Below are 57,671 nucleotides of genomic sequence, written 5' to 3'. Positions count from 1 at the left end.
TGTGGGCCGATGACGCTCGAAGAGCGCTGCTTAACGGTGTAGCTGAGATCGATGACCTGGCTACTAGATTGGTGCATCGTCCCGTTCCGTTCGGCTTCCCCGACAGATGCGGGGTCGTGCTACGTTACGCGCCCCACTCTATGAACGGGGTGCGACATTATGTCTCGCGGACTCAGCCGCCACATGTTCTAGCCTGGACGGCTAATCGGTAGCATCTCGCAGTGGCTGAGCTTCTCGAGTGGTCGAGGGCTACACGACCTGCCGCCCCAAAGCCGGTGCCCCACCGAATACCGCGGTGCCCGAATAGCGATCCTTTAGCGGACACTTATTCGAAACGAGGACATCCGTGGACGAAAAGTAGGTACAGTCAGTCGACGGCAAACTCCTGCCGCGCGGAGGCCACTTTTCAAAGTGGTCGAGAAGGGGAATTGTGGCTTACGAGTTCAATCCGTCCGATGTTCAGGTCGTTTCAGCTCTACTCGAAAAGGTTGCGACCCCATCTGATGAACTCTTAAAAATCTGGGAGCAGCTTAGTTTCGCTGAAGAATATAAGCTTTTAGATGAGGGTCTTCAAGCAGAAATAGACTTCGTTTTCTCGTATGAGCTGCAAGAAGATTTCGGAACTGCAGGCGACGTGAATCTCGTCCAGTCTGCGCTTTCTGTCACGGTCACTCGCCCCATATTAGAGACGCCGGCAGGCGCCTGGTCCCTTTGGGCGGAAGTGTACGACACTCTGCGCCCCTCAACCATGCGGGCCCACGTTGCCGACATTCTCCTGACGGCGCGAGTGAGACCTAAGCCCGAGCACGCAACGGCGACGGTCGCATGTTATTCGGAGGCGGCAGAACTTGAGGACGTCACTGCACAGCAGGTTGCGCTGTCACTCGCAAGAGCAAACACCATTGCTCGTTCACGCAGAATGACCGAAGAACTGGCAGTTCGCCAAGCTATGTGCACAAAAAGTGAGGTTTTTGCCAGCAGGCCGGATACAAACGGGCCAGCACTTACTCTTTTGGCTGCGCTTTCTGCGGACCCCCGCGGCGTGAGCATGCCCGGAGAGGAACGGGTGGTAATCCGCCGTCGCCTTTTGGCTATCGGAGGAGCGTCGACATTCTTTACTGATGAAATCGCCAAATCACTTGCGCGACTGGCGAACAACCCCATTGAACTGGAATCAGCTCGCCGCTGGCATACGGAACAGTACCTAGCGCTTGCCCGAGCCGACGACCATGGGATGAGCAAGATGCATCACGCGCAAACCGCAGCAAGTTTGGCAAGCGACTACGGACTGTCCGACCTCAAAGATGCGGCGGTGCTCGTCATGCAGTCCGTGGACCACGACTCCATGGGCTGGAAATCGGTTCACCACGACGTGAAACTGTCCAAAAACGCGTTTCGCGCCCATCTTCGAAGGTACGGCCGCGCACGTGATTGGAGTCATGCCCTCCTGACGTTCCTGGCCAGCCCTTCGCCATCTGGAGACCATGAAGCAAACAAGCGAAGCGCCCAGAGGGCAGCCACGGGATCGATACGATCACTCATCACACGCACTGTCTACGGTGCACATGGCCTGCCAGAGCGTACCAACGACGACTTCATGGAAGAAGAAATCACCCGGACCGAGACGATCACTCTCAGCACAACGTCAATTCTTCTTGCGCTTGAACTGGAACATATTCGCGAGCGTTTCTCAACGCCGCGAACTGACGAAGTTGCCATATGGATGGTGGAAACGCTCTCGGCAGATGGATCGCTTGCGCGCTTTTTCTCTGATTCGCTCGCCCTTCACTGGGCGCAGAAATATTCAGATTCGGCGAGACTCTCTATCCCGCTGATCGAAAGTGCTGCGCGAGGGCTACTCCGTACACTGGACGAGCCGCTCTATCGGACCCAGCGAGGCGACTCCCCAGGGCGTTTTCCCGCAATGGATTTCTACGTTGACGCCCTCGCCAAACGAGGCCTCGACCCCGACTGGGTTCGGGCACTTCGAATGACGTTGCTGACGCCTGGGATGAACCTCCGCAACCTGGCTGCTCACGGCTTCACGATGGATTTTTCTGAGCAGCAATCCGCATTGTTGCTTCGCCTTGCAGGGCTCTTTTGTTCCATGCCCAACGATCTTGAGCAGCAGAGTCTGGAAGCTTTGCCCACGATGACACGGAGGCGGCTTCGGCGACGTCTGGGGTGGGTCTGGTCATGACCTCCCATGCATGACTTGCCAAGTTTGCGGGCTTGTCCGACCGTTACAGATCCACCCATCACTTTGCCAAGCGTTTAGCTAAGATCGGAGTCCCGTAGGCCGGTCCTTCTCCGGGCGGACCCACCCCTCACCAGCACAAACGCAGTCCCGCGGAGAGCCGCCACCGTAAGACCCGTCCGATGGAGTGCCCGGTGACGGTGGCATATCTGGTCCGCCCAAAAGTCGCGTGGCACACTGTTGCGCATGACCGCTTTGCTGGTCGGCTACGCGCGGGTGTCCACGGAGCAGCAGGACCTCACGGCGCAGCGCGACGCATTGTCAGCTATGGGGATCACCCCGGACCGGATCTACGTTGATCACGGGCTGACGGGCACTGACCGGAACCGCCCGGGCCTCCGGGAAGCGATGGCGGCCTGCCGGGACGGGGACACGTTTGTGGTCACAAAGCTGGACCGCCTGGCCAGGTCCGTTCGGGATGCCCACGAAATCGTCGACGAGCTCGCCCAGCGGAATGTGAAACTCAGCATCGGCGGATCGGTGCACGATCCGACCGACCCGGTGGGAAAGCTGCTGTTCAACGTCTTGGCCATGGTGGCTGAATTCGAGAGCGACCTGATTCGTGCCCGCACCCGCGAGGGCATGAAGATCGCGAAAGCCAAAGGCCGCCTGCGCGGCAAGAAACCCAAGCTGTCTCCGGCGCAGGAAGCCCACTTAGTGAAGCTGCACGACGCCGGCGAGCACACCACGGGCGAACTCGCGGAGCTCTTTTCCGTGGCCAGGTCCACGGTGTACCGGGCAGTCCAACGCGCCGGGCACAAGACGGGGCCAACTGCTAAGCGTTGACCGTGGTGAGCCGCGGGATCGCCAACGCAACAGCCCCTTCGAACCCGATGGTTCGGAGGGGCTGTTGGTGGTGCAGGGGCGGCCCGGCTGGGCGCCGGTGCCGTTACCCTAAGCCTTTAGAGAGGGCGGATGTTCTCTGCCTGCGGGCCCTTCGGACCCTGGGTCACATCGAATTCGACCTTCTGGTTCTCGTCCAGTGAACGGTAACCGCTGCTAGCGATCGCCGAGTAGTGGGCGAAAACGTCAGCTGATCCGTCATCGGGGGCAATGAAGCCAAAACCCTTTTCGGCGTTGAACCATTTAACTGTGCCTGTTGCCATGGCTGCATTCCTTTATGTGACTCTGATTTTCTCTGCAGACACGGATGCCCGCAGAGCGGAGAACGTCCCCCGCTGTCCCCAACGTACGGGGCTGACGCATAACGTGCAAGGGTATAAGTGCCCTTGCGACACTTTGTGTCTCTCTCAGTTGTCCGCGGCATACATGGCAAGCAGGTCCCGGCCGAACTGGTGCGGCGACGTTTCGGACGGGCTATGGCCTCCGCCGTAGACCGAAATCCGGGCACCTATCGACTGCGCGAACTGGCGGTGCAGCCGTAGCGGCCAAAGATCGTGCTGTCCCACAGCCACGAATTTCGGCACCTTGGCGGCGGCGATGGCCCGCCGGAGGTCCGGCACATGTTTCATCAGTTCGTAGATGTCCCGGACTGATTGCCGGCGCGTAAACCGGAACCGGTCCCGGACAAACCGGAGCCGGTTGGGGGAGACCTTGTTGACGTTGCGTCGGATGGCCCAGATCATCACCGCGGCCCCCACCCGGCCGTTGGCCCAGCCGGTGAACCTCCCGATCCTCCTGACTCCGCGGAAACACTGCCCCGTCAAGGGCGGGCAGCTGAGGAGCGTGAGGCTGCGGAACAGTTCCGGGCGCTGTGAGTAGGCGATCTGCGCCAGGATCGCGGCAAAGGAGTAGCCCACCACATGCGACGGACCTTCGCCCGACTCAAGAACAGCGATGAAGTCGTTCACGAAGAGCTCATAGTCATAATGCCGTCGGGGCGGGACGAGGTTCTCCGGACCGGCGCCTGCCGATTCATACTGGCCCGCCAGATCGTAACTCAGCACGTAAAAGCCGGCCTCGGCGAGCTCGGGCATCATCACGGCGAAGTCCTCCTTGGAACCGGTGGCCCCGGGAACCAGCACCACCCGCGGGTTCTGCGGCTTTCCCATGGTGACCACCGCCAAGCCTCCGCTTGGTGCTGCAAACCGGCTACTCGTCGAGCCCTCGGGAAGGACGGCCCAGTCCCAGTCGCGGATCTCCGCGTCCCTTTGCGTCGCGTTATCCGCAACCCCACCGGCGGAACGGGGTTCCTCCTGCGCCATGGAAAAGAGCCTCACCACGTTACGGTTCCGGCCGCACCGTCCACCGTGACGGTCTGCCCGTCGCGCAACCGAACGGTGGCATCAGCCACACCCACGACGGCGGGGATGCCGTACTCACGGGCCACCACCGCCCCGTGAGAGATGACACCGCCCATCTCCATCACCAGGGCACCCGCCGTCATAAACAACGGCGTCCAGCCGGGATCAGTGGACGGGGCCACCAGGATCTCCCCGGGTTCCAGGTGCGCCCCGATAGGATCCATGACCACCCGGACCTTCCCGGAGGCGGTGCCTGCGGACGCGGGCGTCCCTGACAGCCGGTCCGGTGCCGCAGTCTGGGGCAATCCTGAGGCCGCGGCCATCATGGCTGCCTCGACGTCGGTGCCGTCCGAGAGCAGGAGGCGCGGAACGCGCCGCCGCCGCAATTCGACGTCGTACAGCCGACGGCGGCCGGCGACAATTCCTTTCAGGTCCGCCCCGCGCAGGCCCACCCGCAGTTCATCGAAGTCCAGGAAGAACACGTCGCCGGCGGCCGCGACGGTGCCGTTCCCCGCCAGCTCGGCGCCCACGGCCATGAGCTGCCGGTGCATCTCCGCGAGCACCATCACGATGTAGAACTTGGGCAATTCACGCAGCCCGGACAGCTGGCGTGCCCGGCGCAGGCACAGCGCCACGAGTCTTCCGCGCAGCCGGCTATTCTCCCCGGCCCGGTCCACCAGCTCGCTGATCCGCGCCTCCGCATGATCGGCGGCCCTGGCAAACTGGCGGTCGGGCGCCTGTTCGGGATCCTCCACCCGGAGGTAGTTCGAGATCATTCCCAGGAGATGGTCGGGTTCCTCGGCCCACCTCGGCATCCCCAGGTCGATCTCCGCCACGGCCCGGTGGCCGTACTTGGACAGGAACTTCCGCAGCCCGGCCTGGGCAGCTGCAGGGAGCGTGCCGGCCCGATACAGCGCGGCCAGCTCACCGGGCTTCAGCTCCGAGAACACCCGCCGCGCGTCCGGGTCCCGGCCCAGGGACACCGCCAGGTGCCACAATTCCAGGTCCATAATGGTGGTCACGTTGTGGGGAAGCCCCCGAAGGACCGCCTCAAGTTCGCGAGGCTGGGCAATCCCGCGGAGCAGCCTGCGGACCGCGGCCAGCATCAGGTACCCCACGGACGGCCCCGGCAGGGTGGCCTGGATCAACCCGTTGATGACACCGGTTCCCAGGACATTCTCCGCGTGCTGCAGCCGCCTCGCCGCAGAGGCCGGGAGGGGGAGCTTCAGCCGGGCTTCGAGGCGGTCTTGGAAACGGCGGGCCCTGCGCAGTTCCCCGTCCGGCCACAGCAGAGCACGGATCATGGCCGGAAAGAGCCCTATCATCAGGCCCAGGCTCTGGGTTCCCTCGCTGCCCTTCGCCTCGGTCCTGCCGGCGCCCTGAGTGACCTTCCGGTCCGATTTCTTGCGGGGACGCCGGACAACGGCAAACCTCGGGTCCTCCAGCAGCGACGGGAAGACGGCAGCCGACCTTCCGTCCGCGAGCGGCAGCATCCTCACCAGTGCCTTACGGCCGGATTTGCTGCGGATGATCGGTGTCAGCTCGATGTACATCCGCAATCCCGGGTTCACGTATTTCCAAGGCCCCTTGTTGCCCCTCATGAGGCCCAGGACCGAGAGCCCCATCGGTGTGATGGGGCGGGTGAGTCCCTGGAGCAGCGTGCCGCACAGGTAAACCCGCGTATCCGAGCCAGCCGTTTGCTCCGTCCCGGCTTGTCCGCCGAACGGGTCGGCGTCCGGCAGCGGATACAGCGTGGTGATGGGCCGCGACTGGGTCAGCCAGGCCTTACCCCCGGCGTCGATCACCCACTCCACGTCCTGGGGCGCGCCAAACAACCGCTGGGCGGCGTCGCCGAGGGAGGTCAGTTCGCGCAGCTGGTCCTTGGCCAGGCTTAGCGCCGTGCCGTCCGGCGACTGCAGGGTCCGGCCCGACGCGGTCTCCACCACGAAATGGTCGGGATTTACGGAGCCGGACACCACCGCCTGTCCCGGCCCCGGAGCGGCGTCAATGACGGTCTCGGTCCGCGTGCCGGTCACCGGGTTCGCGGTGAACAGCACGCCGGCCATGCCGGCGTCGACCATTTGTTGAACGACGACGGCGAGGCCCACCTCGCGGTGGCTGATCCCGTTCGAGGTGCGGTAGGCCACCGCACGGTCTGTCCATAGGGAGGCCCAGCAGCGGCGGACCGCCTCGACGACGGCATCGGCGCCAACGACGTCCATGAAGGAGTCCTGCTGCCCCGCAAAACTTGCGAACGGCAGATCCTCGGCGGTGGCCGAAGACCGCACCGCCACCGGCGCATTGCCCATCGTCCTGTAGGCTCCGCGGACTGCGGCCTCGACGTCGGGCGGCACCGGTGCTGCCACCACCGCCTCCCGGGCACGCCGCGCCAGTTCATCACGCTCCCCGCCCGACAGCCCGGGTGCCCCGTCCAGTGCGGCCCCGTCCAGTGCGGCCCCGTCCAGGCGGGCCGCAATGGCGTCCAGTTCCGCCGTCGCAGCCATCCGGTAACCCGCCGTCGTCAGGCAGAAACCAGGCGGAACCGGAAAGCCGGCAGCCACGAGTTTTCCGAGGTTCAGCGCTTTGCCGCCCACCAGTGCCAGCGACCCGGAGGCCAGCTGAGCGAGCTCAACAACGAGGCTGCCCCCGCCGGCGGTGTCCGGCCCCGGACCACGGCCTACCGAAACCATGTCCTGCTCCTAGCCGTTGTCCGCGCCCTCTCCGGTGTCCTCCCACATGACGTCCAGGTTGTGGAAGATCACGGGGCCGTCGCACAGGGCGGCCATTTTTGCAGCGAACTCCGATGTCTCAGGGCGTCCGGAGTTCTCCATCGCCGAGTCAAAGGAATCGAAGTCCACGATGGTGAAGTAGGTCCCTGGATGGTCCCGGTCCGCTGCGGCAACAATGCGGCGGAACGTGGGCGTGGTGCTGCCCTCCGTTCTCGACGGACGGCCCAGCTCTTCGATTTCCTTGATGCGGGACGTCTGGAATTGGATGATCTGCACAAACCCGGCCATGACGGCTCCTTGACGGCGTTGGATGCTGATGCGGATCAGGCTAGACCTCGCGGCGGGGCGCGCAAAGGGGAGAAGTGCCCTACTTTGTCCGGGCTACGGCGTGGGGATTCCCCGGACCGTGCGGTTGCGGCCCTGGGATTTGGCCTTGTACAGGGCGGCATCCGCCGTAGCGATCAGCTCGTCAAGGTCGGACGCCCCGTGACCGATGGGCGCGATGCCGTAACTGACCGTTGGCATCCGGGAACCGCCCGGGCCGCGTACTGCCTTCAAATGCCGGTTGATTTCCTGGGTGATGGCCTCTGCCCGGTCCGGGCTCACACCCGGAAGGAGGAAGATGAACTCCTCGCCGCCATAGCGTCCCACCAGGTCTGTTGAGCGGACCGTGCCGTTGCACGCGGCGGCGAAGGACTGCAGGGCCATGTCTCCGGCAGCGTGGCCGTAGGTGTCGTTGACCGCCTTGAAATGGTCCAGGTCGGCCAGGATCAGGGAGCCCAGCGCCCGGGTGTGCCGCAGACGCTGCAGCTCGTCAGAGGCCAAATCCAGGAAGGCCGCGCGGTTGAGGAGCCCGGTGAGGCCGTCCTGGGTGGCGACGGCGCGAAGGGCGCGCGTCTGCTGTTCGCTGCTCAGGGCCGCCATACTGAAGGACACAACCACCAGCAGCACCATGGTGACCAGGGTGGTGACCGCCGAGCCGAAATAGGCTACGAAGATCCGGCCGTCCGGGCCTTCGCCGACGTACACGATCAGCCGGCAGAAGTAGTAGGCGGAGAAGAACGCAGCGGCGATGGCCAGCGGGATCCGGACCCTGGAGTAGCCCGGTTCCAAGCGCCAGAGTTCGCGGGAGGCCAGGCCCAGCATCAGGCTCATCAGGGCGAGGAAGACGGCGCCTCCGGCCCAGATGTTTACCCCCGGATTTTCGAGGGCCGATGACACCGTCACCACCGCAGGGCCGGCGGCCAGCTGCCAGGAATGCGGCCGCGAAGCCCGCAACGACCTGGCACCCGCCCACACGCAGGCCGCCCCGGCCACAAGCAGGCAGTTCCCCAGCGGATTGGCCCACACCTGGTGCGGTGTTCCGTTGAAGAGGTAGGACGCGGAGCCCGCGAGGAAGAGCGTCAGGGCCACGCACCACCAGGCACTGTACGGGGAGCGCGTGCTGCGGTACGCGGCGAAGTAGAACAGGAGCGCCAACGTGAACGCGACAATGGCGAAGGCAACCCTGAGGGTTAAAGTGTCGAGTTGCATTCAGTTCCCCCGGCTCGCAACGAAGCGAGGTCCCGGACTGCACGCGGCCCGGGACACTACGCACACTTAGTATCGCATTCGGCGGCCCTGGCGGGATGCCGATATCGCGCCTGTTAACTGCGTGCGGGCCGCGGCCGGATCAGGGAGTCAGCAGCACCTTGATGGCGCGCCGTTCATCCATCGCCTTGTACGCTTCCGGCGCTTCCTCCAGCGGCATCACGGAGTCAAAAACGCGGCCGGGGTTGATGGCTCCGGACAGCACATCTGCCAGCAGTTCGGGGATGTACGTTCGCGCGGGAGCCATGCCGCCGGCGATGGAGACGTTGGAGTCGAACAGGTAGCGCAGCGGGACCTCGCCCCCGCCGGTGGGGACGCCCACGAAGCCAAGGGCCCCGCCCGGCCGGACACAGTGCAGCGCCTGTTCCATGGATTCCTTGGTGCCCACGCATTCCAGCACGGAATCGGCCAGCACTCCGCCCAGCAACTCGCGGACCTTGGCCACGCCGTCGTCGCCCCGTTCCTCCACGATGTCCGTGGCCCCGAACTCGCGGGCCAGCGCCTGCCGGTCCGCGTGGCGGGACATGGCAATGATCCGCTCCGCCCCCAGCCGCTTGGCCGCGAGGACGCCGCAAAGCCCGACGGCGCCGTCGCCCACCACTACAACGGTGCGGCCCGGTGCGACCTTGGCCGCAAGCGCCGCGTGGTGGCCGGTGGCCATGACATCGGACAGCGTCAGCAGGTTGGCTGTGAGCGCAGCGTCCGGCTCGGTGACGCCCGGAACCTTGACCAAGGTGCTCTCGGCGCGCGGAACGCGGACGGCCTGGCCCTGGCCGCCGTCGATCTTGTGTCCGGTGTCATCCCGGCCGCCCCAGCCGGCCAGGTGGTCGCAGGCAACGGTGACGCCGTTGAGGCACTGCGGGCACTCGCCGCAGCTGACCACGAACGGCGCGATGACAAAGTCGCCCGCCGCCAGTTCGGTCACGTCTTCTCCAACGCTCTCCACCACGCCGACGAATTCGTGGCCGATGGCCGTCGGTTTCTTCGTGGGCCTGACACCGCGGTACGGCCACAGGTCGGAGCCGCACACACAGGACGCCGTCACCCTGACCACCACGTCGGTGGGCAGCTGGATGGTGGGGTAGTCCCGGTCTTCAACCCGGATGTCTCCGGGGCCGTGGATGATGGTTGCGCGCATGGGGGCTCCTTCGGTGGGGTGCTGGGCCAGATCCGAGTCTAAACCCGGCTGCCTGACCCGTGCAGGCTGCCGCAGGAATCCGCTACCGCATTCCCTCCCGCCGGATCGCCGTGGCAATTGCCGCGGCCCGGGTCTCCACGCCGAGTTTGGCATAGATGTGCGCCAGGTGGGTTTTCACGGTGGCCTCGGAGATGAACAGCCGCCGGCCGAGCTCACGGTTGCTGAGGCCTTCGATCAGCAGGCTCAGCAGCTCCGCCTCACGGGGTGTCAGGATCTCGTCCGGGTTCCGCAGCTGCTGGAAAAGCCGGGACGCCACGGGTGCGCTCATCACGCTCTTGCCCTGCACCGCCCCGCGGATGGCGGCGAAGATCTCCTCCGGCGCCGCGTCCTTGAGCAGGTACCCCATGGCTCCCGCGTCCACGGCGCGGACAATGTCCGCATCCGAGTCGTAGGTGGTGAACACCAGCACGGCCTGCCTGGCGTTTTGCCGCCGCAGCTGTTTGATGGCCTCGATCCCGTCCATGCCCGGCCCCATCGCCAGGTCCATCACCACCACCGCCGGGCTGAGCTGCTCCGCGAGGGCCAGGGCGTCCTCGCCGGAAGCCGCCTCAGCCACCACGTCAATGTCCGGCTGCGTTCCCAGCAGCGCCTTGAGCCCGCTGCGGACCACCAGATGGTCGTCCACCAGCAGCACGGTGATGGACTTCACTGTTCGTCACCCGTGGGCAGTTGCGCGGCCACGATCGTCCCTTCCCCGGGGCTGCTTTCCACCGAAAATACTCCGCCCAGCTGTTCCACCCGCTGGCGCATCGCCCGGAGGCCGTAGCCTCCGGCGTCCGACGGCGGTGCCAGCGACAGCGGGTCGAAGCCGGCGCCGTCGTCGTACACATCCAGCGTGACGGAGCCCGGCAGGTAGCCCAGCGTCACGGTGGTGTTCGCCGCCGTTGCATGCAGCTGCGTGTTCGCCGCGGCGCTCTGGACCACCCGGATCAGTGCGTGCCGGACATCGGCGGGGACGGGCCGCGGCTCACCGGTCACGAACAAACGCATACCCGGTATGTACTGGGAAGCTGCCTGGCTCAGGGCGTCCGGCAGCGGTGCGGTGTCCAGGCCGGGGGTGGCGAGTTCGTGGACCAGGCTGCGGGTCTCCGCCAGGTTCCGGCGGAGCATCCCGCTGGCGCTGAGGACGTCGTCGCGCGCGGACTGGCTGGGCCACGACCGGTTCGCGGCTTCCAGCAGGAGGAGGCTGCTGGCCAGGCCCTGCGTCACGGTGTCGTGGATTTCCCGGGCCACGCGTTCGCGCTCCTCGATGGTGCCGGCCCTGCGCTCGCTGGCCGCCAGCCGGCCCTGGGCCAGCGACACCTCGTCGTGCAGCCTGCGCTGTTCGGCGGCGTCCTGCTCGATCCGGTCGTAGATGAGCGTGAGCATCACGCCCACGGCCAGGGGTCCCAGGAGCATGGCAACATCGCTGCCGCCGCTCAGCCGGAACAGTCCGACGGCGGTGGCTGCCGCCGTCGCGCCTCCCGCCAAGTACGCCACCCAGCCGGTGAAGGCGGTCCGGCACAGGAAGAACAGCGCAAACGAGCACCACGCGAAGCTGGGCGCCGCAATCACCAGCACCGCCCAAAACGCCACCAGGACGAACATCCACACCGCCCATGGCCGGCGCTTTTGCGAGAGCACGGCGATGACGGCATAGAGCGAACACACTGCGGCCGCGAGGGCCAGCACCCACAGGTTATCCGCGGGGCTGTGCCGCATCACGTACCGGACCGCCGACGCCACCAGGAGCACGGCAAAGCCAAGATGGACGACGGCGTCAATGCGGCCCAGCGGGGTCCGAAGGGCTGGCGGTAAGGAGGGCATGGGGGTCCGGTTCCGGTGGAGGAGTTCTCCTCACCATGCTAGGGCCCGCGCCGTTATTGGTCTCTCAGCCATTTGGCTGATACGCCCAGCCCGATGGGGGAGGCTGCGGCAGACCATTGCCCGATGCCGGCTGCGCCCCCGGCCGGGAGGATGGATTCGAGGCCCGGGAACGAACCCGGGCAGTGCCGCTGAGGTCGTTTGAGACTCAAGCCCCTGATGCCCCGATCCAAGGAGAACCCGTGAAGAAGTCCAACAAGATCGCCGCCGCTGCCGCCGCCGGAGCACTCCTCCTGACCGGAGGGCTGACGGCTGCGGCCAACGCCGTGCCGGCACCCGTGCCCGCCGCTGTGCCCGCCGTCGACGTCCAGCCGTCTCCCGAAACCGTGGTGGCGCAGAACCGGATCAGCGTGGGTGCCTCCGCGGACGCCGTCAAGGCCGCCCTCGCCAAGTGCCAGGCCGACAAGCTGCCGTTCGTCACGGTGGCCCTGGCGGACCGGTTCGGCACCGTCCAGGCACTCCTTCGCGGCGACAACGCAGCCGAGCACACCATTGAGGCCGCGCAGCAGAAGGCCTACACCGCCGCGGCCTTCGGTACGCCCACCAGCGAGCTCGCCAAGCGCATCAACGGCAACGGACCCAGCATCGCTGACCTCCCCGGCACCCTGTTCCTCGCCGGCGGCGTCCCGCTCAAGGTCAACGGCGTGTCCGTGGCCGGCATCGGCGTGGGCGGCGCCCCGGACGGTGCCCTGGACGAAGCCTGCGCTACGGCCGGCGCCGAGTCCATTGCCGCTGCGGCCGCCGGAACCGCGAAGTAGGCTCTGGTCCATGGGGCGGTTCAGGACGTGGCGCGTTGCATCGGGCCGGCGGCGACTGGCAGTGCTCGCCGCCGCCGGCGGCATGGCAGCTTTCCTTGCTGGCTGCCAGGCTGGTCCGGGACAGCCGGAGCGGCTGGACTCCCCGCCGTCGACCGTTCACGTCACTCCCGGGACGCCGACGGCGATTCCGTCGGCAGGGCAGACCACGGACGCCACGCCCACGGCAGAATCTCCGCCTGCGTTGCCCCCAGAGGCGCAGGCGGAACTGGACCAGCGGCTCATCCGGGCGGCCAAAGCCAACGACGCCGCTGCGGTGGCGGAGCTCATCCGGGCCGGCGGCAACGTCGATGCCAAGGACACCATCCAGGACTCGGCGTTCCTCTACGCCGGGGCCGAGGGCTTCAACGAAGTGCTGCAGCTGACCCTGGCCGCAGGCGCGGACGTCCAGAGCACCAACCGCTTCGGCGGAACGGCTCTCATCCCCGCCAGCGAACACGGGCACGTGGACACCGTCCGGATCCTCATTGCCGCCGGCGTGCCCGTGAACCACGTGAACAACCTGGGCTGGACCGCCATGCAGGAAGCCATCCTGCTCAACAACGGCGGCCCCAGGCAACAGGACGTAGTGCGGCAGCTCCTCGACGCGGGCGCGGACCCCGGCATCCGGGACCCCCAGGGGCGGACTGCACTGGAGAACGCCGAGCGGCTGGGCTTCGTGGAGATCGTGGCCCTGATCCGGGGCCGCTAGCCCAACTGCTGCTACTTACATGGGTGGGGTTAGACGGCCTCGCGCCGTCACGACCTTCTTTCGACGGCCACAAGGCCCGACACGCGAGTACATGGGCGTGTCGGGCGCTGCCTGCGGACAAAAGAAGGTCATGGCGGGGGCGGACTCCGGTTAGACGGCCTCGAGGACGCTGACGTAGTTGGCGATGCCCACTCCGCCCATGTTCTGCACGGCGGCGCGGCGGGGGCTGGCGAGCTGCATGTCGCCGGCGGTGCCGGTGAGCTGCATGGCGGCGATGACGTGCTGCGAGACGCCGGTGGCGCCGACCGGGTGGCCCTTGGCTTTGAGCCCGCCCGAGACGTTGATGGGCAGCTTGCCGTCCTTGAAGACCCAGCCTTCCTGCACGGCGCGCGAACCCTGGCCGGGTTCGGTCAGCCCCATCGCCTCGTACATGAGCAGTTCGGCGATGGTGAAGCAGTCGTGCACTTCGGCGAAGTCCAGGTCCTCAAGCCCGACGCCGGCCATCCCCAGCGCGCGCTGCCAGGACGCACGCGTCGCGGCGAAAGCGGTCGGGTCCCGGCGCTCGGCCGGGAAGAAGTCGTTCGCCTGGCCGAAGCCGGCGAGCCGCACCGGGGCGGTTGCCCCGCCGGTCGGTGAGACGGACAGCACGACGGCGGCGGCGCCGTCGGACACGGGGGAGCAGTCGGTGCGGCGCAGCGGGTCGGCCACCATCGGGTTCTTGTCCGAGACGGTGCGGCAGAACTCCTCGCCGAGGTCCTTGCGGAGCTGGGCATAAGGGTTGTCCACACCGTTGCGGTGGTTCTTGGCCGCGATGCTGCCCAGCACATCGGACACCGGTCCGTAGCGCTTCTCATAGTGCTTGGCCACCTCGGCGAACAGGCCGGTGAAGCCGGTGGTGGAGGCCTTGCCGGCCATGTCGTAGTCCGCGCCGAGGAGGGCCGCGCCCACGACGTCCGCTCCGGCGTGCGTCATCTTTTCGGCACCGATGACCAGCACGGTCTTCGCGGTGCCTGCCAGCAGCGACTTGGTGCCCTGCTGGAACGCGGCAGAGCCGGAAGCGCAGGCGTTCTCCACGCGGGTGGAGGGCACGTTGGCCAGCTGCTCCGAGACCTGCAGGGCCAGGGAGGACGGAAATGCCAGCGGCATCATGCCGGAATTGAACTGGCCGAGGTAGATTTCGTCGATCTGACTCGGTTCGATCCCGGCGTTGCTGATGGCTTCGGTGGCTACCTGGACGATCAGGGACTCGAGGGTTTCGTCGGTCAGCTTGCCGAAGCGGCTGTGGCCCCAGCCGGTGAGCAGGACGTCCTTGCCGAACTGGTCGCGCAGGCTCATGCTGCGGCTCCTTCGTTTTCGAGCTGGACGTCGAAGGCGGCTTCCGTCTTTGCGCGGAGTTCCTCTATGGTGACGCCCGGGGCGAGCCGGGTCAGCGTGAGCTGCCGGCCGCCGTCGTTCGCTTCATCCGGGTCTGCCTTCACCAGGTCAAAGACCGCGAGGTCGCTGATGATCCGGTCCACGCAGCTCAGGCCGGTGAGGGGAAGGGTGCACTCCTTGACGATCTTGGCGGTGCCGTCCTTGGCGTTATGTTCGGTCAGCACCACAACGCGCGGTGTGCCGGCCACCAGGTCCATGGCGCCGCCCATGCCCTTGACCATCTTGCCCGGGATGGTCCAGTTGGCGAGGTCGCCTGCTCCGGAGACCTGCATGGCGCCCAGGATGGCAACCTTCACGTGGCCGCCGCGGATCATGCCGAAGGACGTCGCGGAGTCGAAGATGCTGCCGCCGGGGAGCACCGTGACAGTCTGCTTGCCGGCGTTGATGAGGTCGGCGTCCTCCTCGCCCTCGTAGGGGAACGGGCCCATGCCGAGCAGGCCGTTCTCGCTCTGCAGGACCACGCGGACGCCGTCGGGCAGGTTGTTGGCCACCAGCGTGGGGATGCCGATGCCAAGGTTGACGTAGTCGCCGTCGTTCAGTTCTTCGGCCGCGATGGCAGCCATTTCATCCCTGGTCCAGGGCATGGGGTTCTCCTTAGATAGATTCAGGGGGTTATGCAAATGCGAGTTCGGTCCGCGGGCGTACCGTGCGCTGCTCGATGTCCTTGACCCGGCCGCTGGCCTGCACCAGGCGCTGGATGAACACGCCGGGGGTGACCACATGGTTCGGATCCAGCTGTCCGGGTTCCACGATCACCTCGGCTTCGGCAACCGTGATGGCACCGGCCGTGGCCACCACCGGGTTGAAGTTGCGGGCCGTGTAACGGTAAATCAGGTTGCCGTCAGTGTCCGCAGTGTGCGCGTGGACCAGCGCAACGTCGGCCAGGATGGCGCGCTCCTGGACGTACGTTTCGCCGTCGAACTCTGCCAGCGGCTTGCCCTCGGCGACGAGGGTGCCAACACCGGTCTTGGTGTAGAAGGCCGGGATGCCGGCGCCGCCGGCGCGGAGGCGTTCGGCGAGGGTTCCCTGCGGCGTGAACTCGACTTCCAGCTTGCCGGCAAGGTACTGCTCGGCGAAGAGCTTGTTCTCGCCCACATAGGAGGCGATCACCTTGCGGACCTGGCCGGCCTCGATCAGCACGCCCAGGCCCTTGCCGTCCACGCCCATGTTGTTGGACACCACGGTCAGGTCTTTGACGCCGGAATCGCGGACCGCCTCGATCAGGTCAGCCGGGATACCGCTGAGGCCGAAGCCTCCGACGGCGAGCGTCATGCCGTCCCGCAGCACGTCCTGCAGCGCGGCGGCCGGGCCGGATTTCACCTTTGACATTGCATCTCCTCATTGAGCGGGCGGGTCCGCCGGTGCGGGTCCCCTGCGAAGCCGATAATCCACGTTGTGGACTGTTGTTCTGGAATGGGAGCGTACGGGGCGTTTCGCGGGGCTGTCAAGGCGCGAATTTGCCGGAATCTAGAGCATTTTTACAGTGTGGACGGTATGCTGTGATGTGTCCATATTGTGGATGATTTCGAGGTTCAGGGGAGAATTTATGACTTCGGTGCCGGTCCAGGGGGCCCAGGTGGTGAGCAGGGTGGCCACCCTGCTGAGGATAGTGGGCAGGCAGCCCGAAGGCAGTCCGCTCGTTGAAGTGGTTCGGGAATCGGGCCTTACCCGTCCCACCGTCCACCGGCTGCTGAGTTCGCTGGCCAGCGAGGGCCTGCTGGACCAGGACCCGCAGAGCGGCAACTGGGTGCTCGGGCCGGAGATCCTGCTAATGGGTTCCGTGGCCTCAGCCCGCTTTCCGCTGGAGGACATCGCCCGGCCCAGCCTGCGCCGGCTGGCCGAGGAAACCGGTGAAAGCGCCTTCTTCTCCATCCGCCGGGGAACCGAAACAGTATGCCTGCTCCGCGAGGAAGGCAGCTTTCCCGTGCGTTCGTTTGTGCTGCACGAGGGCGTCCGGTTCCCGCTGGGTGTGGCGTCCGCCGGCACCGCGATCATGGCGTTCCTGCCCGAGGCCGAACAGGAGGAACTGCTCGCCAACTGGGCCGCGCATGCCGGTCAGTTCGCTGCGGCGCACACCGAAGCCCTGGTTCGGGAGAACCTGGCCCAGACCAGGCAGGCGGGCTATTCGGTCAATCCCGGGCTGGTGCTGGAGGGCAGCTGGGGCATGGGCGCGGCGGTTTTTGACCAGCGCGGGCGCCCCGCCTGGGCGTTGTCACTGACCGGCATCGAGCCGCGGTTCCGCGGGGACCGGCAGGAAACCCTGGGCCGCCTCCTGATGGAAGAGGCGCACAGGATCTCCACCCTGCTGACGCGGTCACCGGGTGGAGCTTAAGGGTTTGCCGGAGTATCGACAAATTATTCTGGTCGGAGCACGATTGGAACTGTATCGGCAGTGTCCAACCGATCGGACCGGCGGCGACGCCGCTTGCGTCAACCGGTCCCTTCCCCCACCGGATGCATAGCGGTGATCCTGCTGAGGAGTAAGGGTGGCGCGCCGGATATATTGACTGCCTTCCCGCCTGAGCCTGGGTAGGCGCGGTGGCAGGAGAACGCCGGAACCGTATCACCGGTTTCCCGGCACCTACGAGAACACAGGGAAACACACCGAAGGAATGAGTCTTATGGCTCTCCAAAAAGAAAGCCGCCAGATCCCGCGCCTTATCCGCGTGCTCGTGGCGGCGCTGATCTCGCTGCTGATGCCGGTTGCACTCAGCGGCACTGCCGTCGCGGACGGCGGAAAATCACCCAGAACCTGGACTGTGCAGGTCGGTTCCGAGTCATCGGACCAGGCGATTCAGGGGATGTCCTTCCTCCCCGAAAACATCTACATTAACGCCGGGGACAAGATCACCTGGAAAGCGAACGCAGCAGAGATTCATACTGTGACGTTCCTTGCCGAAGGCCAGTCCCTGGAGTCCACGCAGCCGTTCAACCCGGAGAATCCCCAGTATGTTGAAGCCCAAGGCGGCAAGACTTACGACGGAAAGTCGTACTACAACTCGGGTGTCATGACGAACGTTTCGGACAGCGGCTTCAAGGAAGTGGGACGCTACACGCTGAAATTCCCGGACACGGGCGAGTTCATCTACTACTGCCTCGTTCATCGCATGGCCATGAAGGGGACCGTTCACGTTCGGGACGCGGGAACCGACTACCCCTACTCCCAGTCGCAGTACGACCGCCAGTCCAACAAACAGGAACGGAAGATCCTGCGGGACGGCTACGAGCAGTGGGACGCGGCACGGGCCAAAGCCGATGACCATACCGTCATCGCAGGCACAGACAACGAGACGGCCATGCTCATGCGGTTCGTCCGGGCCCACATCGTAGTCCACGTTGGCGACGAAGTGACGTTTGTAAATGACGGCATGGGAGCTCCGCACACCGTCACCTTCGGCGAGGAGCCGGCCGACGAGTTCGCAGCCGTAGGCGATCCCGCTGACTTCACCGGCGGAGACCTCAGTTCCGGCCTGATGCTGCCGAAGAGCACCTTCACCGTGAAGTTCAACAAGGCCGGAGATTTCGATTACATCTGTGCCCTCCACGACTTCATGGGAATGAAAGGAACTGTGGAAGTCCGGGACTGAGCGGAACCTGCGGACTCAGAGCCTGACCCCGGCGGCTGCCGGGGGTCAGGCTATTTCCACCAGGTGTCGAAGATGGTGACCGGGACAGTGCGCTTGTGGCGGGTGCGGAGGTACTTCTGCTCGATCGATTCGGCCACGGACTCGGGGACCTCGCGGCCCTCGAGGTAGTCGTCGATCTGGTCGTAGGTGATGCCGAGCTCGTCCTCGTCGGTGCGGCCGGGCTTGCCGTCGAGGAGATCGGCTGTGGGCACCTTCTCCCAGATCCGGGCGGGAGCGCCCAGCTCGGCGAGGAGTGCCCGGTTCTGGCGCTTGTTCAGCCCGAACAACGGCAGGATGTCCGCGCCGCCGTCGCCAAACTTGGTGAAGAATCCGGTGACGGATTCGGCGCCGTGGTCCGTGCCGATGACCAGGTAGTTGTGCTCGCCGGCGAGGGCGTACTGCGCGATCATGCGGGTGCGGGCCTTGGTGTTGCCCTTGTGGAAGTCGGAGATTCCGTTGCCCACGGTCTTCTCGAATTCGTCCTCGAAGCCGTCCACCGCAGCGGAGATGTTGAAGGTCCACTCGGTCTTGGCCTTGATGAAGTCCAGGGCGGCCTGGGCGTCGTCCTCATCGTGCTGCACACCGTAGGGGAGACGGACCGCCACGAAATTGGCGTCCGTTCCTTCTGCCGCGAGCTCTTCGACAGCGAGCTGGGCAAGCCGGCCCGCGAGCGAGGAATCAAGGCCGCCGGAGATGCCCAGCACGAAGCCCTTGGTGTTCGTTGCCTTGAGGTAGTCCTTCAGGAACGTGATGCGTTTGCGCACCTCCCCGGCGGGGTCGATCCGGGGCTGGACGCCCATTTCTTCAATGATCCTGGCCTGGAGTTCGCGCATGTGATCCAGACTAGTCAGCAGTGTCAACCATGCTCAACTGTGTCCGCCTGAATCAGGCCCGGACTTACTGGGTGCCGAGCCCCGGTGGAGCATGCGGAGCCTACGGCTACACGAGCCCCGGCGTAGCCGGCGTAGCCGGTGTAGCCGGTGTAGCCACAGCCGCAGCCGGCGCCGGCCCGGTGGAGGCACGGACCGTAAGGTGGGTGGGCATCACGGACCGGCTGCGGGTGCCGCCGCCGGCCAGCGGGTTCAGCTGGGCCAGCAGCATGGACACCGCCACCCGGCCCGCCTGTTCGATCGGGGACGCCATGGTGGACAGCGGCGGATTGCAGAAGTCGGCGCCGAAGATGTCGTCGCAGCCCACAATGCTCATGTCCTCCGGAACCCGGATGCCGCGTTCGCGAAGGCGTTGGAGCATGCCGATGGCGATGAGGTCGTTGAACGCGATGCAGGCCGTCACTCCGCTGTGCACGGCGGCGTCCGCAGCGGCTGCGCCGGACTGCGTCTTGGGGGCGAAGGGTCCCAGCCGGCGCACTTCCACGCCGCGTTCCTCGGCAGCGACGGACAGTGCGGTCCAGCGGCGTTCGCTGGACTGCGAGGTGGGTGGCCCGGCCATGTAGGCGATGCGGGTGTGGCCCAGCGAGATGAGGTGGTCCAGGGCCTGGCTGGTAGCTGACGGGGTATCTATGAGGACGGCGGGGACGCCGGGGACGTCGCGGTTGATCGTCACCATCGGCATCTTTGCCGCAGCCGCGAGCAAGGCATCGTCGCTCAGCCGGGAGGCGGCCACCACAATGCCGTCGGCACTCTTGCGCAGCTGCTCCATGGTGCTGGCCTCCACCTCGTCGGATTCCTCCGTATCCACCAGCAACTGGGTGTAGCCGGCCGCCTTGAGCTGGAGCTGGGTTCCCCGGATGAGGTCGAAGTAGAACGGGTTGGTGATGTCCGGGACCAGCACTCCCACCGCGCCGGTGCGGCCGGAGCTCAGTGCCTTGGCCTGGCTGTTGGGGATGTAGTTCAGCTGCGCTGCGGCAGCCTCGATCCGCTGCCGCGTCCTGATGTTGACGCGGTCCGGCGTGGAGAGGGCCCGGGACACAGTGGAGGCCGCCACGCCGCAGAGCGCGGCAATGTCGTGGATGGTGGGCGGACGGTCCACAGCTGCTGGTTGCGTCGTAGCCACGGCGCTCCTCTCTGAACGTGGTGGCCGGGCCGTGACGGCCGGGTCGGGTGGGCGGGCCTGTGACTGCCACCACAGAACCGTTCTGCAAAGAATGCCATAGATTGTCAAAGTTTGGCAACCGGTTGTCATTGATGACCAGGCTGGCTAAACTGGGCTGGACACCGTTTGTGAACTGCGTCACCGCACTGGAGCCTGAGCAAGCTGCCCGGCGCGGCGGCCGCGAACCCCAGGAGATCCGCGTGAGCGAAACAACAACCGCAGTCTGGCCCCTCTCAGGTTTCGGGGACGAGATAGATCCGGATCCCGCGGTGCAGGCCGCGGTCCTGCTGGCGCTGGGCGCAAGCCACATTGAAGTGCGCAGCGCCTGGGGCACCAACGTCTCCGAACTTGAAGCGCCGCAGGTCGCGGCCCTCAGGGGCATCCTTGATGAGAAGGGCCTCAAGGTCTCGGCAGTCGCCAGCCCCATCGGCAAAGTGGACGTGAGCCTGCCGGTGGAACACGAACTGGACCGGCTGCGCCAGATCATTTCTGTGGCCAAGGGCCTGGACACCAAATACATCCGGATCTTCTCCTTCTACCGCGCCGAGGACCAGAGCGCCGAAGACATCCGAGACGACGTCATGGTCCGCATGGGTGCGCTGGCAGCGCTGGCTGCGGAGTCCGGCGTCGTACTCCTGCATGAAAACGAAAAGGGCATCTTCGGTGACACCCCCGAGCGGGTCCTGGACATCATGAAGACCGTGGATTCCCCGGCGCTGCGCATCGCGTGGGACAACGCCAACTTTGTCCAGGTGGGCGTCAAGCCGTACACCGACGGCTATGCCATGCTGCGGCCGTACCTTGAGTACTTCCAGGTCAAGGACGCTCTGGCCGGCACCGGCGAAGTGGTTCCCTCCGGCGAGGGCGACGGCGAACTGGATGCCACCATCGCCGCCCTGAAGGCGGACGGCTTCACCGGCTTCGCCTCGCTGGAACCGCACCTGGCCAGCGCCCACGAGCTGGGCGGCTTCTCGGGCCCGGTGGCGTTCGGCATCGCCGCCCGGGCCTTCGCGGCGCTCGCTGCCAAGAACGGGGTTGAACTCTCTTGAGCACGACGGCGGCAGTCATCGGCTGCGGCGATGTTTCCGCCGTGCACTTTGAGGCGGTGGCAAAGCTCGACGGCGCCACGCTGGTTGCGGTCTGCGATCCGGATCCGCAGCGGCTGGCCGCCGCGGTGGCCGCCTACGGCGTCCCCGGCTTCGCCGACCACCTGAGCCTGATCGACGCCGTCCGGCCCGACGTGGTGCACATCTGCACCCCGCACGACCAGCATGCCTCGCTGGCGGCGGACTGCCTGGAACGCGGCGTCAATGTGATCGTGGAAAAGCCGCTGGCCCACACGCTGGCGGAAGGCAGGCGGCTGGTGGGGGCCGCCTCGGCGGGCACCGCAAAAATCGCGGTGTGCTTCCAGAATCGGTACAACGCGACGTCGCAGGCCATGCATTCGCTGCTCCGGTCCGGCGAGCTGGGCGCGGTGGTTGGGGCGTCCGCAACGGTCATGTGGCAGCGCTCCGCCGAGTACTACGAAAGCCGGCCGTGGCGCGGAACCTGGGCGGGTGGCGGCGGCGGGCTGATGATGAACCAGGCCATCCACACCGTTGACCTGCTCCAATGGCTGGTGGGCGACGTTGTCAGTGTCACCGGCAATGCCTCCACGCGCTTCCTCGGCGGCACCATCGAGGTGGAGGACACCGCGGAATTCGTGGCGGAACATGCCAACGGGGCCCGGAGTGCGTTCTATGCCACCCTGGCGAATGCGTACAACGCGCCCGTGACGCTGGATGTGGTCACTGAAAAAGCGGTCCTCAGCCTGCGCGGCGACCTCACGGTGACGCATGCGGACGGACGCGTGGACGTCATTCCGGAGCGCACCAGCGAATCCGGCGGCAGATCCTATTGGGGAGTCTCGCACGAGCTGCTGATTGACGACTTCTACGCTCGGCTGGACGACCCGGAGCCGTTCTGGATCAGTCCGGCGGAGGCCGAAAAGTCGCTGGGCATCATCAAGGATGTCTACCGGCAGAGCTACCCGGAGTCGGCCGACCACGTGTCTTGAAGCCATTGAAGCAACCGGTTGTCGGACATCAGATGGCCTGAGAACGTTTCATTCCCGCCCTCGAAAAGTAATTCTGCAACATCTTTGACAATCGGTTGCCAAACGAAGCAACAATGCGTACTGTGAGTCTCACAAGGCCGGTGTGGCCCACGCCACACCGGCCTTACTCTGCAAGTCTCCCGTTCCACAGATCCAAGGAGCCAACAATGAAGTTAGGTCCCAAGGCGGTAGCAACCGCCCTCACCGTCAGCGCGGCGCTCGCCCTGACCGCATGCGGCGGAACGGCAAACTCCGGCCCGAAAGCCGCTGCTGCCACTGCCCTGACCATCGGCACCATCCAGGACGTACGCTCCTGGGACCCGGCCCAGGCCCACGTGGGTCACGTCCTGCAGCCCTACCAGGCTGTGTACGACACCTTGATCCTCCGCGAGCCGGACGGAAAGCTCAGCCCGATGCTTGCCACCGAGTGGAAGTACAACGAGGCCAACACCAAGCTGACGGTTGACCTGCGCACGGACGTCACCTTCAGCGATGGCGCCAAGTTCGACGCCGAGGCTGCCAAAGCCAACATGGACCACTTCAAGAAGGCCAACGGCCCGCAGATGGCCCAGCTCGCATCAGTCTCCGACGTGGCCGTGGTGGATGCGGACACCATCGACATCAACCTTTCCGTCCCGGACCCTGCCCTGGAGTACTTCCTCAGCCAGGCTGCCGGCCTGATGGGCAGCCCCAAGGCACTCGGTACCGAAGGCATCAAGACCGAGCCCGCAGGCTCGGGACCGTATGTCATGGACAAGGCCGCTTCGGTCAAGGATTCCCAGACTGTGTTCAATGCGCGCAAGGACTACTGGAACAAGGACCTGCAGAAGTACCAGAAGCTCACGTTCAAGATCCTGACGGACATCACGGCGCGCACCAATGCACTGGTCTCCGGCCAGGTGGACGCCACCATCCTGGACCCCAAGACGGGCAAACAGGCCGAGGGTGCCAAGATGAAGCTCGCCGCCAACGAGGTGGACTGGCAGGGGCTGCTGCTGCTTGACCGCGACGGCACCAAGAACCCTGCGCTCAAGGACGTCAAGGTCCGCCAGGCCATCAACTACGCGTTTGACCGCAAGACCATCCTTGACCAGGTCATGCTGGGCCAGGGCACTCCAACGTCGCAGCCGTTCGGCAAGGCCAGCGGAGCCTGGACCGAAGAGCTGGAAAACCACTACAGCTACGATCCTGCAAAGGCCAAGCAGCTCCTCAAGGAAGCCGGCTACGAAAACGGCTTCACGATGGAAATCCCCGCCGTCCCGAACTTCGAAACCCAGATTTCCGTGGTCAAGCAGCAGCTGGCTGACGTGGGCATCACGCTCAATGTCGGCGCCGCGATCACGAATACCTTCACCTCGGATGTTGCAGCCCAGAAGTTCACCACCATGTACTTCTCCCTTTTCCAGGGCGAGCCGACCGTTGCCATCAACCAGATCATCTCCACGAAGGCGCTCTACAACCCGTTCAAGAACGCCAACCCGGAGCTGGACACGGAGATCGAGGCAGTGCGCGCCGGTGGAGCCGACGCCGGCAAGCTGGCCCAGGACGTCAACAAGTACGTGGTGGAGCAGGCATGGTTCGCGCCGCTGTTCCGTGTGAACCAGATGTACTACCACAACTCCAAGGTTGAGGTAACGCCTCAGATCCAGCAGGCCGTCCCGTCCATCTACAACTACTCACCCGCCAAGTAGGGCACCATGATCAGGTTCATTGCGAAAAGGCTGGGCAGCGGGGCGGTGGTGCTGCTTGTTGTCTCTGCGCTCACGTTCTTCCTGCTGTATATGTCCAGCGGCAGCATCGCCCGGAACATCCTGGGCGACCAGGCCACCGCTGAACAAGTGGCCTTGAAGGAACAGGAGCTGGGTCTGGACCAGCCACTCGTTGTCCGCTACCTCGCCTGGGTGGGCGATGCCCTGACTGGAAACCTTGGCGCATCCTGGTTCACCTCCGAACCGGTGGCCAACTCCCTGGCCAGCCGGATTCCGGTCACCATGACCATGGTTTTCGTCGCAATGATCCTGATCGCCATTTGCGCCGCACTGATCGGTGTAGCCGCTGCAGTCAAGCGCGGCTGGGTGGACAGGGTGGTCCAGGTTGGCGCCATCATCGGCGACTCCGTTCCGGGGTTCGTCATCGGCGTCATCCTGGTCACCATCCTGGCCATCCAGCTGGGCCTCTTCCCCGCCACGAGCACCATCTCACCGGACTCCGGCGCGGACGCCTGGGTCTACTCGATGTCCCTCCCGGTGATCGCCCTGCTGATCAACGGAGTCACCGGCGGCGCGCAGCAGATCCGCAGCGCCGTCATCAAGCAGCTCGAGCGGGACTATGTCCGCACGCTGCGAAGCCGGGGCATCGGCGAGCGCGAAATCCTGTTCAAACACGTGCTGCGGAGCGCCGCCCCGGCCGGCCTGACCGTGCTGAGCCTGCAGCTGATCGGCATGCTCGGGGGTGTGGTCATCATCGAGCAGATCTTCGCCCTCCCGGGCATGGGGCCGATGGCGGTCACGGCAACCACCCAGACGGATCTTCCGGTGGTGATGGGCGTCGTGATGTACACGGTGGTCGTCGTCATTGTGGTGAACCTGCTGGTGGACATTCTTAATGGCTGGCTCAACCCGAAGGTACGTGTGTCATGAGCGAAACTGTAGAAACAGCGGCTGTCGCCGACGGCACCGGCGCCGTCGCCCCGCCCACGGGCCAGTCCGGCACCGTGGTCCGCTCCACCGTGATCGGGCGCCTGGTCAGGAACCCGCTCGGCATCGCCGCGCTGCTGATCCTGGTGACCATTTCCGTGCTCGCCGTCCTGGCTCCCGTCCTGGCGCCGTTCGATGAGAACTACGCGAATATTGCCAAGACCCTGGCCGAGCCGGATTCCGTGAACATCCTCGGCACGGACAGCGCCGGCCGCGACGTCTGGAGCCGGCTTCTCTTCGGCGCCCAGCTGACGCTCCTTTCCGCCTTGCTCTGCGCCGGGGTTGCCATCACCATCGGCCTGCCGGCCGGGCTGATCGCCGGCTACTACTCCGGGAAATTCGAGGCAGTCTCTAACTGGATGGTCAGCATCACCATGAGCCTCCCCGGCCTGATTGTGCTGCTCACCATCCGGGCCGCTTTCGGTCCGTCGGTTTGGATTTCCATGATTGCCTTCGGCATCCTGATCAGCCCGGCCTACTTCCGGCTGACGCGGACCGCCGTCCAGTCGGTCCGCAACGAGCTGTACGTCGACGCCGCCCGGGTATCAGGGCTGTCTGACTGGAGCATCATTGCCCGCCACATCTTCTCCGTGGTCCGGGCACCGATCATCATCCAGACTGCAGCCATCGCCGGCGTGGCCATCGCCATCCAGTCAGGCCTGGAGTTCCTTGGCCTGGGCGACCCTTCCAAAGCCACCTGGGGTGTGATGCTCAGCGAGGGCTTCAAGAACGTCTACCTGAACCCGACACTGCTCTTCTGGCCGGCACTCGCCATGGCACTGACCATCGGCGGACTCGTCCTACTCGGCAACGCCATCCGCGATGCCCTGGAAGACGGCGAGAAGATCAAGCACCGCAAGAAGAAGGTCCATGCAGCCGAAGACGCTGCTTCAGCCAGCGCCTCGAAGGTAGCGCGCAAGACCCTTGCCGCTGTCGAAGCCGGAACCGAACACCACCTGGTCAAGGTGACCAACCTCGGCGTCGGCTACCCGCAGGCCGACGGCTCCATCAAGAAGGTAGTGGACGACGTCTCCTTCCACGTGGACCGCGGCGAGATCCTGGGCATCGTGGGTGAGTCCGGATCGGGCAAGTCCCAGACGGCGTTCTCGATCCTTGGCCTGCTGCCTGACACCGCCCGTATTGTGGGCGGCGCCATCCAGTTCGACGGCAACTACACCGTGGCCCCGGGCGACGACAAGGTCAACCAGGACCGGCTGTCCAAGCTTCGCGGCAAGCGGATCTCCTACATTCCGCAGGAACCCATGAGCAACCTGGATCCGGCGTTCACGATCGGCTACCAGCTGGTCACGCCGATGGTGCGCGTCCTGGGAATCTCCAAGGCGGAAGCCACCGAGCGTGCCATGAAGCTGCTGTCCGACGTCGGAATTGTCCACCCCGACCGCACGTTCAGGGCGTACCCGCATGAAGTCTCCGGCGGTATGGCACAGCGTGTGCTCATCGCCGGCGCCATCAGCTGCGAACCGGACCTCATCATTGCCGATGAGCCCACTACGGCCCTGGACGTCACCGTGCAGGCCGAGGTCCTGGACCTCATCCGTGACCTTCAGCGCCGCCTCGGCGTCGGCGTGATCCTGGTGACGCACAACTTCGGCGTGGTGGCCGACCTTTGCGACCGCGTGGCCGTGATGCAGAACGGCCGCCTGGTTGAGGAAGGATCCGTCCGCGACATCCTCCGCAACCCGAAGGAGCCCTACACCCAGACCCTCCTGGCGTCGATGCTGGAAGGCAAAACCCCCATGTCCATGCTTGTATCCAGCCAGAAGGAGCCGGTCGCGTGAGCACTGTTGAAGTCAACGAAATTGCCCCGCTCCCGACGGGCCCGCTCCTGACGGTGGACAACCTGGTTGTCGAATACCCCAGCAAGAAGTTCCGGGCCAAGCCCTTCCGGGCCCTGACTGACATCAACATCACCATCGGCCGGGGCGAGACCCTCGGCCTGGTGGGGGAGTCCGGTTCCGGCAAGACCACCCTTGGCCGTGCGGTCCTGGGCCTGGCCCCGGTGACGGGCGGCAAGATCACCTTCGAAGGCATGGACATCAGCCACGCCACCCGCAGGCAGCGGCGGACCCTGAGCCGTGACCTGCAGGTGGTGTTCCAGGACCCGTACACCTCGCTCAACCCGGCCCTGGAGATCGGCGCCATCCTGGCCGAACCACTTGGCGTGCAGGGCATGGAACAGGCTGCCGCCAAGAAGCGCGTCAAGGAACTCCTGGACCAGGTGGGGCTGCCTTCGGATGCCATCCACCGCCTGCCGCGGGAGTTCAGCGGCGGCCAGCGCCAGCGCGTGGCCATTGCCCGGGCACTGGCCCTTTCGCCCAAGCTGATCGTCTGCGACGAACCCGTCAGCGCGCTTGACCTCTCCACCCAGGCACGCGTGCTGGACCTGTTCCTTCAGATCCAGAAGGACACCGGAGTTTCGTACTTGTTCGTCTCGCACGACCTTGACGTGGTCCGGCACATCAGCCACCGTGTGGCAGTGATGTACCACGGCGAAATAGTCGAGCAGGGACCTGCCGAAGTGGTGACCCGCGACCCCGAACATCCCTACACCCAGCGTCTCCTGCTGGCGTCCCCAGTACCCGATCCGGACCGGCAGGAACAACGCCGGGCGGATCGCCACCGCCTGCTGGACATCCAGCGGCAACAGACCGAACAGGCCGGCGCGCTCGCCTGACACCGGGCGTCAGCCACGGCAGCAGCAGCAAGACCAGCAAAGCGGCCCTCGAGGGTCCGGAACATTACGGAGGAACACAGTGGCCAAAATTGGCGTACAGGCGATGATGCTCAAAGACAGCTTCGCCGAGGTGGGGGCGTTCGAGACGCTCCGCAAGGTCAGCGCGATCGGTTACAACGCCGTCGAGATTTCCCAGATCCCGATGACCCCGGAGAACGTCGCCGAGCTGGACCGCTCCCGGACTGAACTGGGCATGGACATCGCGGCGCTGTCCGTGGCGACGGAAACCCCCAAGGGCCGCCCCGGCGATTCCCTGGCAGAGCACTTCGACAAGATCGTGGACGACGCCAAGCGGCTGGACTCAAAGCTCCTGCGGATCGGCATGCTGCCCTTCCCGGCCATGAAGTCGATCGGTGCCGTGGTGGATTTCGCCAAGCAGGCCAACGAATACGCTGAGCGCCTGCAGGAACAGGGCCTGGGCCTGTACTACCACAACCACCACATCGAGTTCGCGAAGTTCGACGGCAAGTACATGCTGGACATCATCGCCGAGAACTCCCCGGCCATGGGCATGGAAATCGACGTGCACTGGGTGCAGCGCGGCGGGCTTGACCCGGTCCGCACCCTGGAAAAGTACGCCGGCCGCACCGCCATGGTGCACCTGAAGGACTACCGGATCGGCGAGCTGCCCGAAGCCTCCTTCGACATGCTGGATTCCGGAGACATCATGGGGTTCATGGCCGAATTCAAGAACGTTGTCCAGTTCGCGGAAGTGGGCGAAGGCAACCTCGACTTCGCCTCCATCATCCCCGCCGCGCAGGCTGCCGGCGCCAAGTACATGCTGGTGGAGCAGGACGAGCTCTACGGCCGCACCGTCTGGGACGCTTTGCAGACTTCGTACGACAACCTCGTGGCTCTGGGCCACTCGAACCTTTTCTAGACCGCACCGACTGACTACGGAGAATCAGCACATGAGTAAGAAAGTACGCCTCGGCATCATCGGCCTGGGCCAGCAGGGCGGCGCCTACGCCAAGTTCATCACGGACGGCATGGTCCCGAACATGGAGATCGGCGCCATCTGCGACACCGACCCGGCGAAAAAGGAAGCCGCTGCGGCCACGTACCCGGACGCGCCGTTCTACGACGACTACATCGCCATGCTGGAAAGCGGTGACGTGGACGCCGTCGTCACCTGCGTGCCGCACTTCCTGCACCCCGAAATGGGCATCGAGACGCTCAAGCGCAACATCCACGCCCTCGTGGAGAAGCCGGCCGGCGTGTACACCAAGCAGGTCAAGGAGCTCAACGAGTTTGCCGCGAGCAAGCCCGAGCTGTCCTTCGCCATCATGTTCAACCAGCGCAACAACCCGCTGTACCGCAGGCTCAAGGAGATCGTCGAAAACGGCGAGATCGGCGATATCCGCCGCACCAACTGGATCATCACCAACTGGTGGCGTCCGCAGGGGTACTACAACTCCAGCGAATGGCGCGCCACATGGGGCGGCGAAGGCGGCGGCGTCCTGGTCAACCAGGCCCCGCACCAGCTGGACCTGTGGCAGTGGATCTGCGGCGTCCCCAAGTCCGTCTACTCCAAGGTTGCCTACGGCTTCCGCCGCGACATCGCCGTGGAGGACGAGGTCACCGCGGTGGTGGACTACGGCAACGGCGCTACCGGCGTCTTCGTCACCGCCACGCATGACATCGTGGGCACCGACCGTTTCGAGATCCTGGGCGACCAGGGCAAGATCGTCGTCGAAAATTCCAAGACCGCAACGGTGACCCGCCTGAAGAAGCCCGAACGTGAACTCAGCGACGCCATGGACATGGACGATGTCCGCAAGCTCTTCATGGGCGAGCTGAATCCCGAGGAGTACTACAGCACCGAAGTCATCGAGTTCGAGTCCGTCTGGGGCGGCCAGCACGCCGGTGTCCTGGAGAACTTCGCCGCCAACATCCTGGACGGCACCCCGCTGCTTGCTCCGGGATCGGACGGCATCAACGGCGTCCGCCTGGCCAACGCCATCCACCTCTCCAGCTGGACCGGCACCGAAGTGGGCCTCGACTTCGACGAGGACGTGTTCCTGGCCGAGCTGAACAAGCGCATTGCGGACGAAGGCAAGTTCCCCGAACGCTCCTAGCCCAACGCTCTCTCACTTTTCGGCGCCGCGAGGCGGACGGTCTCTCACTTTCCTGACGAAAGTGAGAGACCGTCGGCGTTAAAGGCGCGGAAAGTGAGAGACCGTCGGCGTTAAAGGGACGGAAAGTGAGAGAGGGTCTGGCAACCGTCCTGCTGTTTGTTGCCGTGCCGCACTACGATGGAGCGGTGACTGAACCCAAAACGCCGGACGCTGCCGCACCAACAGCTCCGGCCAAAAAGCACGCCCGCGACGGCAAGTCCAACGCCACGATCTACGACATTGCGAAGGTTGCCGGCGTCAATCCGTCCACGGTTTCCCGTGCGCTCAGCAAACCGGGCCGGGTCAGCGCCAAGACGCAGAAACTTATCGAGGACGCCGCCGCGGAGCTGAACTACCAGGTCAACCCGTTCGCCCGGGCCCTGCCCACCGGCCGAACCAACACCTTCGGCCTGATCGTCGCGGACATCACCAACCCCACGTTCTTCGACATCATCCGCGGCGCGGAAACCACCGCCACGGTGCGGGATTACACCCTGGTGCTCGCCGAATCCGCCGAGTCCGCCGTCACCGAGCTGACGGCAGCCCGCCGCATGATGGCCACCGCGGACGGCCTGATCCTGGCCAGCCCGCGGATGGACGACGACGACATCCGCGCCCTCGCCCGCGACAAGCCGGTGGTGGTCATCAACCGCGAGGTCGACGGCGTGCCGTGCGTGGTGCCCGACGTGAACAAGGGCATCAGCGAGGCCGTCCGCAGCCTGGCCGCCAACGGCCACCACAAGGTCGCCTTTGTTGCCGGGCCGCCGCAGTCCTGGATGTCCGCCCGCCGCTGGGAAGGGGTGCAGGCCGCCTGCGAGTGGTCGCGGCTTGAGGCCGTCAGGCTCGAATCCAGCAAACCAACGGTCGACGGCGGCAGGCAGGTGGCGCGCGACGTCCGGGCCAGCGGTGCCACGGCCGTGCTGACCTACAACGACCTCCTGGCCATCGGACTCATGCAGGAGCTCCAGGCAGCGGGCATGGTGGTGCCGGACCAGATCAGCATCGTGGGCTTCGACGACATCTTCGGGGCGGATTTCACCACGCCGCCGCTCACCACCGTCCGCTCGCCGCTGGGGGAGTGCGGCTCCGGTGCCACCACCCTGCTCCTTGACCTGCTCCACGGCACGGGGGAGCCGGCGGGGACGCTGCGCGTCGAAACGGAGCTGGTGCTGCGGGGCTCCAGCGGACGGCTCCTCCCCGCGGGCTGAGGCCGGGCAGCCCCGCCACCCCGGCCGCCCGGCCGGGGGCCGTTCCCGCCACCCACCCCGACCACCCCGCAACTTAATGGCAATTTATGGCAACCGGTTGACAAATGCCCTTGGCAAGCCGGACCATTGACCTATGTCACAGTCGATTGCCGCCAACCCAGACCGGCTCCTGCCCGCGGATCCCGGAACGCGCAGCATTGCGCGCGACCTCCTGCAGCGAGTCCAGGACCTCCCCATCATTTCCCCGCACGGGCACGTTGACGCCGCTGTCATCGAGCACAACACCCCCTTTCCGGACCCGGCAGCGCTGCTGGTCAGTCCGGACCACTACGTCACCCGCCTGATCCACGCCAGCGGCGTTCCGCTGGACCGGCTCCGGGACTCCAACACCACCCAGCCCGATTCCCGCGCCGTCTGGCACGAGTTCTGCAAGGCCTGGCCTCTGTTCGAAGGCACCGCCTCCGGCTACTGGCTCCGCACGCAGTTCGACAGCGTGTTCGGCCTCCAGCAGGAGATCAGCGCCGAGACCGCCGATGCCAGCTACGACGCGATTTCCGCCAAGCTGCTGGAACCGGGCTTCCGGCCGCGCCAGCTCTTCAAGGACTTCAACATCGAGGTCCTGGCCACCACCGATGATCCCCTGGACAGCCTGGCCAGCCACAAGGCAATCGCCGACGACCCCACCTTCCACGGCCGCGTCCTGCCCACGTTCCGGCCGGACCAATACGTGAACATCGCCCACCCCGCGTGGTCCGCCAACGTTGACCGCCTCATCGCGGCAGCGGGCGACGGTGGCACCGGCTATGCCGGGTATATCACCGCGCTGGAAAACCGGCGTCGTTATTTCGTGGAGCACGGCGCAGTTTCCGCGGACCACGGCGTCCGCACGCCGTCAACGCTCAAGCTTGACGCCGGCGATGCGGCAAAGCTGTTTGACCGGGCCCGCTCCGGCCAGGCCACGGCGCAGGACCGCGAAGACTTCGAAGCCCACATGATGTACCAGATGGCGCGGATGTCCGTGGAAGACGGCCTGGTCATGACCATCCACCCGGGCTCGTACCGCAACCACCACGAACCCACCTTCAACACTTACGGCGCGGACACCGGCCACGACATCCCGTTCGCCGTCAACTACACCGAGGCGATCCGCCCGCTGCTGCAGGACTTCGGCACCGCCAAGGACTTCCACCTGGTGCTGTTCACCCTGGACGAGACCGTGTTCTCCCGCGAACTCGCGCCGCTGGCCGGCTTCTACCCGTCCGTGTACCTCGGCGCCCCGTGGTGGTTCCTGGACGCCCCGGACGCCATGCTGCGCTTCCGCTCGGCGGTCACCGAGACCGCCGGCTTCTCCCGCTCGTCCGGCTTCATCGACGACACCCGCGCGTTCTGCTCCATCCCCGCCCGCCACGACGCCTCCCGCCGGATCGAGGCCTCCTTCCTGGCCCGCCTGGTTGCGGAGCACCGCGTCAGCGAGGACCGCGCCCACGAACTGATCGTCGACCTCGTCGACGGCTCGCCCCGAAGGGTCTTCAAGCTGTGAGCACCGAACTGCAACCTGAAGCGGCCGTAGAAGCTGTGGACCTGCCGCGGCTGAACCGCCGCCTGCGCCCGTCCGCCAAAGCGCCCGTACGCATCGTCCACCTGGGGCTGGGCGCCTTCCACCGGTCGCACCAGGCCTGGTACACCCACCAGGCGTCGGACGCCGCGGACTGGGGCATCGCCGCCTTCACCGGCCGCCGCCCCGATGCCGCACTGGCCCTGGCCGAGCAGGACGGGCTGTACACCGTGGTGGAACGGGCCGACGGCGGCGACACCTTCGCCGTGGTCAGCAGCATCGTGGAGGCCATCGACGGCGCCGACGTCCAGCGCCTGGCGGAGCTGATCGTGGCTCCGGCCACGGCCGTCGTCACCCTGACCATCACCGAAGCGGCCTACCGGCTCGGCGCGGACGGGCACCTCGACGCCAAGGCGCCCGACGTCGTCGCTGACCTTTCGCTGCTGGCCGGCAACGGATTCCCGACGACGCCGCTGGGCCGGCTGGTGCTGGCCCTCGCCGCCCGCCGGGCTGCCGGAGCGGGACCGCTGGCCGTGGTCTGCTGCGACAACCTCTCCAACAACGGCACCGTGGCGCACAACGCCGTGGTGGGCATGGCCGGCGCATGGGATGCGGGCCTCGGCGACTGGATTGATGCCAACATCAGCTTCGTCAGCACCTCGGTGGACCGCATTACACCGCGCACCACGGAGGCGGATGTCGCCGCCGTCCAGGCCGCGTGCGGCTACCGGGACACTTCGCCCGTGGTTGCCGAACCCTTCGCCAACTGGGTGCTTAGCGGGGAGTTCCCTGCCGGCCGTCCCCGCTGGGAGGACGCAGGCGCGGTCTTCGTGGTGGACATCGAGCCGTACGAGAACCGCAAGCTGTGGCTCCTGAACGGCGCGCACTCACTGCTGGCGTACGCGGGCCAGCTCCGCGGCCACACCACCGTGGCGCAGGCCCTGGCGGATCCAATGTGCCTCCGGGCCGTGGAAAAGTTCTGGGACGAAGCCGAGGCGAACCTCTCCGGGCCGGGCGGAAACGCCGCCGAGCTGCAAATCCCGGAGTACCGTGCCGCCCTGCTGGCACGCTTCAGCAACGCCAGGATCGCCCACCACCTCGCGCAGATCGCCATGGACGGCAGCACCAAGCTCCGGATGCGCGCCGTTCCGGTGCTGCAGGCCGAGCGTGCCGCGGGCAGGACCGGGGCGGCCGCCGCCCTCATGATTGCCGCCTGGATGGACTACAGCGCGGCCGCCGCCGCGTTCCAGGATCCCCTGGCCGAGGCCGTGGCCGCGGCCAACCTGCTCGACGGCACCGAACGGATCCGCGCCCTGCTGGACATCGTGGATCCGGTCCTGGCCGGGGACGGCGCCGTCGTTGAGCTGATCGAAGACCTGTGCGGATCGTTCGGGGAGCTGGCTGTCTCCCGTTAGCGTCCTCCGCACGCGCCGCTGCCCGGCTCCCGGATCCCCGGGGCCCGGGCAGCGGTGTTTAATGAACTTTCAACAAATATTATGGCAACCGCTTGCCATTTGATTGCCAAGTGATTAGGATTACAACAAGAGCAAAGACCGGCGCACCGCCGGACTCCCCAGAATCCTCCTCCCGGCACAGACCGCAAAGACGCGATAGGACCTCCAGATGCTGAAGCCCCAAGCCAGCGAAACGCGCGAACTGGTCAACCTCGACGGCCTCTACGCTTTCAAGGTGGACTTTGACCGCGCCGGCCACCGCGAGGAATGGTTCAAGGCGCCCCTGGACACCGGGCTGGAAATGGGCGTCCCCGCCAGCTACAACGACGTCTTCCCGGACAAAGCCATCCGCGACCACGTGGGCTACGTCTGGTACCAGCGCGAAGTCCGCGTCCCGCGCGGCTGGGCAGGGGAGCGCATCCACCTCCGCCTCGACTCGGCAACGCACGAGGGCATGGTGTGGGTGGACGGGATCCTCGTAGCCCGGCACACCGGCGGCTACATGCCGTTCAGCGCGGACATCACGGACCACGTCACCCCGGGCAAGGCATTCCGGCTCACCGTTTCCGTCAACAACGAGCTCACCCAGGCCACCATTCCGCCGGGCAGCATCACCGTCACCGAAGACGGCCGACGCCAGCAGAGCTACCTCCACGACTTCTACAACTACGCCGGCCTGCACCGCAGCCTCTGGCTGTACAGCACCCCGGCGGTCACCGTGGACGACATCACGGTGGTCACCGGCTTCGACGGCCCCACCGGCACGGTGGACTACACGATCGCGACGGCGGGCACCACCGCTGGCGGGACGGGTAGCGAAACGGTGACCGTTACGCTCAAGGACGCCGACGGCGTCGAGGTTGCCCGTGCGGACGGCGCCAGCGGCGCGCTGGTGATCAACGACGTCGTGCTCTGGCAGCCCGGCGCCGCCTACCTCTACAGCCTGACCGCCGAAATCCGCGAAGGCGGCCGGCTGCTGGACAGCTACACGCTGCCCGTCGGCGTCCGGACCGTGGAGGTCCGCGGCAAGGAATTCCTGATCAACGGCGAGCCTTTCTACTTCACCGGCTTCGGCATGCACGAGGACCACGTCACGGTCGGCAAGGGCCACAGCAACGCCCAGATGGTCAACGACTTCCAGCTCCTGGACTGGGTGGGCGCCAACTCGTTCCGCACCTCGCACTACCCCTACGCCGAGGAAGTCATGGAGTTCGCCGACCGCCACGGCATTGTGGTCATCGACGAAACCGCGGCTGTGGGCCTCCACCTCGGCTTCGGCGCCGTCTTTGGCGGCATCGCCAAGAAGACCTACGAGGACGGCGGCGTGGACGCCAATACGGCGGCCAACCACCGGCAGGCGATCACCGAACTCGTGGCCCGGGACAAGAACCACCCGTCCGTGGTCATCTGGTCCATCGCCAACGAACCCAACGGTTCCGAGGAAGGCGCACGCGAGTACTTCCAGCCCCTGGCGGAACTGACCCGGGAGCTGGACCCCACCCGCCCCGTGGGCTACGTCAACGTCATGTTCGACACCCCGGACAAGGAACTGCTCGGGGACCTCTTCGACGTCATCATGCTCAACCGCTACTACGGCTGGTACCTGAACAACGGGGACCTCGAAACAGCGGAACAGGTCCTGGAAAAGGAACTGCGCGAATGGGAAGCCAAGTACGGCAAACCCATGATCATGACCGAGTACGGCCCGGACACCATGCCCGGCTTCCACTCCATTTATGAGCAGCCCTGGAGCGAGGAATACCAGGCCGCCTTCCTATCCATGTACCACCGGGTGTTCGACCGGGTGGACGCCATGGTGGGCGAGCAGGTCTGGAACTTCGCGGACTTCCAGACGTCCAACGGCATCATGCGCGTGGACGGCAACAAGAAGGGCGTCTTCACCCGCGACCGCCGGCCCAAGCCCGCCGCGTACGCCCTCCGCCAGCGCTGGACCGCACTGGCCGGCACCAAGAATGCCGCCCCGAACAGCAGCATCACCACCCCGTAGCATTTCTGACCATTTTTTCGCCGGCTCCACGGAGGCGGCACCGGGTAAAGGAGCCCAATCATGAAAAAACCCAGCAAACTAGGAAAGCTCAGCATCCTCGGCTACGGCGCCGGCGATGCCGCCAACAACCTCGCCTTCACCACGGCCACCATGTTCCTCCTGGTCTACTACACGGACGTTGCAGGAATCTCGGCCGCAGCGGCAGGCACCCTGCTGCTGGTGGTCCGGATCTTCGACGCCTTCGCCGACGTTTTCGCCGGCCGCATGGTGGACCGCACCTTCAGCAGGCGCTTCGGGAAGTTCCGTCCGTTCATCATGTTCGGCTCCATCCCGCTGCTGCTCCTGAGCGTGGCAACGTTCTCCGTCCCGCAGCTCGGCGAATCCGGCACCCTGCTCTACGCCTACGTCACCTACGCGGCACTCGGCCTGGCCTACAGCCTGGTCAACATCCCCTACGGCTCCCTGGCCGGCGCCATGACCCAGGACCCGGGGGAGCGCGCCAAGCTTGGCTCCGCCCGCATGGTGGGCGGCCTGCTGGTGGGTTCGGCCCTCGGCATCTTCGTGGCACCGCTGATCAAGCCGGGCGCTGACCTGCAGTCAACCTTCACCACCATCACCCTGGTGTTCGTCGTTATCGGCGCAGCCCTGTACTTCTTCACCGTCATGACCGCCAAGGAACGCGTCCACCGCGCCGTCCCGAACGTCTCGGTCAAGCAGAGCATGGAAACCCTGAAGGGCAACAAGCCCCTCCTGATGCTGTGCATCAGCTCGTTCTTCTTCCTCTCCGGCTACCTGGCACTGACCTCGGTGCAGCTGTACTACCTGCGCGACGTCCTCGGAAACCTGGGCCTGTACCCGGTGCTGTCCATCATCCAGCTGGCCGCCACCTTCGTGCTGGCCGGGTTCATGCCCAGGCTGGTCCGCTCCATCGGCAAGAAGCGCGTCTACATCTACTCGTCGGTGCTCACCGTCATCGGCGGAACCATCATCTTCTTCACCCCCGCCAGCCAGGTCTGGATCGGTTTTTCCGGCCTCGTGATCAGCCTCGTGGGCGTCCTCGCCGTCAACATCGTGGTGTGGGCCCTGGAAGCCGACACGGTGGAGTACGGAGAATGGAAGACCGGCGTCCGCACCGAGGGCATCACCTACGCGCTGTTCTCCTTCACCCGCAAGACCGGCCAGGCCGTGGGCGGCGCCCTCGCCGCCTACGCCCTGGCACTGGGCGGCTACAAGTCCGGCGGTGCACAGACTGCCGACGCCCTCTTCGGAATCCAGCTTGCAGCCGGCGCCATCCCGGCAGTGCTGACCATCCTCGCCGTCCTGGTCATGTCCAAGTACAAACTGACCGACGCCATGCACGCCGAGATCCTCAACGAAATCCAGGCACGCCGCACCGGCGAAGAAACCGCAGACGCCGCCAAGCCCCTCACCACCTCCAACTAAGCCCCGACCCACTCCTCGACCCAGCCCCGCTCGAAAGGAACAGCTGTGAAAATCATTGCCGCGGAAGTCTTCGTGACAAGCCCGTCCCGTAACTTCGTGACCCTCCGGATCACCACGGAGGACGGTGTGACCGGCATCGGTGACGCCACACTGAACGGCCGCGAGCTCGCCGTCGCCGCATACCTCAAGGAACACGTCGCACAGCTGCTGATCGGCAAGGACCCGCACCGGATCGAGGACACCTGGCAGTTCCTGTACCGCAGCTCGTACTGGCGCCGCGGCCCGGTGACCATGGCCGCCATCGCCGCCGTGGACATGGCGCTGTGGGACATCAAGGGCAAGGTGGCCGGCATGCCGGTGTACCAGCTCCTGGGCGGTGCCTCCCGCAACGGCCTGCGTGCCTACGGCCACGCCTCCGGCGCGGACATCCCCTCCCTGTTCGACTCCGTCCGCGAGCACCTGGAACTCGGCTACAAGTCCGTCCGCATCCAGACCGCCGTTCCGGGCATCAAGGCCGTCTACGGCGTCGCAGCCCAGGCCCAGGCCTCCGGCGAACGCTACGACTACGAGCCCGCCGGCCGCGGCGCGTTCCCGGTGGAAGAGGACTGGGACACCCGGGCCTACCTGCGCCACCTGCCCACCGTGTTCGAGGCCGTCCGGAACGAATTCGGTCCGGAACTGCCGCTGCTGCACGACGGCCACCACCGCATGACCCCGATCCAGGCCGCCAAGCTGGGCAAGGCCCTGGAACCCTACGACCTGTTCTGGCTCGAGGACTGCACCCCGGCCGAGAACCAGGAAGCCCTGCGCCTGGTCCGCCAGCACACCACCACTCCGCTGGCCATCGGTGAAATCTTCAACACCGTGTACGACTACCAGACCATCATCAAGGAACAGCTGATCGACTACGTCCGGGCAGCCTCCACGCACTTCGGCGGCATCTCCCCGCTGAAGAAGGTCATGGACTTCGCCGCGCAGTACCAGATCAAGTCCGGCTTCCACGGCCCCACCGACATCTCCCCGGTCGGTTTCGCCGCGCAGCTGCACGTGGGCCTGGCCATCCACAACTACGGCATCCAGGAATACATGCAGCACTCGGACAAGACCAACGAGGTCTTCCAGCAGTCCATGACCTTCAAGGACGGCTACCTGCACCCGGGCGACAAGCCCGGCATCGGCGTCGAATTCAACGAGGAGGCAGCGGCCGCGTTCCCGTACCAGCAGGCCTACCTGCCCTACAACCGCCTGGTTGACGGCACCGTCCATGACTGGTGAGGCACGAGTCGTGACAGGACACCCCGTGACAGGACACCCCGTGACAGAACAATCCGTGACACAACACGGCAGCACCAAGCACCGCATCATCGTTATGGGCGTCTCCGGCTGCGGCAAGACCACCATCGGCGACCTGGTGGCCCGCGAGCTGGGCGTGCCGTTCCTCGACGGCGATTCGCTCCACCCCGTGGAGAACGTCGCCAAGATGGCCGCCGGCACGCCCCTGACGGACGAGGACCGCTGGCCCTGGCTGGCCACCGTGGGTTCCGAACTCGCAGCCGCCGGCAACGGCGGGCTGGTGCTGGCGTGCTCGGCGCTCAAGCGAAGCTACCGTGACGCCATCAGGGAACAGGCGCCGGACACCGTGTTCCTGCACCTGCACGGCAGCAAAGAGGTGCTGAGGTCACGGACTGAAGGCCGCTCCGGGCACTTCATGCCGCCTGCCCTGCTTGATTCCCAACTCGCAACGCTGGAACCGCTCGACGCCGACGAAGCCGGCATCGTGGTGGACATCGCCGCGCCCGTGGACCAGGTGGTGGCCCAAGCGCTGGCCGGGATCGCCGCCGTCGTGAACGCTGCCGGGGCTGTTAACGCCGACGCGGCCACCGCTCCGGCGGGTGCCGCCGACGGTGCCGCGGGCACCCAGCCGCGCCAGTTCGACGTCGACCTCACGGCCGCGCCGTTCAACCTCGACGACGCAGCGGTCCAGTGGGTGAACAGCACCTTGGAGTCGATGAGCCTCGAGGAAAAGATCGGCCAGCTGTTCATCAACCACAACAACGACTACTCCCCGGAGTACCTCGACGGTGTGCTGGAGAACTACCACGTGGGCGGCATGCGCTACCGGCCGGGCCCCTCCGCCGCCGTGCAGGAGCACATCCGCTACGCGCAGTCCAAGACCCGGATCCCGCTGCTGGTGGCCTCCAACCCGGAAATGGGGGGAGCCGGAAGCTGCGACGACGGGACGTTCGTGTCGACGCACCTGCAGGCCGGCTCGCACCCGGACAAGGCCATCGCCCGGCAGATGGGCCAGGTGGCCGGCGTCGAAACCGCCGCACTGGGCTGCAACTGGGCGTTCGCGCCGATCGTGGACATCCACTACAACTGGCGGAACACGGTCATCTCCACCCGGGCCTTCGGCAACACGCCGGAGATCGTGGTGGAGCGGGCCAAGGAGTACTTCGACGGCATCAGCGAGTCACCCACCGCCTGCGCCATGAAGCACTTCCCGGGCGACGGCATGGACGAGCGCGACCAGCACGTGGTCACCTCGTACAACACCCTCGGCTATGAGGAGTGGAACCGGAGCTACGGGCACGTCTACCGGGAAATGATCGGGCACGGCGTGCAGTCCATCATGATCGGCCACATCGGGGCGCCGGAACTGTCCCGGCACTTCCGTCCCGGCCTGGCGGACAAGGACATCCGCCCGGCCACGCTGGCGCCGGAACTGCTCCAGGACCTGCTCCGCGGCGAACTCGGCTTCAACGGACTGATCCTCACCGACGCCTCACAGATGATCGGCCTGACCCAGGCCATGAAGCGCCGTGACCTGGTGCCGGCCACCATTGCGGCCGGCTGCGACATGTTCCTGTTCTTCCGCAACCCCGCGGAAGATTTCCAGTACATGCTGGACGGCTACAAGTCCGGCGTCATCACCGAGCAGCGCCTGCATGACGCGCTGCGCCGGATCCTTGCCCTCAAGGCATCGCTCGGTTTGCACCGGAAGGCACGCAACGAGCGAGTGCCGCCTGTGGAAGCACTCGCCGTGATCGGCAGTGATGCCCACCGCGCTGTCGCAGCCGACATCGCGGACAAGACCGTCACCCTGGTCAAGGACACCGCCAACAACCTGCCCATCACGCCGGCGACGCACAAACGAATCCGCCTGTACGGCATCTCCGGAGGTTCGGACTTCACCCGCGCCGACCCGCTGGCGTACCTGGACACCGTCAAGGCGGAGCTGGAAAACGCCGGCTTCGAGGTGCACCTGTTCAAGACGGCGGACCAGCGCGAGGCGGCAGGGGAGACCGGCGTGAACTTCATGTCGGTCATCTCCGAGGAAGCCACCGGCGACTACGCGGACAAGTACGACGCCGCGTTCGTGTTCGCCAATGTGAAGGGCTTCGCCCAGGAGGCAGCCATCCGGATCAAGTGGTCCACCCCGATGGCCGCGGAGATCCCGTGGTACGTCACCGAGGTCCCCACCGTGTTCGTCTCGCTCAACCAGCCCAACCACCTGATTGACGTGCCGATGGTGAAGACCGCCATCCACGCCCACGCAGGGTCGCCCGAGGCCATTCGGGCGACCATCCAAAAGATCATGGGCAGCTCGGAGTTCCAGGGAACGTTCAACGAGAACGTGTTCTGCGATTCCTTCGACACCCGGCTCTGATCCGGTCCAGGCAGGACACCAAGGCCGCACGCGCAGCAATTGCGCGTGCGGCCTTTGTGTGTCCGGCGTAGCGTGGGTGCATGGAGCAAACGGGGTGCGTTGTTGCCGGCGGAGGGCCGGCGGGGATGATGCTGGGCCTATTGCTGGCCCGGGCCGGTGTGGAAGTCACGGTGCTCGAAAAACACGGCGACTTCCTGCGGGATTTCCGCGGCGACACCGTGCACGCCTCCACCATCAGGCTGATCGACGAACTGGGACTCGGCGACGAATTCCGGAAGCTCCCGCAGAGCAGGTTGAACGCCGCCGCCTTTCCCCTCCCCAACGGCGGGATGCTGACGCTCGGCGATTTCGCCTCCTTGAAGCCGCCGTACAACTACATCGCCATGATGCCGCAATGGGACTTCCTGAACTTCCTGGCCACCGAGGCCGCGCGCGAACCCACGTTCAGACTGCTGATGAGGCATGAAGCCACATCGTTGATGTTCGACGACGGCCGCGTCACCGGCGTCCGCTACCGGACCCGTGGGGGCAGCGAAGAGGCAAGTACCGAGGGGGCGATCCACGCGGACCTCGTGGTGGCCACGGACGGGCGTCATTCGGTGCTGCGCCGCTCCGCCGGCCTGCAGCCGAAGGAATACCCCGTTCCCTTCGACACCTGGTGGTTCAAGCTCCCACGCCACGCGTCGGAAAAAGGCGCCGTGGCGGGCATCGTCCCGGCCTTCCGGGGCCGCGAAGCCATGATTGCGCTCTTCCGCGACGACTACTACCAGATGGGGTACCTCGGCCCCAAGGGAACGGATGCCCGGATCCGTGCCGAGGGAGTTGAACGGTTCAGGGAACGCGTCGCCGCGCTGCGGCCGGACCTGGCAGACCGTGTGGATGCCATCCGTTCATTGGATGACCTTCACTTCCTGGATGTGCGGCTGGACCGGCTGCGGCGCTGGTACGTGGACGGGCTGTTGTGCATTGGCGACGCCGCCCATGCCATGTCCCCGGCAGGCGGGGTGGGCATCAACCTGGCCATCCAGGACGCGGTGGCCGCGGCCGCGCGGCTGGCCCCGGGCTTGCTGCAGGGGCGGGTGACAGTGCATGATCTCGCCGCGGTGGAACGGCGGCGCCGGATGCCCACCGTTCTGCTCCAGACCGTCCAGCGCATCATGCACCGGGCGGTTTTCGTCCCCCTGTTCGCCGGGAGGAGGGCCGGGGTTCCGTCAGTGGTGTTGTTCCTTGCCAGGCGCGTTCCGGCGCTGACAAGGCTCATGCCGCGGCTCATCGCCTTCGGGCCAAGGCCGGAGCACGCGCCCGGCTTTGCCCGCCGGGCCCAGCGCTCAGCCGCGTAAGGCGACGTAGTCGATCAGGCCCTTCACCGTGGCCACGGAGGCGTAGTCGCGTTCAGGGATGTCCACGCCTGTGGCCTCATCGATGGTTTCCACCAGCCTCAGGAAATCCAGCGAATCCAGCTCAAGGTCCTGCCGCAGCCGGGACCCTTCGTCGAGGCCGTCCAGCTCCACGTCCGGGGCTACCTGGTTGATGGCCGCGCGCACGGCCTTCCGCGCCTCCTGCTCATTCATAGCTCCTCCGGTTTTTGCAGCAGTTCGTCGATCCGGGCCAGGAAGCGGGCACCCCGGAGTCCGTCGCTCACCCGGTGGTCGGCGGACAGTGTGGCGGTGACGGCGGGCCGCACGCCCAGCATGCCGTCCTGCGCCCAGGGCTGCTCCACCACCTTGCCCAGGCCCACCATGGCCACCTGCGGCGGGTAGATGACGCCGTACACAGACTCCACTCCCAGGTCGCCCAGATTCGTGACCGTGATGGTGGGATCGGCCATTTCCGCGCGCTGCAGGCGCCCCGCCCGGGCCCTGCCCACCAGGTCCCGGAGCTTCTGCATCAGTACGTCCACGGACAGGGTGTCGGCATCGTGGATGGCAGGCGCCACCAGGCCTCCGTGCCGCAGGGCCACGGCCACGCCGAGGTGCACGGTGCTGCTCGGCCGGAACACCCCGTCTGTGAAAAAGCCGTTGACTTCCGGGATCTCGCGCGCGGCCACGGCTGTCGCCTTCAACAGCAGGGCGGACGGAACCAGCCGCGAGGCCACCGGACGCTGTTCGTTGACCTGTTGCATCCACCCGATGGCGGCGCGGAGGTCCAGCGTGGTGCTGACGTAGTAGTGCGGGATGGACTGCTTGGAACGGGTCATGAGCGAGCCGATGGACCTGCGGAGGCTGGACAAGCGGTCCTGCGCGTCCGACGGCGGTGCCTCCTCCGCGGGCTGCGCCTCTGCTGCCGTCGCTTCCGCTGCCGTCGTTTCCGCCGCTTCCGCCGAGGCGGCACCTTCCGCGGAAGCGGGCGCCCCGGCTCCCTGCACGGCACGCTGGATGTCAGCCTCGGTGACGGCGCCGTCCGGGCCCGTCCCCGGCACCGTGCCGATGTCGACGCCGAGCTGGTCCGCCAGCCGCCGTGCCCGGGGCGAGGACCGCACCCGGGTCCCGCGGGGTGCCGGGCCAGCAGCCGGAGCCGGGGCAGCTTCAGGAACCGGGGCAGCTTCAGGAACCGGCGCGGCTTTTGGCACCGGCCCGGCTTCAGGAACCGGCCGAGCCGGCTGCACGGCCGCCGCGCGTTCCACGTCGGCGCGGGTGACCGCGCCGTGCTTGCCTGTGCCGCGGATTCCGGACAGGTCCACACCAAGCTGGTGGGCCAGGTGCCGGACCGGGGGAGGAACCTGCGCCGCGGCTGCTTCCGGACCTGCCTGTGCCGGCGGGACCGCCGGCTGCCCCCCTGCCTGGCCGGCGCCGTCGTCCGGGGTCTGGGTGATCCGGGCCAAGGGGGTGCCGATGGGAACAGTGGTGCCAACATCCACCAGGAGCTCGGCCACCACGCCCTCTTCGAAGGTCTCCACGTCCATGACGGTCTTGTCCGTGTCCACCACGGCCACCACATCTCCGCGGTGCACGTAGTCGCCGGGCTTGATCAGCCACTCCACCATCTTGCCGTGCTCCATGTCCGCGCCCAGGGACGGCATCCTGAAATCACCCACGCGCGCCGACCGCCTCGCGGGCCGCGGCGGCGATGCGTTCCGCCGTGGGCAGTGCAGCCAGCTCCAGGTGTTTGGCGTAGGGCAACGGCACTTCGGCGCTGCAGACGCGGCCCACCGGTGCGTCCAGGTCGAAGAAAGCGTTCTCGGTGATCCGGGCGGACAGCTCTGCGGAGATGCTGCCGCTCCGCCAGCCCTCGTCCACCACCACGGCGCGGTGGGTCCGGGACACACTCCCCAGGACGGCGGCGTCGTCGAGCGGGCGCAACACGCGCAAATCCAGCACCTCAGCGTCGATTCCCTCGGCTGCCAACTGCGTGGCGGCGTCGAGCACTGCCGGCAGCGTTCCGCCGTAGGTGATGAGCGAAATGTCCTTGCCGGGGCGGCGGACGGCGGCCGTGCTGATATCCACCGGGCCGGCGTCGTCAGCGAGGTCCCCGGCCACGTTATACAGGGTTCCGTGCTCGAAGATCAGCACCGGATCCGGGTCTTCCAACGCCGTCCACAGCATCCCGCGGGCGTCCTCGAGGGTTGCGGGGGTGAGGATCCGCAGCCCCGGGATGTGGGCGTACCACCCCTCCAGGCTGTGCGAATGCTGGGCTCCCAGCTGGCGCCCGGCGCCCGTGGTCATCCGGATGACCAGCGGCACGTTGAACTGCCCGCCGGACATGTGCAGCAGGGTGGCGGCGTTGTTGACCAGCTGGTCCAGCGCCAGCAGGCTGAAATTGACGGTCATGATCTCCACAATGGGCCGCATCCCGCCCAGGGCGGCCCCGATGCCGGCGCCCACAAAGCCGGATTCGGACAACGGCGTGTCCCGGATCCGCTCCGGGCCGAACTCCTCGAACAGGCCAAGGCTCACGGCGAAGCATCCGCCGTACGCGCCAACATCCTCGCCCATGAGGAACACCCGCTCGTCGCGCTGGAGGGCGTCCCGGATGGCTGCCCGCATGGCTTCGCGGTAGGTGGTCTTCATTGCGGGCGCCGCTCGCTGTACACGAACCGGGTCAGTTCCTCCACCGGCTCCAGCGTGCCGGCTTCGGCAAACTCGACGGCGGCCTTCACCTCCGCGTCCACGTCCTGCTGGATTTTCTTCCAGTCCTTCTCCGTCAGCTGGCCGGCGTCTTCCAGCGCTTTCCGCAGCGTGTTGATCGGATCGCGTTCCATCCAGCGGGAGACCTCCGTTTTTTCCCGGTACCGTTCGGGATCGAACATGGAGTGGGCCCTGAACCGATAGGTCCTGAGCTCGAGGAAGTGCGGTCCGCCGCCGGACCGGACGGCGTCCACGGCGCGGCGAGCAGCCTCTTCGACGGCGAGCACATCCATCCCGTCCGCGGACCACGAGGCGATTTCGTAGCTGGCCGCCTTGAGGGCAATATCGGTCTGCGATTCGGAGCGGGCCAGGGCCGTGCCCATGGCATACAGGTTGTTCTCGCAGCAGAACAGGACCGGCAGCTGCCAGAGCGCGGCGAGGTTCAGGCTCTCGTGGAATTCCCCTTCGGCAACGGCGCCTTCGCCGAAGAAACAGGCGGTCACCCGGGAACGGCCGGACATCTTGTCCGCGAGCGCCAGGCCAACGGCCAGCGGCAGTCCGCCCGCCACGATCGCGTTGCCTCCGTAGAAGCGGGTGGCGGCGTCGAACAGGTGCATGGAGCCGCCGCGGCCCCGGCAGCAGCCTTCAACATAGCCGTACATTTCGGCCAGGATGGCGCCCGCGGACACGCCGCGCAGCAGCGCATGGCCGTGTTCCCGGTACGTTGCCACCACGGCGTCGTCCGGAGCCAGGGTACTCATCACCCCCGCGGCGACCGCTTCCTCGCCGATGTAGACGTGCAGGAACCCGCGGATTTTCGCGGCACTGTAGAGCTCCACACACTGCTCTTCGAGCCGCCGCACCCGCAGCATCTGATGGAGCAGGTGGCGTGTATGGTCGGAGTCCGCGCTTCCGGATCCCCGCGCTGCTGTGCCGCTCACGCCGGCGCTCCGGGGTAGGTGCCGGCCGGGGTCTCGATGGTTGACGTGTCACCCTCGGGGAGGCCGAGTTCGCGGGCTTTCAGGAGCCGCCGGAGGATCTTGCCGCTCCGGGTCTTGGGCAGCGCGTCGGTGAAGTCCAGCAGCCGGGGGGCCACCGCCGGGCCGAGCCGTTTGCGGGCAAAGCCGATGATGTCCAGCTTGAGCGCCTCCGAGGGCTGCCACCCGGTGCGGAGTTCCACGAAGGCCTTGACCACTTCGCCGGCAACGGCATCGGGCACGCCGATCACCCCGGCCTCGGCCACCGCTTCGTGTTCCATCAGCGAACTCTCCACCTCGAATGGTCCGATCAGGTGCCCGGAGGACTTGATGACGTCGTCGCCCCTGCCGACAAACCAGAAGTACCCGTCGGCGTCCTGCCTGGCCAGGTCTCCGGTGAGGTACCAGCCTCCGGCGAAGCAGCGCCGGTACCGTTCGTCTTCATGGAGGTAGCCGCGGAACATGGACGGCCAGCCCGGCCGGAGCGCCAGTTCGCCCACCGCATCCGGTTCGGTGAGCAGCACGGCTTCGCCGTCCCGGAGCGCCGGTTTGCCGTCCGGGTCCCGGGCCAGAATCGCGGCCTCGATGCCGGGCAGGGGCCGGCCCATGGAACCGGGCCGGATCTCCATAGCGGGGTAGTTCGAAATCATGATGCCGCCGGTTTCGGTCTGCCACCAGTTGTCGTGGACGGGCTGGCCGAAGGCTTCCTGTCCCCACACCACCACTTCGGGGTTGAGCGGTTCGCCGACGCTCGCCACAAACCGCAGGGCGGACAGGTCATGCCCGGCGGCGTGGCCGGCACCGGCCTTCATCAGCATGCGCAGGGCGGTGGGGGCGGTGTACCAGACCGTGACGTGCTGCTCTGCGAGGATCCGGTACCACCGGTCCGCGTCCATCTCCTCTTCGTCCACGATGGTGGTCACGCCGTGGGTGAGGGGAGCGATCACACCGTAGGAGGTGCCGGTGACCCAGCCGGGGTCCGCCGTGCACCAGTAGATGTCGTCCGGGTGCAGGTCCAGTGCAAAGAAGCCGGTGGCGCGGTGGGCGGTGACGGCGTCGTGCACGTGGATCGCCCCTTTGGGGGTGCCGGTGGTGCCGCTGGTGAAGTGCAGCAGGGCCATTTCTTCGGCGCGGGTGGACGCCGTCTCCAGCGGCTGCGCGTCCCGCATGAGTTCGGCCAGGTCCAGGGTGCCCGGGTCCGGCCGGCCCTCGGCATCGATCAAGAGGACGTGCTCCAATTCCGGCAGCAGGTCCCGGATCTGCAGAACCTTCCGCCGGTACAGCGCCCGGGTGGTGACCAGGGCGCGGCCGGCCCCCAGTTGAAGGCGCTGGCGGACGGGTTCCGGGCCGAAGGCGGAGAACAGGGGGCAGAAAACGCTGGCGTTTTTGAGCGTCCCCAGTACCGCGACGTACAGCTCCGGGCTGCGGCCCATGAGCGAAAAGACCCGTTCCCCGCGGCCGATTCCCAGCCCGTGCAGGACGCCGGCAAACCGTGCGGTCCGTTCGGCAAGTTCCGCGTAACTGAGGGAGCGCGCGGTGCCGTCGGCGCGGATGAAGCGCAGGGCCTCGTGGCCGGCCCGTTCGCCGGCGGCATGGCGGTCCACGGCCTCGAAGGCTATGTTGACGCCGCCGTCCGGCAGCCCTGCCAGCTCATGGCGCGCCTCATCCCAGGAGAAAGTGGCGCGGCTGGCGTCGTAGTCCACCATGTTGGGGCGGACGGCCAGGCCAAGGACGTCCTTCGGGATTGCGGGCCAGCGGGTCGATGGAGCGGTTCCGGCCGTCATAGTTCAATCGGACTCCTCGCCGGGAGAACTGGATAGAGTAGAAAGTCCCGTGGGACGCCCCCGGCCCGCTCTCCGGCCTGTTCTCCTGCCGGGGCAGGACGCGCCGTCACAAACCGCGGAGCCACTAAACTGGACCCCATGACTGCCACCAGCCCCCGTGCAGCTGACGCTGCTGCCGCCCGTGCCCGCCTGCTTGAACTCATCAAGGAACTCGCCGTTGTCCGCGGCAAGGTGATCCTGTCCAGCGGGGCCGAGGCCGACTACTACATCGACCTCCGACGCATCACTTTGCACCACGAGGCGTCCAAGCTCGTGGGCCAGGTCATGCTCTCGCTGATCGACGACGCCGGCATCGACTTTGAGTGCGCCGGCGGCCTCACCATGGGCGCCGATCCGGTGGGCACCGCTGTGATGCATGCCGCCGTGGACGCGGACCGCACCGTGGACGCGTTTGTTGTCCGCAAGGCCCAGAAGTCCTACGGCATGGGCCGCCAGGTGGAAGGACCCTCCGTCGAAGGCCGCAAGGTCCTGGTGCTCGAGGACACGTCCACCACCGGCGGATCCGCACTGACCGCCGTCGAGGGTGTCCGCAAGGCTGGCGGCAACGTTGTGGCCGTCGCCGTGATTGTGGACCGCGACACCGGCGCCAAGGAAAAAATCGAAGCGGAGACCGGCGTTCCCTACCTGTTCGCGTTCGGCAAGGATGAGCTCGGCCTGAGCTAGCGTGCGGGCCGGCGGCGGCGCACTCTGCAGCAGCGCGATTCAGCCGCATGATTCAGCCGGGAGCTAACCCCGCTTGAACGGCCAAGAGGCGGGACCCTACAATTTGCGTAGCTCAAATTCAAGTCACGCACCTGGAGAGACCGCGCCATGCTCCCGTCCAACCCAGCACCGAACCCAGTTCCCAACACCGTCGAACAGATCCAGAACCTCATCCTGGAGAGTGCCGACTTCGAGGAATTCCTCAACGAACTGGCGCGCTTTTCCGCGCACCAGATGGCGGGCGACGGTGACGACGCCCTCTGCGGCATCACGCTGCTCCGGGATCGCAAGGCGGCCACCATCGGCTGGAGCAGCGATTCGGCGCGTGAGGTGGACGAGATCCAGTATTCGCTCTCGCAGGGGCCCTGCCTGACGGCTGCCGAGGAGGAGCGGGAGGTCCACGTCCCGGACCTTTTCGAAGAGGACCGCTGGGGCCCGGACTACGCCGACGCCGTTGCCTCGCACGGACTGCGTTCAGTGTTGTCCCTCCCGTTCCACCTCCAGGGCGATGCGAAGGCCGCCCTGAACCTCTACTCGGATGTCCCGCACAAGTTCGATGAGAAGGCGGCGGCGCGCGCCCGGGGGTACACACGCGAAGTGTCGCAGGCGCTGCGCCTGGCCGTCAGGTTTTCGCTGCACACGGACAGCGCCACCAACCTCCGGGCAACGCTGGAGTCCCGCACCACCATCGACATCGCCGTGGGCATCGTGATGGCGCAGAACCGCTGCAGCCAGGAAGCGGCCGTGCAGATCCTGACGGACGCGTCCAGCAACAGCAACGTCAAGCTGCGGGACATCGCCAAGTCCCTGGTGGATTCCGTCGGCGGGGCGGGCACCCGGACCCACTTCGAGGAGCCCAGGCAGGGCAAGTCCCGGGTGGGCTGACCGGAGGCAGGCCCGGGACAGCCTGACCCGGGCCGCACTGCGGGGCTTGTGTTGCCGGCGCGCGGAAGCTACGCTGTCCGAGGTTGAGCCGTCGGCCATAGACACCCTTTTTTGGAGTACCTATGGACCGCAAACTTCACGCCCTCGTTAAGCTGGACGTCGCCGCCGACGTTGTTCGGATCGATGTCCGGGGCAGCCTCAACCAGGAATCCCGACCCGCCTTGGTGCACGTCATCCGCCGTATCCGCCGGATGGGTGTCACTGCCCACATCCGGGTGGATCTCTCCCAGGCCGCGTTCGTGGAATCGCCCGCTTTGGTGGGGCTCCGCAACGACCTCAACGCGGTCGACGGCGGCACCTCCGACGGCGGTCCTGCGGCGGGTTCCGGCGTTTCACTCGAATTCATGCCCAGGCTGGACAGCATGGGCCCTGATGCCGGACCCGGTGTGAAGACTGTTGAAATCACCGGTGAATTCGCCGCCTCCATCGACCCCTCCGGTTGCGGACCGCTGGCCCAGTACTCCGACGACGAACTCCTGGCTGCCAGCGACTCGGTCTTCGGGTTGCTGGACGATCCCGCTGCCATTGCCGGAACAGAGCTGCTGGCGCAGTATGACGCGATCGGGGTGGAAATTTCGCGGCGGGAGAATGCAGAAGCCGGCCGGAACGCCGCAACGGAGGCCCTGCGGGCCCTTCCGGCCGAGCCCGCGAACTAGCCGGTTTCGCTCGTTTCATATCCGGCTTCCGCTGTGGCTACGGTAGAGGTGTGCCGCAAGTCCAGGAGCCACCACAGCCTGAGGGCGGCCCCGGATCAGCCGAGGGCCGCCTCCTCAAGCATGCAGCAGAACTCAGGCGGTTTTCCCGGCGCAACTTCCTGGCGGGGGCGGGTGCGGCAGCGCTGCTGGCCACCGACATGTTTTTCACCCGGTACGTCCAGGCCGAGCGCCGCACCAACAGGATCCTGACGGTGGGCGATGATTTCGCGGAGAGCTACTACCCGAACGCCAGCTGGATCCTGTTTCCCGGCTACAAGACCAGCTGGGAGGAAGCGCAGTGGATCCTCAATTCCCTGCGCGGTGCACTGCGCCAGCGCGGCCAGCTGGCCGCCGTCGGCTATTCCAACCAGGGGCTGGACATTGACCAGATCGTGATTGCGGTGATTGAGCATGTCCGGGCGAAGCAGCTGACCAGCCTGTATTTCTACGGCCACAGTTTCGGCGGCATGGTGGCAACCCAGGTTGCTGCCCGGCTTCGGGAACTGCACGGCGTGGAGGTGGAATTCATCCTGCTGGACTCCAGCCCGTACAGCAAGTACGACGTCCTGGACCAGAGCTGGTTCGAAGGCGTGGTGGTGCTCTACGAGGGCGGATTCCGGGTTCCCACGGTGCTGCGCGGCGGGTACGAGCTGGGCGAACGCATCGTGCACAAAGATGAACGGTCCTGGCGCCAGGTGGTGGACCAGAGCCTGGAGCAGCTTTCACCGATCGCGCCGTCCAGTGTGCTGATCCAGTCCGAATCCGCCTACATCTACCACTTTGATGCCACCCGGTTCGCGGACAAGCTGGGCGGGACGCGGATGGCCTTCATCGGCAATCCCCGGGACGGCACCGTGAATTACCAGACAGCCCGCGAATCGTGGTCGCGGACGTTTGCGGCCAACATGGTGTCCAATGACCGCCGAACCGACGACGCCCTTCCGGCGCATGCCAGCCCCCAGTGGAACCCGTTTGTCTACCGGCCCATCCTGGAGGAGCTGCAGGATGAGATCTTCCCGCTGCCTACCGGCGGCCCCAAGATGACCGCCTTCTGACCTGCCCCCGAAGCCTGCGCCCGGAGCCTGACTAGATCTGGCTCTTGAGGTCAGCCACCGAGTTCAGGATCTGGTTGGGCCGGAACGGGTAGGCGGCAATGTCGTCCTTGTGCGTGATTCCGCTGAGGACCAGCACGGTGTGCAGCCCGGCCTCCATCCCGGCGATGATGTCCGTGTCCATCCGGTCGCCGATCATGGCGGTGGTCTCGGAGTGGGCGTCGATCTGGTTCATGGCCGAGCGGAACATCATGGGGTTCGGCTTGCCCACAATGTAGGGTTCGCGGCCGGTGGCCTTGGTGATCAGTGCTGCGATGGCGCCGGTGGCGGGCATGGGGCCGTCCTTGGACGGGCCGGTGGCATCCGGGTTGGTGGCGATGAAGCGGGCGCCGGCAAGGATCAGCCGGATGGCCATGGTGATGGCCTCGAAGGAGTAGGTGCGGGTTTCGCCGAGCACCACGAAGTCGGGGTTCTGGTCGGTGAGGATGAAGCCGGCCTCGTGCAGCGCCGTCGTGAGTCCTGCTTCGCCGATGGTGTATGCGCGGTTCCCGGAATCCGAGCCGCGCACCTGGTCCTTCAGGAACTGGGCGGTGGCCAGTGCCGAGGTCCAGATGTTCTCCTCCGGGATCTCCAGGCCGGAGGACTTCAGCCGTGCGGCCAGGTCGCGGGGCGTGAAGATGGAGTTGTTGGTGAGCACCAGGAAGCGCTTGGACGTGTCCACCCAGCGCTGGATCAGTTCCGCGGCGCCGGGGATGGGCTGGTTTTCGTGGACCAGCACGCCGTCCATGTCCGTCAGCCAGCATTCGATCTCCTGGCCGCTCCGGTAGAGCGCTGCCGATGAACGTACTTCGTCTGACTTTGCCATGCTGATCCTCCAACGGTGATGGGCCGGTTCCGGCTCCCAGTCTGTCATTTTTGGCGCGCCGGAACATCCGGAACCGAAGAATGACGGACCGGACCGGGCCGGCCGCTGGAAGCTGGACGGCTACGCCGCGGCTAAAGTTGAAGCGTGACTGACCCCCAGACCCCAGCAGCGCCCGCCTCCCCGCCTGGTTCCCCCTCCGGCGAGGAACCGGAGCCCAAGGCGGAGGTCGGCGTCGGGCCCTGGGAAGGCGAGCTTCCCGAAGGGGAACACTGGGACCCGGACCTCCTGGCCGACGGCGACCGCCGCAACGTGGTGGACAAGTACCGCTACTGGAAGCACGAGGCGATTGTGGCGGACCTGGATTCGAAGCGCCACGACTTCCACATCGCGATCGAAAACTGGCAGCACGACCTCAACATCGGCACCGTGGTGCGCACCGCCAACGCGTTCCTCGCCAAGGAAGTGCACATCATCGGACGACGCCGGTGGAACCGTCGCGGGGCCATGGTCACCGACCGCTACCAGCACGTCCGCCACCACCCCACCGTGGAGGACTTCGTGGCGTGGGCGCAGGGGGAGGGGCTGGCGATTATCGGGATCGACATCTTCCCCGATTCCGTGCCGCTGGAAACCTACGACCTCCCGAAGAACTGCGTCCTGGTGTTCGGCCAGGAAGGTCCGGGCCTGACACCGGAGGTCCACGAGGCGGCCCTGGACACCCTGTCGATCGAGCAGTTCGGCTCCACCCGGTCCATCAACGCGGCGTCCGCGGCCGCCATCGCCATGCACGCCTGGATCCGCAGGCACGTGTTCAGCCAGTCCGTCTAGTCCCTTCGAAGTGCCACCTCGGTGCAGCGGGCCAGTGCAAAGTGTTACCCGGCCAGTGACCCGAAACACTGCCGCTTCGCAGAAATGGCTAGGATGGGTGCTAGCCGACGAGGTTCACTCCAGGGTCAACACAACCCGTAGACGAAATTCACTTTAGGAGTCAGCATGCCCATTGCAACCCCAGAGATCTACTCCGAGATGATCGACCGCGCCAAGGCGGGCGGCTTCGCATTTCCGGCCGTGAACGTCACGTCCTCGCAGACGCTGAACGCGGCCCTGCGCGGCTTCGCCGAGGCTGAGTCCGACGGCATCGTCCAGGTTTCCACCGGCGGTGCAGCCTACTGGTCCGGCGCCTCCACCAAGGACATGGTTGCCGGCTCCCTGGGCTTCGCCGCGTTCGCCCGCGAAGTCGCCAAGAACTACGGCGTGAACATCGCGCTGCACACCGACCACTGCCCCAAGGACAAGCTGGACGGCTTTGTCCTGCCGCTGCTGGCAGCCTCCGAGGCCGAGGTCAAGGCCGGACGCAACCCGATCTTCAACTCGCACATGTGGGACGGCTCCGCCGAGACGTTGCAGGAAAACCTCCGCATCGCCCGTGAACTGCTCGAGCGCACCGCTGCTGCCAAGATGATCCTCGAGGTCGAGATCGGCACGGTCGGCGGCGAGGAAGACGGCGTCGAGAACGAGATCAACGAAAAGCTCTACACCACGGTGGAAGACGCCCTGGCCACCATCGAAGCCCTCGGTGCCGGCGAGAACGGCCGCTACATCACGGCCCTGACCTTCGGCAACGTGCACGGCGTGTACAAGCCGGGCGGCGTGAAGCTGCGTCCGGAAATCCTCAAGGACATCCAGGCCCAGGTCGGCGCGAAGATCGGCAAGGACAGCCCGTTCGACCTGGTGTTCCACGGCGGTTCCGGTTCCTCGGACCAGGAAATCGCGGACGCCGTTTCCTACGGCACCATCAAGATGAACATCGACACCGACACCCAGTACGCCTACACGCGCCCCGTGGCGGACCACATGTTCAAGAACTACGACGGCGTGCTGAAGGTTGACGGCGAGGTCGGCAACAAGAAGACCTACGACCCGCGCGTCTGGGGTGCCTCCGCTGAAGCCGGACTCGCCGCCCGCGTGGTGGAAGCCACCAAGCAGCTCGGCTCGGCCGGAAAGACGTTCTAATCATGTCCGACGAATTCCGCAGGAACCTGATGGGCCCGGAGCCCACGCTCCTGCCCGCGGAGTCTGAGATCTACCAGCACCTGGCCCTCGGCCAGGAGGCACTGGATCTTGTGGCGAAGCACCCCACGTCCTCGCTCCTCTGGGCCATCCTGGCCGAGGAAGCCTGGAACGAGGGCCGGGTTGTCGACTCCTACGCCTACGCCCGCGTGGGCTACCACCGGGGCCTGGATTCGCTGCGGCGCAACGGCTGGCGCGGAGTGGGACCCATCCCGTGGGAGCACGAGCCCAACCGCGGCTTCCTGCGCGCCCTGTACTCCTTGGGCCGTGCAGCGTCCGCCATCGGCGAGGCGGAGGAACCGGAGCGCATTGAGAAGTTCCTCAATGACTCCGATCCCACTGCCAAGGCAGCCATCGGCGAAAACCTCAACTGAACAGACGACGGCGGCTCCCACCTTTCCGGGTGGGGAGCCGCCGTCGTTGTTGGTCCAGGGGTGCTAGTTCGCCTTGGTGAGGCCGGTGCGGGCCATGGCGTCAGCGTACGCAACGTGCATTTCGTCGAGGTACTGCTGCTGGCGGGCCTCGGTGCCGGCAAAGGCGCGGCCGCTGAGTGAACGGACCTTGTAGGTCTTCAGGCCGCGGCGCCAGAGCAGCGGCACTTCGGTCTTCAGGAGCAGCTGGGCCAGGCGGTTGGCCTCGGTGCCGTGCGCCACGATGACGGAGGCGCGGGGCACCAGCGCGAGGAACTTCAGCAGCGGCTTGAGGCCGGCCGAAATCTGGTCAGGCGTGAACTTGCCGTTGGGCTCGCCGGGGATGTGCCACGGGTGCACGTTCCAGGGCATGACGAATTCGGGGCGAAGGCCCAGCTTCCACTGCACGCCGAGCATGCGGGTGGCGGCTTCGCTGTCGCCGGCGGTGATGAAACCGGATTCATCGGCGGTGCCGATGTTGGAGTACAGGCTGATGATGCGGCACTCGTCGACGTCGTGCATCGGGTCCACGTACGGGACCACGGTGTCCGGCTTGAGGCTCTGGAAGGTGTCGCACAGCTCGTTGACAACTGCGACGTTGGGTTCGTAACGGCGGCTCAGAAGCTGCTCGCGGAAAGATTCAGTAGCCAGGGCTGTCATGTATTGCTGTGTCTCCTGCGGGATCGGTGACGCTGCCAGACCGGATTAAGGCATGCCAAGTACCGGGCACGCCATATACGGTGTGGTTTGAAAATGTGGTGAGTGGACCGATTCCTGATCGATCCTTACCAGTCTATCAAGCCCAGCGAAATGCCGGGCGGCGGCAGCGCTCGGGCACTTTGCCGCCCCCGATGCAGGCTCAAATCCCGGCCCCGGCGGGAAGCCGCTCCGCCAACAGGCGAAAGCGGTGCTTGTCACTCATATCGGCTAAACTTGGGTGGTAAGAGCCCCGGAACTCTTGCGTTGCGCGTGACGGTCAGCAGGCCGGAAAGGCGCGGCAGTGGAATTCGGGGCATTCTCATGAACGGCGCTGTCCCCTGGCGGTCACCTCGGTGAACCGGCTGCGGTGCGGCCCGAACGAATGGGGGAGGATCCCATGCCAGCAATCGTGATCGTCGGAGCCCAGTGGGGCGACGAAGGCAAAGGTAAAGCCACTGACCTGCTTGGCGGCCGCGTCGACTACGTGGTCAAGCCGAACGGCGGCAACAACGCCGGGCACACCGTCGTCGTAGGCGGTGAGAAGTATGAGCTCAAGCTCCTTCCTGCCGGCATCCTGAGCCCGAACGCGGTTCCGATCATCGGTAACGGCTGCGTGGTGAACCTCGAAGCCCTGTTCCAGGAAATTGACGGCCTGGAGGCCCGCGGCGCGGACACCTCCAAGCTCCGCGTCTCCGCCAACGCCCACCTCGTGGCCCCGTACCACCAGGTGCTGGACAAGGTCACCGAGCGGTTCCTGGGCAGCCGGGCCATCGGCACCACCGGCCGCGGCATCGGCCCGGCGTACATGGACAAGGTGGCCCGCCTGGGCATCCGCGTCCAGGACGTTTTTGACGAGTCCATCCTGCGCCAGAAGGTGGAAGGGTCGCTCCGCCAGAAGAACGAACTCCTGGTCAAGGTCTACAACCGCCGCGACATCGAGGTCGAGGAGATCGTCAGCTACTTCCTCTCCTTCGCCGAACGCCTGCGCCCGCTGGTCATCGACAGCACCTTCGTCCTGAACAAGGCACTGGACGAGGGCAAGGTTGTGCTCATGGAGGGCGGCCAGGCCACGTTCCTGGACGTGGACCACGGCACCTACCCGTTCGTGACCTCCTCAAACCCGACCGCCGGCGGCGCGTCGGTGGGCTCGGGCATCGGCCCCACCCGGATCTCGCGCTCCATCGGCATCATCAAGGCGTACACCACGCGTGTGGGCGCCGGGCCGTTCCCCACGGAACTGTTCGACGAGATGGGCATGTACCTGCAGAAGACCGGCGGCGAGTTCGGCGTCAACACCGGCCGCCCCCGCCGCTGCGGCTGGTACGACGCCGTGCTGGCCCGCCACGCCTCGCGCGTGAACGGCTTCACCGACTACTTCGTCACCAAGCTGGATGTGCTGACCGGCATCGAACAGATCCCGGTCTGCGTGGCCTACGACGTGGACGGCGTGCGGCACGACGAAATGCCCATGACCCAGACCGAGTTCCACCACGCCAAGCCCATCTTCGAGTACTTCGAGGGCTGGACCGAGGACATCACCGGTGCGCGCACCCTGGAGGACCTCCCGGAGAACGCCAAGAACTACGTGCTGGCACTCGAGAAGCTGTCCGGCACGCGATTCTCGGCCATCGGCGTCGGCCCGGACCGCGACCAGACCATCGTGGTCAACGACTTGATCAACGACTAACGGCTCTGAACTGACGGGCACGTATGACGTTCGACGGCGGCGGGTCACCTTGAAGGTGGCCCGCCGCCGTCGTTAACCGGTCTGCCGGCAACCGTGGGTGCCGGCTAGGGCGTGTCTCCTAAACCGGTGGCGTGCTGGCTGGAATGCTTGAGGGGTGTCGCGAACTTCTGTTTTGAGTGATGATCAGTGGTCCCGGATCGA

50 protein-coding genes are annotated in these 57,671 nt (G+C 66.2%); 30 read left to right on the top strand and 20 right to left on the bottom strand.

Translation table 11 applies throughout. The features are described from left to right. Positions 1-430 precede the first annotated feature (430 nt). Together PV761_RS08140 and PV761_RS08135 are read left to right on the top strand one after the other, a co-directional pair. On the top strand, positions 431-2,200 hold the full coding sequence (locus PV761_RS08140; RefSeq protein WP_347895776.1) for a hypothetical protein: 1,770 nt from the start codon (positions 431-433) through the stop codon (positions 2,198-2,200). Between the two features lie 243 nt (positions 2,201-2,443). Next, entirely contained in the window at positions 2,444-3,043 is a 600-nt protein-coding gene (locus PV761_RS08135; protein WP_347895774.1) for a recombinase family protein, read from the top strand. 116 nt (positions 3,044-3,159) lie between these two features. Here the strand turns inward: PV761_RS08135 and PV761_RS08130 are convergent, their stop codons facing one another. The 8 genes from PV761_RS08130 to PV761_RS08095 form a co-directional block, all read right to left on the bottom strand. Continuing rightward, positions 3,160-3,363 carry a cold-shock protein gene (locus PV761_RS08130; protein ID WP_013599688.1) on the bottom strand — a complete coding sequence of 68 codons (204 nt, stop codon included), beginning with the start codon at positions 3,361-3,363 and terminating at the stop codon, positions 3,160-3,162. Positions 3,364-3,507: 144 nt separating this feature from the next. Then, on the bottom strand, positions 3,508-4,422 hold the full coding sequence (locus tag PV761_RS08125; protein ID WP_043439415.1) for an alpha/beta hydrolase: 915 nt from the start codon (positions 4,420-4,422) through the stop codon (positions 3,508-3,510). An 11-nt stretch (positions 4,423-4,433) separates the two neighbouring features. Further along, the gene (locus PV761_RS08120) at positions 4,434-7,151 is read right to left on the bottom strand and encodes a PEP/pyruvate-binding domain-containing protein (RefSeq protein WP_347895770.1); all 2,718 of its coding nucleotides are present in this window, start codon (positions 7,149-7,151) and stop codon (positions 4,434-4,436) included. A gap of 9 nt (positions 7,152-7,160) precedes the next feature. Continuing rightward, positions 7,161-7,478: a hypothetical protein gene (locus PV761_RS08115; protein ID WP_028272440.1), complete on the bottom strand. Its 318-nt coding sequence runs from the start codon at positions 7,476-7,478 to the stop codon at positions 7,161-7,163. Positions 7,479-7,571: 93 nt separating this feature from the next. Beyond that, positions 7,572-8,723 carry a GGDEF domain-containing protein gene (locus tag PV761_RS08110; RefSeq protein ID WP_347895768.1) on the bottom strand — a complete coding sequence of 384 codons (1,152 nt, stop codon included), beginning with the start codon at positions 8,721-8,723 and terminating at the stop codon, positions 7,572-7,574. Between the two features lie 139 nt (positions 8,724-8,862). Beyond that, positions 8,863-9,918, bottom strand: coding sequence for a zinc-dependent alcohol dehydrogenase family protein (locus PV761_RS08105; RefSeq protein ID WP_028272438.1), 1,056 nt, complete (start codon positions 9,916-9,918; stop codon positions 8,863-8,865). An 82-nt stretch (positions 9,919-10,000) separates the two neighbouring features. Continuing rightward, on the bottom strand, positions 10,001-10,627 hold the full coding sequence (locus PV761_RS08100; RefSeq protein WP_347895765.1) for a response regulator transcription factor: 627 nt from the start codon (positions 10,625-10,627) through the stop codon (positions 10,001-10,003). Next, complete coding sequence (locus tag PV761_RS08095; protein WP_347895763.1) at positions 10,624-11,784, bottom strand: histidine kinase; 1,161 nt, start codon at positions 11,782-11,784, stop codon at positions 10,624-10,626. Before PV761_RS08095 ends, PV761_RS08100 begins: the two co-directional genes overlap by 4 nt. A 239-nt stretch (positions 11,785-12,023) precedes the next feature. Between PV761_RS08095 and PV761_RS08090 the strand changes: the two genes are divergently transcribed. Continuing rightward, a complete protein-coding gene (locus PV761_RS08090) occupies positions 12,024-12,599 on the top strand; it encodes a heme-binding protein (protein ID WP_347895761.1) in 576 nt (191 codons plus the stop codon). A gap of 10 nt (positions 12,600-12,609) precedes the next feature. After that, entirely contained in the window at positions 12,610-13,347 is a 738-nt protein-coding gene (locus tag PV761_RS08085) for an ankyrin repeat domain-containing protein (RefSeq protein ID WP_347895759.1), read from the top strand. A gap of 150 nt (positions 13,348-13,497) precedes the next feature. Here PV761_RS08085 and PV761_RS08080 read toward each other — a convergent pair whose 3' ends face one another. The 3 genes from PV761_RS08080 to PV761_RS08070 are packed head-to-tail and all read right to left on the bottom strand — an operon-like array spanning position 13,498 to position 16,110. Then, positions 13,498-14,682: an acetyl-CoA acetyltransferase gene (locus tag PV761_RS08080; RefSeq protein ID WP_347895757.1), complete on the bottom strand. Its 1,185-nt coding sequence runs from the start codon at positions 14,680-14,682 to the stop codon at positions 13,498-13,500. Then, positions 14,679-15,365: a CoA transferase subunit B gene (locus PV761_RS08075; RefSeq protein WP_347895755.1), complete on the bottom strand. Its 687-nt coding sequence runs from the start codon at positions 15,363-15,365 to the stop codon at positions 14,679-14,681. The genes PV761_RS08080 and PV761_RS08075 overlap by 4 nt, the downstream gene beginning before the upstream one ends. 28 nt (positions 15,366-15,393) lie before the next feature. Continuing rightward, positions 15,394-16,110: a CoA transferase subunit A gene (locus PV761_RS08070; protein ID WP_028272431.1), complete on the bottom strand. Its 717-nt coding sequence runs from the start codon at positions 16,108-16,110 to the stop codon at positions 15,394-15,396. 217 nt (positions 16,111-16,327) lie between these two features. On the opposite strand from PV761_RS08070, the gene PV761_RS08065 reads away from it, so the two are divergent. Together PV761_RS08065 and PV761_RS08060 are read left to right on the top strand one after the other, a co-directional pair. Continuing rightward, positions 16,328-17,113, top strand: a complete 786-nt coding sequence (locus PV761_RS08065) for an IclR family transcriptional regulator (RefSeq protein WP_347895753.1) — start codon at positions 16,328-16,330, stop codon at positions 17,111-17,113. Between the two features lie 289 nt (positions 17,114-17,402). Next, positions 17,403-18,368, top strand: coding sequence for a plastocyanin/azurin family copper-binding protein (locus PV761_RS08060; protein ID WP_347895751.1), 966 nt, complete (start codon positions 17,403-17,405; stop codon positions 18,366-18,368). A gap of 50 nt (positions 18,369-18,418) precedes the next feature. Here PV761_RS08060 and nadE read toward each other — a convergent pair whose 3' ends face one another. Continuing rightward, complete coding sequence (gene nadE / locus PV761_RS08055; RefSeq protein ID WP_347895749.1) at positions 18,419-19,240, bottom strand: ammonia-dependent NAD(+) synthetase; 822 nt, start codon at positions 19,238-19,240, stop codon at positions 18,419-18,421. 106 nt (positions 19,241-19,346) lie between these two features. Beyond that, on the bottom strand, positions 19,347-20,420 hold the full coding sequence (locus PV761_RS08050; protein WP_347895747.1) for a LacI family DNA-binding transcriptional regulator: 1,074 nt from the start codon (positions 20,418-20,420) through the stop codon (positions 19,347-19,349). A gap of 239 nt (positions 20,421-20,659) precedes the next feature. Between PV761_RS08050 and PV761_RS08045 the strand changes: the two genes are divergently transcribed. The 16 genes from PV761_RS08045 to PV761_RS07970 all read left to right on the top strand — a co-directional run bounded on the left by PV761_RS08045 (position 20,660) and on the right by PV761_RS07970 (position 42,800). Further along, entirely contained in the window at positions 20,660-21,508 is an 849-nt protein-coding gene (locus PV761_RS08045; RefSeq protein WP_347895745.1) for a sugar phosphate isomerase/epimerase family protein, read from the top strand. Continuing rightward, positions 21,505-22,515 (top strand): Gfo/Idh/MocA family oxidoreductase, encoded by a 1,011-nt coding sequence (locus PV761_RS08040; RefSeq protein WP_028272426.1) that lies wholly within the window; start codon positions 21,505-21,507, stop codon positions 22,513-22,515. The genes PV761_RS08045 and PV761_RS08040 overlap by 4 nt, the downstream gene beginning before the upstream one ends. Positions 22,516-22,721: 206 nt before the next feature. Next, positions 22,722-24,245, top strand: a complete 1,524-nt coding sequence (locus tag PV761_RS08035) for an ABC transporter substrate-binding protein (protein ID WP_347895743.1) — start codon at positions 22,722-22,724, stop codon at positions 24,243-24,245. 6 nt (positions 24,246-24,251) lie between these two features. Next, positions 24,252-25,193, top strand: a complete 942-nt coding sequence (locus tag PV761_RS08030; RefSeq protein ID WP_347895741.1) for an ABC transporter permease — start codon at positions 24,252-24,254, stop codon at positions 25,191-25,193. Beyond that, positions 25,190-27,049 carry a dipeptide/oligopeptide/nickel ABC transporter permease/ATP-binding protein gene (locus PV761_RS08025; RefSeq protein WP_347895739.1) on the top strand — a complete coding sequence of 620 codons (1,860 nt, stop codon included), beginning with the start codon at positions 25,190-25,192 and terminating at the stop codon, positions 27,047-27,049. The genes PV761_RS08030 and PV761_RS08025 overlap by 4 nt, the downstream gene beginning before the upstream one ends. Then, the gene (locus tag PV761_RS08020) at positions 27,046-27,945 is read left to right on the top strand and encodes an ATP-binding cassette domain-containing protein (protein WP_347895737.1); all 900 of its coding nucleotides are present in this window, start codon (positions 27,046-27,048) and stop codon (positions 27,943-27,945) included. Before PV761_RS08025 ends, PV761_RS08020 begins: the two co-directional genes overlap by 4 nt. A gap of 79 nt (positions 27,946-28,024) precedes the next feature. Next, on the top strand, positions 28,025-28,885 hold the full coding sequence (locus PV761_RS08015; protein WP_231511353.1) for a sugar phosphate isomerase/epimerase: 861 nt from the start codon (positions 28,025-28,027) through the stop codon (positions 28,883-28,885). Between the two features lie 31 nt (positions 28,886-28,916). Then, positions 28,917-30,083 carry a Gfo/Idh/MocA family oxidoreductase gene (locus PV761_RS08010; RefSeq protein WP_347895735.1) on the top strand — a complete coding sequence of 389 codons (1,167 nt, stop codon included), beginning with the start codon at positions 28,917-28,919 and terminating at the stop codon, positions 30,081-30,083. Between the two features lie 185 nt (positions 30,084-30,268). Further along, on the top strand, positions 30,269-31,330 hold the full coding sequence (locus PV761_RS08005) for a LacI family DNA-binding transcriptional regulator (RefSeq protein WP_347895733.1): 1,062 nt from the start codon (positions 30,269-30,271) through the stop codon (positions 31,328-31,330). A 133-nt stretch (positions 31,331-31,463) separates the two neighbouring features. Continuing rightward, positions 31,464-32,870 carry a glucuronate isomerase gene (uxaC, locus tag PV761_RS08000; protein ID WP_347895731.1) on the top strand — a complete coding sequence of 469 codons (1,407 nt, stop codon included), beginning with the start codon at positions 31,464-31,466 and terminating at the stop codon, positions 32,868-32,870. Then, positions 32,867-34,300 carry a mannitol dehydrogenase family protein gene (locus PV761_RS07995; RefSeq protein WP_347895729.1) on the top strand — a complete coding sequence of 478 codons (1,434 nt, stop codon included), beginning with the start codon at positions 32,867-32,869 and terminating at the stop codon, positions 34,298-34,300. The genes uxaC and PV761_RS07995 overlap by 4 nt, the downstream gene beginning before the upstream one ends. A 208-nt stretch (positions 34,301-34,508) precedes the next feature. After that, on the top strand, positions 34,509-36,347 hold the full coding sequence (gene uidA, locus PV761_RS07990) for a beta-glucuronidase (RefSeq protein ID WP_347895727.1): 1,839 nt from the start codon (positions 34,509-34,511) through the stop codon (positions 36,345-36,347). A 60-nt stretch (positions 36,348-36,407) separates the two neighbouring features. Continuing rightward, positions 36,408-37,790, top strand: coding sequence for a glucuronide transporter (uidB, locus tag PV761_RS07985; RefSeq protein ID WP_347895725.1), 1,383 nt, complete (start codon positions 36,408-36,410; stop codon positions 37,788-37,790). A 45-nt stretch (positions 37,791-37,835) separates the two neighbouring features. Then, positions 37,836-39,065 carry a D-mannonate dehydratase ManD gene (manD, locus tag PV761_RS07980; RefSeq protein ID WP_028272270.1) on the top strand — a complete coding sequence of 410 codons (1,230 nt, stop codon included), beginning with the start codon at positions 37,836-37,838 and terminating at the stop codon, positions 39,063-39,065. 94 nt (positions 39,066-39,159) lie between these two features. After that, complete coding sequence (locus tag PV761_RS07975; protein WP_347895906.1) at positions 39,160-41,460, top strand: gluconokinase, GntK/IdnK-type; 2,301 nt, start codon at positions 39,160-39,162, stop codon at positions 41,458-41,460. Between the two features lie 80 nt (positions 41,461-41,540). Next, positions 41,541-42,800 (top strand): FAD-dependent oxidoreductase, encoded by a 1,260-nt coding sequence (locus PV761_RS07970; protein ID WP_347895723.1) that lies wholly within the window; start codon positions 41,541-41,543, stop codon positions 42,798-42,800. Here PV761_RS07970 and PV761_RS07965 read toward each other — a convergent pair. The 5 genes from PV761_RS07965 to acsA are packed head-to-tail and all read right to left on the bottom strand — an operon-like array spanning position 42,789 to position 48,285. Further along, the gene (locus tag PV761_RS07965; RefSeq protein WP_347895721.1) at positions 42,789-43,031 is read right to left on the bottom strand and encodes an acyl carrier protein; all 243 of its coding nucleotides are present in this window, start codon (positions 43,029-43,031) and stop codon (positions 42,789-42,791) included. The genes PV761_RS07970 and PV761_RS07965 overlap by 12 nt on opposite strands. Continuing rightward, entirely contained in the window at positions 43,028-44,494 is a 1,467-nt protein-coding gene (locus PV761_RS07960) for a 2-oxo acid dehydrogenase subunit E2 (protein ID WP_347895720.1), read from the bottom strand. Before PV761_RS07960 ends, PV761_RS07965 begins: the two co-directional genes overlap by 4 nt. Beyond that, positions 44,487-45,467, bottom strand: a complete 981-nt coding sequence (locus tag PV761_RS07955) for an alpha-ketoacid dehydrogenase subunit beta (RefSeq protein WP_347895719.1) — start codon at positions 45,465-45,467, stop codon at positions 44,487-44,489. The genes PV761_RS07960 and PV761_RS07955 overlap by 8 nt, the downstream gene beginning before the upstream one ends. Beyond that, positions 45,464-46,465: a pyruvate dehydrogenase (acetyl-transferring) E1 component subunit alpha gene (gene pdhA, locus PV761_RS07950; RefSeq protein ID WP_347895718.1), complete on the bottom strand. Its 1,002-nt coding sequence runs from the start codon at positions 46,463-46,465 to the stop codon at positions 45,464-45,466. Before pdhA ends, PV761_RS07955 begins: the two co-directional genes overlap by 4 nt. Next, positions 46,462-48,285 (bottom strand): acetate--CoA ligase, encoded by a 1,824-nt coding sequence (gene acsA / locus PV761_RS07945; protein ID WP_347895716.1) that lies wholly within the window; start codon positions 48,283-48,285, stop codon positions 46,462-46,464. Before acsA ends, pdhA begins: the two co-directional genes overlap by 4 nt. A gap of 138 nt (positions 48,286-48,423) precedes the next feature. Here acsA and pyrE point away from each other — a divergent pair, with 138 nt between their 5' ends. The 4 genes from pyrE (at position 48,424) to PV761_RS07925 (ending at position 51,742) form a co-directional block, all read left to right on the top strand. Continuing rightward, positions 48,424-49,008, top strand: a complete 585-nt coding sequence (gene pyrE, locus PV761_RS07940; protein WP_347895714.1) for an orotate phosphoribosyltransferase — start codon at positions 48,424-48,426, stop codon at positions 49,006-49,008. Between the two features lie 147 nt (positions 49,009-49,155). Then, positions 49,156-49,932, top strand: a complete 777-nt coding sequence (locus tag PV761_RS07935) for a GAF and ANTAR domain-containing protein (RefSeq protein ID WP_028272261.1) — start codon at positions 49,156-49,158, stop codon at positions 49,930-49,932. Positions 49,933-50,054: 122 nt separating this feature from the next. Then, positions 50,055-50,648: a hypothetical protein gene (locus PV761_RS07930; RefSeq protein ID WP_347895711.1), complete on the top strand. Its 594-nt coding sequence runs from the start codon at positions 50,055-50,057 to the stop codon at positions 50,646-50,648. A 50-nt stretch (positions 50,649-50,698) separates the two neighbouring features. Continuing rightward, positions 50,699-51,742, top strand: coding sequence for a thioesterase domain-containing protein (locus PV761_RS07925; RefSeq protein WP_347895709.1), 1,044 nt, complete (start codon positions 50,699-50,701; stop codon positions 51,740-51,742). 31 nt (positions 51,743-51,773) lie between these two features. Here the strand turns inward: PV761_RS07925 and PV761_RS07920 are convergent, their stop codons facing one another. Continuing rightward, complete coding sequence (locus PV761_RS07920; protein ID WP_028272259.1) at positions 51,774-52,604, bottom strand: HAD-IIA family hydrolase; 831 nt, start codon at positions 52,602-52,604, stop codon at positions 51,774-51,776. Positions 52,605-52,748: 144 nt separating this feature from the next. Here PV761_RS07920 and PV761_RS07915 point away from each other — a divergent pair, with 144 nt between their 5' ends. The 3 genes from PV761_RS07915 to PV761_RS07905 all read left to right on the top strand — a co-directional run bounded on the left by PV761_RS07915 (position 52,749) and on the right by PV761_RS07905 (position 55,048). After that, positions 52,749-53,432, top strand: coding sequence for a TrmH family RNA methyltransferase (locus tag PV761_RS07915; protein WP_028272258.1), 684 nt, complete (start codon positions 52,749-52,751; stop codon positions 53,430-53,432). Positions 53,433-53,597: 165 nt separating this feature from the next. Next, positions 53,598-54,617, top strand: a complete 1,020-nt coding sequence (gene fbaA, locus PV761_RS07910; RefSeq protein WP_028272257.1) for a class II fructose-bisphosphate aldolase — start codon at positions 53,598-53,600, stop codon at positions 54,615-54,617. A gap of 2 nt (positions 54,618-54,619) precedes the next feature. Continuing rightward, positions 54,620-55,048, top strand: coding sequence for a DUF3151 domain-containing protein (locus PV761_RS07905; RefSeq protein WP_028272256.1), 429 nt, complete (start codon positions 54,620-54,622; stop codon positions 55,046-55,048). Between the two features lie 63 nt (positions 55,049-55,111). Here the strand turns inward: PV761_RS07905 and PV761_RS07900 are convergent, their stop codons facing one another. Next, a complete protein-coding gene (locus PV761_RS07900) occupies positions 55,112-55,744 on the bottom strand; it encodes a uracil-DNA glycosylase (RefSeq protein WP_028272255.1) in 633 nt (210 codons plus the stop codon). Between the two features lie 436 nt (positions 55,745-56,180). Between PV761_RS07900 and PV761_RS07895 the strand changes: the two genes are divergently transcribed. Then, positions 56,181-57,470 (top strand): adenylosuccinate synthase, encoded by a 1,290-nt coding sequence (locus PV761_RS07895; RefSeq protein WP_028272254.1) that lies wholly within the window; start codon positions 56,181-56,183, stop codon positions 57,468-57,470. Positions 57,471-57,671 lie beyond the last annotated feature (201 nt).

It is taken from the genome of Arthrobacter sp. CC3, assembly GCF_039907775.1.
Lineage (GTDB): Bacteria > Actinomycetota > Actinomycetes > Actinomycetales > Micrococcaceae > Arthrobacter.
The sequence above is the reverse complement of the archived record's forward strand: the minus strand, read 5'-3'. Positions and strand labels throughout refer to the sequence as shown.

Excerpts from the sequence above, each read along its gene's own strand:
- PV761_RS08130 (WP_013599688.1), bottom strand. The coding sequence starts at position 3,363 with ATGGCAACAGGCACAGTTAAATGGTTCAACGCCGAAAAGGGTTTTGGC.
- PV761_RS08030 (WP_347895741.1), top strand. The coding sequence starts at position 24,252 with ATGATCAGGTTCATTGCGAAAAGGCTGGGCAGCGGGGCGGTGGTGCTG.
- PV761_RS07955 (WP_347895719.1), bottom strand. The coding sequence starts at position 45,467 with ATGAAGACCACCTACCGCGAAGCCATGCGGGCAGCCATCCGGGACGCC.
- PV761_RS08010 (WP_347895735.1), top strand. The coding sequence starts at position 28,917 with ATGAGTAAGAAAGTACGCCTCGGCATCATCGGCCTGGGCCAGCAGGGC.
- PV761_RS07970 (WP_347895723.1), top strand. The coding sequence starts at position 41,541 with ATGGAGCAAACGGGGTGCGTTGTTGCCGGCGGAGGGCCGGCGGGGATG.
- PV761_RS07900 (WP_028272255.1), bottom strand. The coding sequence starts at position 55,744 with ATGACAGCCCTGGCTACTGAATCTTTCCGCGAGCAGCTTCTGAGCCGC.
- PV761_RS08110 (WP_347895768.1), bottom strand. The coding sequence starts at position 8,723 with ATGCAACTCGACACTTTAACCCTCAGGGTTGCCTTCGCCATTGTCGCG.
- fbaA (WP_028272257.1), top strand. The coding sequence starts at position 53,598 with ATGCCCATTGCAACCCCAGAGATCTACTCCGAGATGATCGACCGCGCC.
- PV761_RS08115 (WP_028272440.1), bottom strand. The coding sequence starts at position 7,478 with ATGGCCGGGTTTGTGCAGATCATCCAATTCCAGACGTCCCGCATCAAG.
- PV761_RS08095 (WP_347895763.1), bottom strand. The coding sequence starts at position 11,784 with ATGCCCTCCTTACCGCCAGCCCTTCGGACCCCGCTGGGCCGCATTGAC.
- PV761_RS07920 (WP_028272259.1), bottom strand. The coding sequence starts at position 52,604 with ATGGCAAAGTCAGACGAAGTACGTTCATCGGCAGCGCTCTACCGGAGC.
- PV761_RS07935 (WP_028272261.1), top strand. The coding sequence starts at position 49,156 with ATGCTCCCGTCCAACCCAGCACCGAACCCAGTTCCCAACACCGTCGAA.
- PV761_RS08065 (WP_347895753.1), top strand. The coding sequence starts at position 16,328 with ATGACTTCGGTGCCGGTCCAGGGGGCCCAGGTGGTGAGCAGGGTGGCC.
- PV761_RS08105 (WP_028272438.1), bottom strand. The coding sequence starts at position 9,918 with ATGCGCGCAACCATCATCCACGGCCCCGGAGACATCCGGGTTGAAGAC.
- PV761_RS08070 (WP_028272431.1), bottom strand. The coding sequence starts at position 16,110 with ATGTCAAAGGTGAAATCCGGCCCGGCCGCCGCGCTGCAGGACGTGCTG.
- PV761_RS07975 (WP_347895906.1), top strand. The coding sequence starts at position 39,160 with ATGGGCGTCTCCGGCTGCGGCAAGACCACCATCGGCGACCTGGTGGCC.
- PV761_RS08135 (WP_347895774.1), top strand. The coding sequence starts at position 2,444 with ATGACCGCTTTGCTGGTCGGCTACGCGCGGGTGTCCACGGAGCAGCAG.
- PV761_RS08120 (WP_347895770.1), bottom strand. The coding sequence starts at position 7,151 with ATGGTTTCGGTAGGCCGTGGTCCGGGGCCGGACACCGCCGGCGGGGGC.
- pyrE (WP_347895714.1), top strand. The coding sequence starts at position 48,424 with ATGACTGCCACCAGCCCCCGTGCAGCTGACGCTGCTGCCGCCCGTGCC.
- PV761_RS08075 (WP_347895755.1), bottom strand. The coding sequence starts at position 15,365 with ATGCCCTGGACCAGGGATGAAATGGCTGCCATCGCGGCCGAAGAACTG.
- PV761_RS08085 (WP_347895759.1), top strand. The coding sequence starts at position 12,610 with ATGGGGCGGTTCAGGACGTGGCGCGTTGCATCGGGCCGGCGGCGACTG.
- acsA (WP_347895716.1), bottom strand. The coding sequence starts at position 48,285 with ATGACGGCCGGAACCGCTCCATCGACCCGCTGGCCCGCAATCCCGAAG.
- uidB (WP_347895725.1), top strand. The coding sequence starts at position 36,408 with ATGAAAAAACCCAGCAAACTAGGAAAGCTCAGCATCCTCGGCTACGGC.
- PV761_RS07895 (WP_028272254.1), top strand. The coding sequence starts at position 56,181 with ATGCCAGCAATCGTGATCGTCGGAGCCCAGTGGGGCGACGAAGGCAAA.
- PV761_RS07905 (WP_028272256.1), top strand. The coding sequence starts at position 54,620 with ATGTCCGACGAATTCCGCAGGAACCTGATGGGCCCGGAGCCCACGCTC.
- PV761_RS07965 (WP_347895721.1), bottom strand. The coding sequence starts at position 43,031 with ATGAATGAGCAGGAGGCGCGGAAGGCCGTGCGCGCGGCCATCAACCAG.
- PV761_RS08125 (WP_043439415.1), bottom strand. The coding sequence starts at position 4,422 with ATGGCGCAGGAGGAACCCCGTTCCGCCGGTGGGGTTGCGGATAACGCG.
- nadE (WP_347895749.1), bottom strand. The coding sequence starts at position 19,240 with ATGCGCGAACTCCAGGCCAGGATCATTGAAGAAATGGGCGTCCAGCCC.
- PV761_RS08035 (WP_347895743.1), top strand. The coding sequence starts at position 22,722 with ATGAAGTTAGGTCCCAAGGCGGTAGCAACCGCCCTCACCGTCAGCGCG.
- PV761_RS07930 (WP_347895711.1), top strand. The coding sequence starts at position 50,055 with ATGGACCGCAAACTTCACGCCCTCGTTAAGCTGGACGTCGCCGCCGAC.
- PV761_RS08060 (WP_347895751.1), top strand. The coding sequence starts at position 17,403 with ATGGCTCTCCAAAAAGAAAGCCGCCAGATCCCGCGCCTTATCCGCGTG.
- PV761_RS08025 (WP_347895739.1), top strand. The coding sequence starts at position 25,190 with ATGAGCGAAACTGTAGAAACAGCGGCTGTCGCCGACGGCACCGGCGCC.
- uxaC (WP_347895731.1), top strand. The coding sequence starts at position 31,464 with ATGTCACAGTCGATTGCCGCCAACCCAGACCGGCTCCTGCCCGCGGAT.
- uidA (WP_347895727.1), top strand. The coding sequence starts at position 34,509 with ATGCTGAAGCCCCAAGCCAGCGAAACGCGCGAACTGGTCAACCTCGAC.
- PV761_RS08080 (WP_347895757.1), bottom strand. The coding sequence starts at position 14,682 with ATGAGCCTGCGCGACCAGTTCGGCAAGGACGTCCTGCTCACCGGCTGG.